Source organism: Fodinibius sp. GM108 (genome assembly GCF_058386985.1).
In genome coordinates this window covers 57,672-115,342 of record NZ_JBYEIR010000002.1, presented here as the reverse complement: position 1 = coordinate 115,342, position 57,671 = coordinate 57,672, and the positions used below count along the sequence as shown (strand labels likewise).

At 40.2% G+C, this 57,671-nt stretch carries 47 protein-coding genes (2 of these 47 cut by a window edge); 8 read left to right on the top strand and 39 right to left on the bottom strand.

Annotated elements, in window-relative coordinates; genetic code table 11:
* Positions 1-1,219, bottom strand: the 5' portion of a protein-coding gene (locus tag ACT3ID_RS03795; protein WP_491540662.1) for a glycerate kinase type-2 family protein. Its footprint begins 125 nt before the window's first position; 1,219 of the gene's 1,344 nt are visible here — the first part of the coding sequence; it begins with the start codon at positions 1,217-1,219; the stop codon falls past the left edge of the window.
* A gap of 765 nt (positions 1,220-1,984) precedes the next feature.
* Here ACT3ID_RS03795 and ACT3ID_RS03790 point away from each other — a divergent pair.
* Positions 1,985-2,278, top strand: a complete 294-nt coding sequence (locus ACT3ID_RS03790) for a GIY-YIG nuclease family protein (RefSeq protein ID WP_491540661.1) — start codon at positions 1,985-1,987, stop codon at positions 2,276-2,278.
* Positions 2,279-2,464: 186 nt separating this feature from the next.
* Here the strand turns inward: ACT3ID_RS03790 and ACT3ID_RS03785 are convergent, their stop codons facing one another.
* The 4 genes from ACT3ID_RS03785 to ACT3ID_RS03770 form a co-directional block, all read right to left on the bottom strand.
* Complete coding sequence (locus ACT3ID_RS03785; RefSeq protein ID WP_491540660.1) at positions 2,465-2,779, bottom strand: hypothetical protein; 315 nt, start codon at positions 2,777-2,779, stop codon at positions 2,465-2,467.
* Positions 2,780-2,985: 206 nt separating this feature from the next.
* Positions 2,986-3,516 carry an exosortase X gene (xrtX, locus tag ACT3ID_RS03780; protein ID WP_491540659.1) on the bottom strand — a complete coding sequence of 177 codons (531 nt, stop codon included), beginning with the start codon at positions 3,514-3,516 and terminating at the stop codon, positions 2,986-2,988.
* Positions 3,517-3,591: 75 nt separating this feature from the next.
* Positions 3,592-4,395 carry a glycosyltransferase family 2 protein gene (locus ACT3ID_RS03775; RefSeq protein ID WP_491540658.1) on the bottom strand — a complete coding sequence of 268 codons (804 nt, stop codon included), beginning with the start codon at positions 4,393-4,395 and terminating at the stop codon, positions 3,592-3,594.
* Positions 4,396-5,219: 824 nt separating this feature from the next.
* A complete protein-coding gene (locus tag ACT3ID_RS03770; protein WP_491540657.1) occupies positions 5,220-6,548 on the bottom strand; it encodes a nucleotide sugar dehydrogenase in 1,329 nt (442 codons plus the stop codon).
* A 610-nt stretch (positions 6,549-7,158) separates the two neighbouring features.
* Here ACT3ID_RS03770 and ACT3ID_RS03765 point away from each other — a divergent pair.
* Positions 7,159-8,796 (top strand): hypothetical protein, encoded by a 1,638-nt coding sequence (locus tag ACT3ID_RS03765; protein WP_491540656.1) that lies wholly within the window; start codon positions 7,159-7,161, stop codon positions 8,794-8,796.
* Between the two features lie 49 nt (positions 8,797-8,845).
* Here ACT3ID_RS03765 and ACT3ID_RS03760 read toward each other — a convergent pair whose 3' ends face one another.
* From ACT3ID_RS03760 to ACT3ID_RS03710, 11 genes are all read right to left on the bottom strand, one after another.
* Entirely contained in the window at positions 8,846-11,230 is a 2,385-nt protein-coding gene (locus ACT3ID_RS03760; RefSeq protein WP_491540655.1) for a GumC family protein, read from the bottom strand.
* A 532-nt stretch (positions 11,231-11,762) separates the two neighbouring features.
* Entirely contained in the window at positions 11,763-14,213 is a 2,451-nt protein-coding gene (locus ACT3ID_RS03755) for an SLBB domain-containing protein (RefSeq protein WP_491540654.1), read from the bottom strand.
* 1,158 nt (positions 14,214-15,371) lie between these two features.
* Positions 15,372-16,646 carry an MraY family glycosyltransferase gene (locus ACT3ID_RS03750; RefSeq protein WP_491540653.1) on the bottom strand — a complete coding sequence of 425 codons (1,275 nt, stop codon included), beginning with the start codon at positions 16,644-16,646 and terminating at the stop codon, positions 15,372-15,374.
* Between the two features lie 199 nt (positions 16,647-16,845).
* The gene (locus ACT3ID_RS03745; RefSeq protein ID WP_491540652.1) at positions 16,846-17,007 is read right to left on the bottom strand and encodes a hypothetical protein; all 162 of its coding nucleotides are present in this window, start codon (positions 17,005-17,007) and stop codon (positions 16,846-16,848) included.
* Positions 17,004-17,102, bottom strand: a complete 99-nt coding sequence (locus ACT3ID_RS03740; RefSeq protein ID WP_491541102.1) for a hypothetical protein — start codon at positions 17,100-17,102, stop codon at positions 17,004-17,006. The genes ACT3ID_RS03745 and ACT3ID_RS03740 overlap by 4 nt, the downstream gene beginning before the upstream one ends.
* A gap of 99 nt (positions 17,103-17,201) precedes the next feature.
* Positions 17,202-18,398 carry a glycosyltransferase gene (locus tag ACT3ID_RS03735; RefSeq protein ID WP_491540651.1) on the bottom strand — a complete coding sequence of 399 codons (1,197 nt, stop codon included), beginning with the start codon at positions 18,396-18,398 and terminating at the stop codon, positions 17,202-17,204.
* Positions 18,391-19,677 carry an O-antigen ligase family protein gene (locus ACT3ID_RS03730; protein WP_491540650.1) on the bottom strand — a complete coding sequence of 429 codons (1,287 nt, stop codon included), beginning with the start codon at positions 19,675-19,677 and terminating at the stop codon, positions 18,391-18,393. Before ACT3ID_RS03730 ends, ACT3ID_RS03735 begins: the two co-directional genes overlap by 8 nt.
* A complete protein-coding gene (locus ACT3ID_RS03725; RefSeq protein ID WP_491540649.1) occupies positions 19,678-20,835 on the bottom strand; it encodes a glycosyltransferase in 1,158 nt (385 codons plus the stop codon). It abuts the gene before it with no gap.
* Between the two features lies 1 nt (position 20,836).
* Positions 20,837-21,715, bottom strand: coding sequence for a glycosyltransferase (locus tag ACT3ID_RS03720; RefSeq protein WP_491540648.1), 879 nt, complete (start codon positions 21,713-21,715; stop codon positions 20,837-20,839).
* Position 21,716: 1 nt separating this feature from the next.
* Positions 21,717-22,622 (bottom strand): glycosyltransferase family 2 protein, encoded by a 906-nt coding sequence (locus ACT3ID_RS03715; RefSeq protein ID WP_491540647.1) that lies wholly within the window; start codon positions 22,620-22,622, stop codon positions 21,717-21,719.
* A 19-nt stretch (positions 22,623-22,641) separates the two neighbouring features.
* Positions 22,642-23,685: a glycoside hydrolase family 88 protein gene (locus tag ACT3ID_RS03710; protein WP_491540646.1), complete on the bottom strand. Its 1,044-nt coding sequence runs from the start codon at positions 23,683-23,685 to the stop codon at positions 22,642-22,644.
* A gap of 125 nt (positions 23,686-23,810) precedes the next feature.
* On the opposite strand from ACT3ID_RS03710, the gene ACT3ID_RS03705 reads away from it, so the two are divergent.
* Positions 23,811-25,094 (top strand): alginate lyase family protein, encoded by a 1,284-nt coding sequence (locus ACT3ID_RS03705; protein ID WP_491540645.1) that lies wholly within the window; start codon positions 23,811-23,813, stop codon positions 25,092-25,094.
* Positions 25,095-25,167: 73 nt separating this feature from the next.
* Here the strand turns inward: ACT3ID_RS03705 and ACT3ID_RS03700 are convergent, their stop codons facing one another.
* From ACT3ID_RS03700 to ACT3ID_RS03605, 20 genes are all read right to left on the bottom strand, one after another.
* Positions 25,168-26,043 carry a glycosyltransferase family 2 protein gene (locus tag ACT3ID_RS03700; RefSeq protein WP_491540644.1) on the bottom strand — a complete coding sequence of 292 codons (876 nt, stop codon included), beginning with the start codon at positions 26,041-26,043 and terminating at the stop codon, positions 25,168-25,170.
* A gap of 332 nt (positions 26,044-26,375) precedes the next feature.
* On the bottom strand, positions 26,376-27,197 hold the full coding sequence (locus ACT3ID_RS03695) for a glycosyltransferase (RefSeq protein ID WP_491540643.1): 822 nt from the start codon (positions 27,195-27,197) through the stop codon (positions 26,376-26,378).
* 5 nt (positions 27,198-27,202) lie between these two features.
* Positions 27,203-27,772, bottom strand: coding sequence for a sulfotransferase family 2 domain-containing protein (locus ACT3ID_RS03690; RefSeq protein ID WP_491540642.1), 570 nt, complete (start codon positions 27,770-27,772; stop codon positions 27,203-27,205).
* 204 nt (positions 27,773-27,976) lie between these two features.
* Positions 27,977-28,975, bottom strand: coding sequence for a sulfotransferase (locus ACT3ID_RS03685; protein ID WP_491540641.1), 999 nt, complete (start codon positions 28,973-28,975; stop codon positions 27,977-27,979).
* Between the two features lie 5 nt (positions 28,976-28,980).
* Complete coding sequence (locus ACT3ID_RS03680; protein ID WP_491540640.1) at positions 28,981-29,592, bottom strand: HAD family hydrolase; 612 nt, start codon at positions 29,590-29,592, stop codon at positions 28,981-28,983.
* Entirely contained in the window at positions 29,573-30,268 is a 696-nt protein-coding gene (locus tag ACT3ID_RS03675) for an acylneuraminate cytidylyltransferase family protein (protein ID WP_491540639.1), read from the bottom strand. Before ACT3ID_RS03675 ends, ACT3ID_RS03680 begins: the two co-directional genes overlap by 20 nt.
* On the bottom strand, positions 30,265-31,797 hold the full coding sequence (locus ACT3ID_RS03670; RefSeq protein ID WP_491540638.1) for a hydroxymethylglutaryl-CoA lyase-like TIM-barrel protein: 1,533 nt from the start codon (positions 31,795-31,797) through the stop codon (positions 30,265-30,267). Before ACT3ID_RS03670 ends, ACT3ID_RS03675 begins: the two co-directional genes overlap by 4 nt.
* 28 nt (positions 31,798-31,825) lie before the next feature.
* Positions 31,826-33,550 carry an ABC transporter ATP-binding protein gene (locus ACT3ID_RS03665; protein ID WP_491540637.1) on the bottom strand — a complete coding sequence of 575 codons (1,725 nt, stop codon included), beginning with the start codon at positions 33,548-33,550 and terminating at the stop codon, positions 31,826-31,828.
* A 218-nt stretch (positions 33,551-33,768) separates the two neighbouring features.
* On the bottom strand, positions 33,769-34,887 hold the full coding sequence (locus ACT3ID_RS03660; RefSeq protein ID WP_491540636.1) for a Wzz/FepE/Etk N-terminal domain-containing protein: 1,119 nt from the start codon (positions 34,885-34,887) through the stop codon (positions 33,769-33,771).
* Between the two features lie 143 nt (positions 34,888-35,030).
* Entirely contained in the window at positions 35,031-35,954 is a 924-nt protein-coding gene (locus ACT3ID_RS03655; RefSeq protein ID WP_491540635.1) for a sulfotransferase family protein, read from the bottom strand.
* A gap of 14 nt (positions 35,955-35,968) precedes the next feature.
* Entirely contained in the window at positions 35,969-37,354 is a 1,386-nt protein-coding gene (locus ACT3ID_RS03650) for a capsule assembly Wzi family protein (RefSeq protein ID WP_491540634.1), read from the bottom strand.
* Between the two features lie 1,844 nt (positions 37,355-39,198).
* On the bottom strand, positions 39,199-39,549 hold the full coding sequence (locus ACT3ID_RS03645; protein WP_491540633.1) for a hypothetical protein: 351 nt from the start codon (positions 39,547-39,549) through the stop codon (positions 39,199-39,201).
* An 889-nt stretch (positions 39,550-40,438) separates the two neighbouring features.
* The gene (locus ACT3ID_RS03640) at positions 40,439-40,606 is read right to left on the bottom strand and encodes a hypothetical protein (RefSeq protein ID WP_491540632.1); all 168 of its coding nucleotides are present in this window, start codon (positions 40,604-40,606) and stop codon (positions 40,439-40,441) included.
* 276 nt (positions 40,607-40,882) lie between these two features.
* Positions 40,883-42,172 (bottom strand): sulfate adenylyltransferase subunit CysN, encoded by a 1,290-nt coding sequence (gene cysN / locus ACT3ID_RS03635; RefSeq protein WP_491540631.1) that lies wholly within the window; start codon positions 42,170-42,172, stop codon positions 40,883-40,885.
* An 81-nt stretch (positions 42,173-42,253) separates the two neighbouring features.
* Positions 42,254-42,664, bottom strand: coding sequence for a four helix bundle protein (locus ACT3ID_RS03630; RefSeq protein ID WP_491540630.1), 411 nt, complete (start codon positions 42,662-42,664; stop codon positions 42,254-42,256).
* A gap of 39 nt (positions 42,665-42,703) precedes the next feature.
* Entirely contained in the window at positions 42,704-43,609 is a 906-nt protein-coding gene (gene cysD / locus ACT3ID_RS03625) for a sulfate adenylyltransferase subunit CysD (RefSeq protein ID WP_491540629.1), read from the bottom strand.
* Between the two features lie 382 nt (positions 43,610-43,991).
* Positions 43,992-44,537 carry an adenylyl-sulfate kinase gene (gene cysC, locus ACT3ID_RS03620; protein WP_491540628.1) on the bottom strand — a complete coding sequence of 182 codons (546 nt, stop codon included), beginning with the start codon at positions 44,535-44,537 and terminating at the stop codon, positions 43,992-43,994.
* Positions 44,538-44,604: 67 nt separating this feature from the next.
* Entirely contained in the window at positions 44,605-44,931 is a 327-nt protein-coding gene (locus ACT3ID_RS03615; RefSeq protein WP_491540627.1) for a four helix bundle protein, read from the bottom strand.
* Between the two features lie 95 nt (positions 44,932-45,026).
* On the bottom strand, positions 45,027-45,797 hold the full coding sequence (gene cysQ / locus ACT3ID_RS03610) for a 3'(2'),5'-bisphosphate nucleotidase CysQ (RefSeq protein WP_491540626.1): 771 nt from the start codon (positions 45,795-45,797) through the stop codon (positions 45,027-45,029).
* Between the two features lie 490 nt (positions 45,798-46,287).
* Positions 46,288-48,069 carry an SLC13 family permease gene (locus tag ACT3ID_RS03605; protein ID WP_491540625.1) on the bottom strand — a complete coding sequence of 594 codons (1,782 nt, stop codon included), beginning with the start codon at positions 48,067-48,069 and terminating at the stop codon, positions 46,288-46,290.
* Positions 48,070-48,475: 406 nt separating this feature from the next.
* Between ACT3ID_RS03605 and ACT3ID_RS03600 the strand changes: the two genes are divergently transcribed.
* Positions 48,476-49,015: an REP-associated tyrosine transposase gene (locus ACT3ID_RS03600; protein WP_491540624.1), complete on the top strand. Its 540-nt coding sequence runs from the start codon at positions 48,476-48,478 to the stop codon at positions 49,013-49,015.
* Between the two features lie 145 nt (positions 49,016-49,160).
* Here the strand turns inward: ACT3ID_RS03600 and ACT3ID_RS03595 are convergent, their stop codons facing one another.
* The 3 genes from ACT3ID_RS03595 to ACT3ID_RS03585 form a co-directional block, all read right to left on the bottom strand.
* Entirely contained in the window at positions 49,161-50,930 is a 1,770-nt protein-coding gene (locus ACT3ID_RS03595) for an SLC13 family permease (RefSeq protein ID WP_491540623.1), read from the bottom strand.
* Between the two features lie 623 nt (positions 50,931-51,553).
* On the bottom strand, positions 51,554-53,623 hold the full coding sequence (locus ACT3ID_RS03590) for a helix-hairpin-helix domain-containing protein (RefSeq protein ID WP_491540622.1): 2,070 nt from the start codon (positions 53,621-53,623) through the stop codon (positions 51,554-51,556).
* Positions 53,623-54,468: a hypothetical protein gene (locus ACT3ID_RS03585; protein ID WP_491540621.1), complete on the bottom strand. Its 846-nt coding sequence runs from the start codon at positions 54,466-54,468 to the stop codon at positions 53,623-53,625. Before ACT3ID_RS03585 ends, ACT3ID_RS03590 begins: the two co-directional genes overlap by 1 nt.
* Before the next feature lie 59 nt (positions 54,469-54,527).
* On the opposite strand from ACT3ID_RS03585, the gene porD reads away from it, so the two are divergent.
* From porD to ACT3ID_RS03565, 4 genes are all read left to right on the top strand, one after another.
* Complete coding sequence (gene porD, locus ACT3ID_RS03580; RefSeq protein WP_491540620.1) at positions 54,528-55,442, top strand: type IX secretion system protein PorD; 915 nt, start codon at positions 54,528-54,530, stop codon at positions 55,440-55,442.
* Positions 55,443-55,638: 196 nt separating this feature from the next.
* A complete protein-coding gene (locus ACT3ID_RS03575; protein WP_491540619.1) occupies positions 55,639-56,412 on the top strand; it encodes an electron transfer flavoprotein subunit beta/FixA family protein in 774 nt (257 codons plus the stop codon).
* A 94-nt stretch (positions 56,413-56,506) separates the two neighbouring features.
* On the top strand, positions 56,507-57,481 hold the full coding sequence (locus tag ACT3ID_RS03570) for an electron transfer flavoprotein subunit alpha/FixB family protein (protein WP_491540618.1): 975 nt from the start codon (positions 56,507-56,509) through the stop codon (positions 57,479-57,481).
* 165 nt (positions 57,482-57,646) lie between these two features.
* Positions 57,647-57,671 carry the 5' end (the start) of an FAD-dependent oxidoreductase gene (locus tag ACT3ID_RS03565; RefSeq protein ID WP_491540617.1) on the top strand. Its footprint extends 1,304 nt past the window's final position, so 25 of the gene's 1,329 nt are visible here — the first part of the coding sequence; the start codon lies at positions 57,647-57,649; its stop codon lies off the right edge, out of view.

Sequence of the window (57,671 nt, the reverse complement as noted above, 5' to 3'; positions counted from 1 at the left end):
ACTGTGGATCTATGCTACGGCTGCGGGCTTCCGAAATGGTAGTCCCATCCACAATAGCACCCGCTGCATCAGTCGGTCCATCAATACCATCGGTACCCGCACTAAGCCATGTTACATTGTTACTTCCCAAAATTTTTAAAGCTCCTCGCAAAGCAAGCTCTTGATTGCGTCCGCCTTTGCCATCCCCTTTTACATTAACGGTACTTTCTCCGTAAAAGATGAACAAGTAAGGCTTTGTGTGTTCACTTACCCTGATATTTTTGCTGTACTCGCTCATCTTTTGTTCAATTTTGTCTGCAATACTTGCAACGTCATCATTAAAAGCTTCATCAACAATCTTGGTTCGACAGCCGCGGGATTCCGCCAGGTCCGAAATCTTTTGGGCTAGTTTTCGGGCCGAGCCAATAATCTTTGAATGATGTTTCTCAATAGGATTATCCTCCGGCCTCAGTGTTTCCATTTCTTCACCGTCAATTCCCCGCTCGATATGTCTCCGCACCGATGAGGGCACCTTTTCCCATAATTCATACTCAAGCAAAATATGATACGCATCCTGAAAAGTAGATAAGTCAGGTGTAGTTGGACCACTGCCAATGATTGACAAATCATCATTGGGCACATCAGAAATAACCAAATCAACCAAAGTGGTGTTGGGGTTCAGCCAGTACAACAACTGCCCCCCTTTAACTTGCGAACAATGCTTGCGAACAGTATTGATCTCATGAATCGTTGCTCCGGAATTATTAAGGAGATCAAAAACCTTTTTTAAATCCTGGATTGAGATTCCTTCCGAAGGCAGGCAAAGCAGCGAAGAGGTACCGCCGGAAAGTAGCGTCAAAACCAATGACTGTTGAGGAATTTCTTCTAAAAAAGAAACCACCCTCTGCCCTGCCTTTAAACTGCTTTCGTCTGGTACTGGATGAGAGCCGACAATAACTTCATTGGAAGAGCAGTTTTTGCCCTGCTCACTATCAGAAGTGATAACCAGGCTACCGGTGATATGATCTCCCAGAATTTCCGCCGTGGCCTCATACATCGGGACAGAAGCTTTCCCAATCGCCAGTACGTAAATTGGACTTTTTTTTATATTAAGTCTTGTATCCTCTGAAATTGAAAGCTCGTCTCCCTCTAACTTCATTGCTTCTTTAATAGCCTGGGATGGAGAACAGGATTCCAGTCCATCCAGGAAAAGTTCTCGAAGAAATCGTTTTGGCTTCATGTTTCCCCTTCTTTAACTGTTTGCTTACCAACTATATAATCTATTGAAGTTAGCTGTAAAGATCATCACTCTGATTGCTGTTTATAATCCATTTGAGGTTGAATAGTTTCGGTTGCAATGATAACCTGCTTCAGGATTCTTGTTAAGTAAGTTGACGCCCTGCTTGTTATATCCATCGGATGTCAAGTCCAGCCATCACCGGTGGTCGGACACGGTCTCCATTACCTGCTAGCATAAGATCTGACCCTCTCCTGACCTTTCCCCTACAAGCAGGGAGAGGAACTTTTTACATATTTAATGCTATTCAAAAACTGTCATTCAGTCGAAGGTTCTAGCATTCGAGTTGTGAGAGGGTTGTACCCTCGAACTGATTGCGAGATAATTGGCCGTTACATATCGTGTCGATGAGTCTTTCGATCAGACGCAGAGCGTCTATACTTACGTTCCAACGTGGAGCACTACTTCGCTAAAGCTCCGTAGCACATGCATCGGAACGAGATGGAAGCTCGTGCTACGAAGTTTTAACATAGCAGTGAAGGGACATGTGTTGATTTGTTCGATAAAACTGCCATGATAAATTTCTCGACTCTGTCCGCCGGCCCCGTGGAATGACACGCTGTGGTCCTCCAATTATTGGAGGATTCCACAGGCCCCGGTTGGCGGACGCCGCTCGAAATGATAAGTATAAAAATTATTTTTGTAAGGCTACGTCCTTCCAATGGTCTCACTGTTTAAGGTAAATAAATCTCAAAAGCATGTAATTATGTGTATATTACAGCCAGCATTTCCAGAGTGATCTATACTGGAATGACCAATAGTCTTTATCATCGGATCAATCAGCACAAGGCAGGAGAAGATCCGGCAGCATTTACGACTAAATACAGAGTAAATCAGTTGGTTTACTACGAGTCTTATAAACAAGTATATGATACTATCGAGAGGGAAAAGCAAATTAAATGCTGGAGCAGACGAAAGAAAATAAAGCTGATCGAATCCATAAATCCGGAATGGAAAGATCTATCCCTTGAACCGGGATTTGATGAAGGTCGAGAACAATAGAAACCACCTCGTTGTCATTTCGACCAATTCCGACGAAGTCGGAAGCGCGGAGAAATCTCTTTCACTTTAATACAACTTAGAAGCTCCCCAGAAGCAGCTGCCTGAATCATTACGGTGGAGATTTCTTGACTCTGTCCTTGAGTTGTAAGAGGTTGTACTCTCGAACATCAGAATGCTTCTCCTAGATCACCAACGGAATAGTTTTTCGTTAATAATGCCTGTAACAATCAGTGGCGGAAGAGCCAGAGTCAGGGCCGGCGTTAAATAACCGCTGATGATATCAGTAACAATATAACCGGCTGGCAGACCCATTGCTCCAATCATTAAAAAAAGAAACGCCAAAAAACTAGCTACCAGATGCAGGCCAGCCAATAAAACGTAATATCTCCTTCGCTGTGTGATGAACAATAATACCATGAGGGAAACAAGAAAGAAAAATCCGAATTCCGGGCGATAATGCAACTGCTTACTTTTTTGCCCATAATTATATTCGATAATCAAAGATCCGCTCTCCAGTGATGAATAATAGTTGTTTTGATTGTCTTCAAAATACTGTACCGGGGGATAAACCAACTGTTGCGTTGTAGTAACCCGCAGCGGACGCCAAATAAATATGTAGATAAAGAGAATAATCACACAGATAAAAAACCGGGTACCCCAAAAATAAAGTTTTCCCTTTGAGTAAGGATCAGGGTTAACCGACATAATTAACTTACAGTAGCTTCTTTCACTTTTGAAGGCCTGTTATCTCCCAAATTGGCCCAGACCATCCACAAGATGAATATAACGATATAAAAAATCGCTGTTGTAGAGTAATCATGAGTAATATCAAACATTGACGGCCATTGCACCTGAATAATGGCCAGTGTAATAATCCTAATGATATTTACCAGGTAAATAATCCCGATTCCAACTATTATAAAAGAAATTCGCGGGATCCATTCTCCGGGATAGGCTACAATAAATCCCACGAATAAACCAATAGCAGCTATGCCACTACATCCATCAACCAGATAAATGCCAGGTGACTCATCAATCCCTATCAAGCGTCCGCTGGCATAGATATCATAACCAAACGATTTCAAAAATCCTGCCGAAACAGATACTATATTTTTGGTCAGCCATTCATCGAGACTCCCGTCGGGTAGTAACCAAAGCTCATATATTAAATACCAGCAGAGGTAGATACCTACAACCTTAATCAAAAATTTTGCTACATCAGATTGAAGCCAACGCATAAGTTATTCTAAATTCTTTATCCCAAATATGTCGGTTGATTTTAAAAGCGCGAAATACCTTCCATATTCCAGTTTCTATCGTTCATAAATACCAAATATATCATGGGCAAACTTTGCTAGTTCAACGGTAAATATCCAGCTGACATAAAACGGTCCCCGCCACCCCGCAAAGTGACTATAACCGAGAGATAACTTGTATTTCATCCCTTTATATCTATTACGAAGCCGGTTAACTATCGGGCGATTGTAACGGTGATAAATATATACTGATTCAACGATAAGTTCTATTGTATTACTTTCCTTTAAGAGACGAACACCAAAATCTTTATCCTGCCCACGCATCATAACTGGATTCATCATGCCGGCTCTCTTCAATAATTGCCGACTGAATAACATTGTATTTTGATGAAACGGGGTAATGATTCTGGTCAAAAAGGCATTTATAATATTTTCTGCCGTGGTATCTTCAAACTCGCGAATACTACGCTCAACTCGGTTATTGCCGTTAAAACTTACTGTAAAGCTTCCGATACATAAATCGGCGCCACTTTTTTCAAGTATCGATACTCTTTTAATCAGGCTATTCTTGGTCAGCTGATCATCCGCATCAAGAATAGTAAGGTAATAACCTTTAGATTCTCTAATCCCACAGTTGACGGCTGTTGGCTTACCACTATGCGCTATCCGGTACAATTTAATATTGATATTATTATTCTGTAGCTGTGGTAAAACCGGGGGCTCATCAGATCCGTCATCAACAATAATAAGCTCTATATTTTCATATTCCTGGTCGGCAACACTTCTGATTGCTCGTGGCAACAGATCGTGCATCTCATAATGGGGTACGATCACCGACACCTTGGGGATATGTTTAGCCAACGTACTTATGTTTGTTAAAAACTATTCCCTATATATCTTTTATGAATTTATTATTCAATAATTATAGAATGATCTAATAGTCTCAGTCGATATTTGAAAATTGCGGAGCCTACTTTTTGAAAACTGACATAGTTTTCACTACCCTATTCAAAAACCAGTTGGCGGATTCCAATCGAATTGATGTTATGTGGAACCCAAAAGAAGCAATGCCCTCCTGAATGAAGCCTGACTAACGGGGAGTGGAGCTAAAGGATCACGCCGCCGAGCGGAGAGGTATCCCTAACGAAATTCGAGTGAGGAGTTTGCCATGGTAATGCCCGGCCTTGAAAGACCGGGCTAAGAAGGAAAACCTAAAGCTGTCTTAAGACAGCTGTTATAAGCGCGCAGGAACAGTTAGAGTTTTAAAAACTTTTATCCCATAGAACCTGTCATGATAGATTTCCCCACTCCCTTCGGTCGGTCGAAATGACGTTGTGGTAGTGATTACACCTCTCTCCTTCGACATCTCCCGATTAGATTTTGAATGTTTTCGGAATGGAATAGAGAATCTTATATGGCTAATAGATTTCTCAGTCCTTAACCCAACCTTGAAAGACTGGACAAAGAAGCTGTTTGAGGAGAGCTTATTTTTATTCCCCACCTATTCGCTGGATTCGTTAGCTGGTGGGTATACATGCTTCTTTTGTTCGAGGGTATAACCCTCTCACAACAACGGTTGGTTGGAAGTTCGCCACAGTTCGAAAATCAAAAGATATGTGCATCCTCCGTCAGGGTAGGCGAACGTTCAACTGATCCACTGTCCAACTGACAAACTGTTCACTGAACTACGCCTGCCAGATATGAATATCGGATTTGCGTTCAATGCCATTCATTTCGTGACGCGAATCTATAATACAGTCTGACCATTCGGCTAACTGCTTGTAATTGACGTCAGAATGATTTGTCGAAATAATAACCGCATCATAATTACTGATCGTCTTCTTATCCCAACCAATGCTCTCAGTACCGGTCCAGTTATCGTGCTCGCGAGTTGGTTTGATTCTGGGTATATGCGGATCGTAATAGGAAACATCAGCCCCATATTCAACCAGAAGGTCCATAATTTTGAAGGTGGGAGACTCTCGCATATCATCAACATCAGGCTTATAGGCCAATCCAATCACAAGCACTTTGCTTCCATTCATCGCCTTTTTATGAGCATTCAAAGCTTTTAGCGTCCGATCAACAACATATTGCGGCATCGAAGTATTAATCTCTCCGGCCAACTCAATAAATCGCGTATTTTCCTCAAATTCGCGTGCCTTCCAGGTTAAATAAAAAGGATCGATCGGGATACAGTGTCCGCCCAGTCCCGGACCAGGGACAAACTTCATAAAGCCAAAAGGCTTGGTAGCCGCAGCATCCAGAACTTCATGCACGTTGATATCCATCTTTTGGAATACAACCTTCAATTCGTTAACCAAAGCAATATTTACAGCCCGAAATACATTTTCGGTAATCTTTACCGCTTCAGCTGTTTTTGTATCGGATACAGGTACGGTTTCAACAATAGCCGTATCATACAAAGCACAAGCTAATTCAATGCTTTCTTCAGTGTGACCACCTACCACCTTTGGAATACTACCAGTATTGAAATCAACATTTCCGGGATCTTCACGCTCAGGACTATAAGCAACATAAAAATCTTCACCCGCTACCAAGTTTGATTTTGCTTCAAGCAACGGAATGATCAATTCTTCTGTAGTACCAGGATACGTTGTGGATTCCAATATGACAAGCTGTCCCTTGCGGAGATTCTCACCAATAGTCATAGCTGTTTTCTCTACATATTGCATATCAGGCTCTCGGTGGTGGTCGAGCGGGGTAGGTATACACATTAATAATGCGTCGGCTTCATACAGTCGGCTGAAATCAGCTGTTGCATCACAATGTTTATTCTCAGCAAGTCGCTGCATCATTTCTTTCCCCAGATGTTTGATGTATGGACGTCCCTCATGTATACAGTCGATCTTCTCCTGATCGATATCGTAACCAACGACCGGCATACCGGCTTCATAAAAGGTCCACATTAAGGGAAGCCCCACATAACCCAGCCCCACAATTCCCACAGTGAACTCTTTATCTTCTATCTTTTTTAACAGCTCTTGGATCATATGAAATATATAACTAAAACCTTGATTATTTTTGAAGGGCTGAATATAGCAAATTCATAAGTTGATTCACACAGACTTAGAACTTTGTCTTACAAATATTGTTAAAATCTACGACTTGTGTGGATCATGAAAAGTATGTGAAGAATATACGCATAACTTGCGCCCTCTCTAATGATTCAGTGCAAAAATTGCACACGGCAAAATTTATCGGATAATAATATTTCGATAAATGTCCTAATAATATTTTCTCCCGGTATGTAATAAGAAAATAATATATCTCTATCTGATTCTTCCAACTACATTTTTACCCTCTTTACCTACAGCCAAATAAGTATTGGCATATAAATTGTACCTCTTATTTAACATCAGAGGATCACAAAGCTAACTACAGCCAAAAGTGAAGAGAGAGGCAGGTTTATCTGTTGATCCAAGGATTATATAGAAACTGAGAGAGAATCACCTTACCGGGAGAATCATGAAGAGGCCTTTATTGTCTATCCTTCGCCGGACATGCTTCATATTTATCTTTTTGATCATGTATCAGTCTGTTCAAGCGCAAAAGCCTATACTGGTTCATAATCAAGATACCACGTATATGCTAAAAGATGCTATGCTTGACGATATAGTGGTAACAGCAGATCGCTACAGCCCCAGTATTTCATTGGGTGAACTCATCAAAACAAGTGAACTCACTACCAGTGTAAGCGGATTGACCAAAGATTTACAACGCGACCTGCCATCAACAATTCGTCTATATACTCCCCAGGGTATTCCTATCCTTACAAAGTATACAAGCAATAACAGCCTTACTTCCTCAATTCCAGATTCAGCTATAACTCTTAATCCGAAAGAACCAAGTGCAAAATTCCCCAATCCCGATATTCCTATCATCCTTGAATCCAACTACCGCAAACGAGGTAACCTGTCGCTTAGTCCTCTGAACCAGACATTGACGATTGGATCGGGAACTGAACAAATATTAGCTGGAAATCTGGCCCTTTCTCACTCGGGACCTCCTGGAATTCTAACGAATATGTTACCCGAACTTGATGCTTATAACACCACATACTCCGGATTTGGGGCTTTACGGGCTGAATTTTCTGACACAGAAACAGAAATATTTATTCATCATTCCCAATCAACCAATGAATATGGGAATCTGCTAAATATTGAAGCACTTCATGAAGATGACAGGAACACTAATATATCTTTAAATCATAAGTTCTTCCTCGGCGACCTGACTATAGATGCCGGTATAATCTACCAAAACGGTCGTGAATTTAGAGATGTGAAGGAGCCAGATTTAAGCTATGAAGTTATCAATGAAATTAACGCTATATCATACACAGCGGCATTAAGCAATAACACGACGGAATTACGAGTCAATTACCACGATTTTAATCGTATATACTCCTGGCCCATCGACAGCGTAGCTCAACAGCGATATGAATCTGTTCTAACACATCAGCAAACAGTTATAGAAGATATTGATCTTACAGTTGAAACAAGATTCGACTTCCAGGACCTCGAGCCGTCCATAAGTGGTAAGTTAAATATACAGGCCAGCCCAAATATATTCATCAATTTAAACGGGGGCCGTTTATATGATGCAGTGGGATCCGAAGGCCTCAATAATCTGATGAACAGTGTCCAAACCACCCCGCATCCCTGGACTGTAGTTTATGGAAGTTTAAGTGCGAATGTTTATTTCGATGCTATACACATCAAAACAAGTATCATAAACAAAGATTTCAAACGAGGATGGTACGGCCAACCTGCCAATATTAACGGATGGACTGGACGGATCGGTGCAAATGGATTGCTTTTTCAGGGCACACAAAATATTTCATATATGAAATGGAATATTGAGGGTATAGCCCGAAAACTCTCTTTAGATTTAGCAGAACGTGATCAGCAAATAATGCCCGGACCTGCAAAATTAGAACAACATATCGGGCTGGAAGTCGGTATGGATAATATGATTTATGGAATTCAACTAGACTCCTTTATTGATCGACATATGCGTATTACTCAAAATATAACAGCAAACCTGGGACCACAGCATTTTCTATCAATTGATGCCACCAAAAGGATGGGGACTGTTAAAATAGGGGTAGCATTAAATAACCTGTTAGCTTTGTCGGGCACTGAAAACAATATCATGGCCCATTTCAGCGAAAAAAATGGAATGAGTTATGTATCGGCCCCTCCCTTTTTTAATCTGAGTCTGGGGATTGATCTGTATTAGTAAGAAATATACTGCCCTTATACCGCCTTTAAAAGACCGGGCTGGTATCTCACCCATCATGATATGACGCGTAATCTTCGTAAAGCTCCTGATAATAATGGGCACTATAATAATAGTCGCTTGTTTGATTATAGTCGAAAGCGGTTAATGCAGTACCAAGAACGTTAGCCTCAACTCTCTGCAGATTGTCTATTACATGTGAAACTTCTGCCTCCGTTGTTTCATTAAAACGTGCAACCAGTACTACACCATCCGTTTGCTGTATCATGGCCGAAGCATCGGTAATAATACCGTAGGGGGGCGTATCAATAATTACAAAATCATGTGTTTCTTCCAGCCTTTTAATTGTTTCCAAAAACGCTTTGCTTTGGGTAATTGCTGAAGGGTTCGGGGGACGATTACCCGCGGCTAGAATGGACAAGTTTGACAACGGCGTTTGCTGTAATGCCTCCTCAAGGGGGACATTATCAAAAAGTACTTCTACAATTCCAGGTGCCCGGGTAGAGCCAAACATATTGTGGAGATTAGGTCTTCGCAGATCTGTATCTACGATAACTACATTGTGCCCTCCTTCTGCCAGTATCACTCCCAAATTCGAAGCAATTGTTGTCTTGCCCTCTCCTTTTGTTGAGCTGGTAATCATCAGAGAGTTTAATTTCATGTCAGGATTCGAGTATATGATATTACTTTCCAGCCTGCGAAATGATTCCGAAATCGGAGAAACAGTATCCAACATCGATACCAGGTCGGTCTTAATATTCTTTCCCTGCACCTGCACTGTTTCCCCTCCCTCATACTCTTTTTTAATAAAGTGCTTCATATCGGGAATTACAGCTAGCAGCGGCAAGTCAAACTGTTTTAACTTTTCAACACCATCGATTTTGGTGTTAAAAGCCTCTCTGACAAAGATATAACCGACACTTATAATACCACCTAGAATAAAACCAACCAGCAGGTATAATTTTGTATTTGGTTTAACCGGAGTCTCGGGTATATAGCCATCATCAACAGGACGTCCAAGCCCAAACTGCGTTTCTTTCCAGAGCGACATCTCTGCATACTGCTGCGATATAGTAAGAAACAGCTCCTCATTAATTGTTACTTCACGTTTGAGGCGTGCAAGCTCGGTCATATTATCAGGCAGGTTATTGAAGAAACGCTGTTGCTCTTGAAGCTGCTCATTTATAACCTCTAACTGGGATGAGTATTGCTGCTGCTCCACCTGTAGTTCTATCAGCTTTTGATTGATATCAGATACAGCTTGTGCAATATTTCCATCAGCTCCTCCCAAAAACCCGAGATATTGATCTCCTTCATTAATAAGCTGTTGGGTTTTCTCCCGAATCTGCTGCTTGTAAATATCTATTTTTTCATTTATCTCTCGCAGTTCTTTCGGCGGATTCGGTGCATCACGCAATGAGGGATTGCTTGCCAACAGCTGCATCTTTTCAATTTCAAGTTCTGCCAGCTGATATTGCAAACGTGTCATATTAGGACCTACTGCATCTGCATATTGATCAGCAAGGCCGGGTTTTATTTCATTAAGCCGCTGCTCATATTTATCTATTCCAGACTCAACAGTAACTAATTTTACTTTTGCTTCCTGTTTTTTGGATTCCAGCTCCGCCATACGACCAATAAGCTCTTCGGTCTGTACATCAACCTGTACCAACTGTTCATCATTCATAAATTCTCGCAGACGATCCTCGGCCTTATTCAAGCGTTCTTCAATACGCTGCCGCTCATTCTCCAGAAACTGCACTGCCGAGTTGGCAGATCGTCGATTCTGACGCGTTGAAAGTTGGGTATACAGATCCATAGATAAGTTTACAACATCGGCAGCTTCAATCGGAGAAGGACTCTCATAATTTATGGAGACCATATCGGCTTCGCGGTCCACCTGTGCGAAAGAAATATTCTGCCTAATTCGAAAAGCAACCGTATCCTTAACGGCCATAGACGAATCATCAGGATAGCTTTTAAACAGCACCGGATATTGCCGGCCATTACTCATCAGACGCTTTTTCATCAGCGTATCAGCCATCTCCACTGAAAGCTTCCTGGAGCGCAAAATTTGCAGTTCATTACTGATAGTACTTCCCGTTCCAATACCGTACGTGCTGGTTAACAGGTTGGCAAGATCGCTACCGGCATAGGAATAACGATTTTGCTGCTGACTGATAAGCAAAGAGCCTTCGCTCTCATATATTGGTGTGGAGATATATGCTGCCACACCAGCCAAAACCGTAAATAAAATAACCGATCCTATGATCTTAAATTTATGATGCCATAAGGTATAAAAAAGACGCTTCAGATCAATTTCATCGGGATCTTGTCCCCTTTGCTGACCCGGACCGGTCGGGCTCTCAAATTCGCTTTTATAAGATCCATTGCCCGATGGAGTGGGAAAATTGTCGTTATTAGTGATTGACATTAAAAGATCTCTGAATGAAAATGCTGACGTTAACGCTCTCTAAAAGTAGAAATTTTTACTTCTTGATAAAACTATTAATTGCTTTTGTGATTTCAAAGGACAAGAGTTATATAATTTTTATTACATCATTGATGATGGGAAAGCAGCGATAACAGTCTGATTTTGCTCCATCAAGACACCAAACCAATTCTACTTTATCGCTGTTTGAGGATCAATCTCTTACAACTTAAAGAAATGATTCTAACAGATACAGAGCACCTGCTGTTCCCGTTTCCACGCAGAGCGTAAAAACGAGATAAAGCTTCATTTGAAATGATACTATAATTCAACATTCTCCGAGTTGTGAGAGGGTTGTACCCTCGAACTGATTGCGAGATAATTGGCCGTTACATATCGTGTCGATGAATCTTTCGATCAGACGCAGAGCGTCTATACTTTACGTTCCGACGCAGAACATAGGAACGAGATATAATTCACCTCTCAAAATTCCTCCGATTCATCGGTCCCCCATCGCCCGTCATCCGTCGATAACTTAATTCCGCAGATTATTAATAATATTCGTCATAATCGCCAATGTCGATACGATAGTCGAATACAATCCAACGCGTTCTTGAGGACTCATTCCCTCCCTCTCAAGCTCACGTGGAACATAAATTGTTGCACCCGGGCGCACTTCAGGATAGTTTCTGAAGAAGAGGAACCTACCCGCACGATCTACCTCTCCGTTGGCGTAAACGATATAAGCATCTTTAGGCTTGCCCTCTTCCGTGGCTCCACCCGCAGCCCTGATATAATCTCTAAACGACGTATTCTCTTTATACCTTACTCCAACAGGATACAATACCTCTCCTGAGATCTGAACGGTCTGCAATTCTTTGGGAATTTCCAACACGTCTCCTTCACGCAGAATCAAGTCATATTCTGAACCGGGCTGCTGCATTATTCTTTCCAGCTCGATTCCAACTTTTATTCTCCGTTCCTGTATATCTCCCCGGGTTACCAATGTATCCACATCAGCAATATTGATTTGTTGCAACGTATCTCTTTCTACAGGGCGTGTTAAATTACCACCCGGCGGATAAGCGTATTGTGTCAATCCTCCCGCACGCTGAATAAGATCAGAAATCCGCATCCCCTGTTCATCTATGGTGTATTCTCCCGGAAATACCACTTCTCCTCTAATTGTTACATCCTTCTGTTCAAAATAAGACGGAGCACTTCGGATGTATACCTTGTCAAAGGGTTTCAACGTAAAATCTGCAGCTTTATCCCCCAGCTCCAGATCTTCATTCACTCTAAACCGATGGATGTCGGCCATTTCACGAGGTACAAAGGTTGAATCACCTCCATCGATACGACGTGATACTTCTACGCGATAAGGCGCAGCCTCTTCTTTAAAACCATCAGCCTGAAGAATTATATCTTCGAGCGTCATGCTATCACCATATGGAAAGGTCCCCGGCTCCTGCACTGCGCCTACTATAGAAACGGTATAGTCCTCGCGCAGATCAAAAATGGAAGAAATACGAACAATATCGTTGCGCTGAAGCTCAATATCATTTTCTTCGGGATTGTTGAGAAGCTCTCTCACATCAAAAGAGACAACCTCTGTGCTCAAGTCATCCTGTTCGCGATATATCAAACCGCGATTCATAAAAGCATCTTCTTTTAGACCATCTGCACGCTGTATTAAAGAATAAACGGTTGTTGTATCCCTTAGTTCGTAATCTCCTTCACGAAAAACCGCACCCTGGATTTCAACTCTGTTAGCATAACGATCCAATACCTTTCCCACATATAAGCTGTCACCGTCATGAACTGTGAAATCTTTCTGCTCGGGATATCTGATATCACTAATACGTTTCTGGCTGCCGGTATTACCTACTACCGAAAGTCGACTTCTATAGGCATCGGAAGCAAAGCCACCGGCAAAGTTGACAAGATCCTGAATCGTCTCATCCTCTTTCAATTCAAAATATCCGTTGCGTTTCATTCTTCCCGCAACTTCCACTCGTGATATATAGGGATCTATCTTAATAATATCCTGATCCCGCAGACGAATATTATTTCTCTGATTACCATACACCAGGAAATCATATACATCCATCGTCGCAGCGATGCTATCTCCGCGGATCACTTCAATCTCCCGGAAGGTTCCCGTTGAATCTGGCCCGCCGGCTGAATATAGGGCATTAAAAACCGTAGCCAGTGACGGCAGACTATAGGTGCCGGGATAGCGCACCTCCCCCAACACCGTAACATTGATACTGCGTACATTGCCAAGTGATATTCGTGCACGCGTATCGGTGGGGGCATCGCCCTCAGCCTCAAGGCCGGAATAAATTCTGGTAAGTGCGCTTTTGATACGATCGCGTGCCCGGTCGATCTGTAATCCGTTTACATAAATAGGCCCCAGATTGTCGATAGTAATGGTACCTTCGGGAGAAACAGTGACCTCATAGGTCTGCTCTGCAGCACCCCAAATATCAATAACAAGCTGATCCCCAGGTCCCAATTGGTAATCTTCGGGCGTGGGAATATTCAGCGAAGGTGTAAACGTTACTTCATCCCGCCGAAACAGGTCCATTCCAAATATTTTAGTTTTGGCAGTATCTCTCCTTAAGGTATCAGCTCTCATCATTAAGCTGTCGGGGGTCGTCACGGAGCGCAGCTGGGGGATTTGTCTTTGCCCCTGCTGTGTTGTCTGTTGTCCTCGCAGGGTACGTATACGCCTTACCAATTTCGTCACTTCGGCCGGACGCATTCCACGCGATATGGCAAGCTGTTCAAGCTGACGGATATTAATTCCCTGATCCTGTGCCCGCTGCCACAGCTGACGCACTTGCTGATCCGAGAGATCAGCAGATCGTAAATTCTCAAAGTCAATGGATCCTATATTTTGTGCCTCTGCTGAGGAGATTAGAAGAAAGAGGAAGGAGACAAGTATTACTGCCGTACTAATTAGCTGCCTTTTGAATACCATTTGTTCTTACAATATTGAATAACCGTTAATAGTACTGTTCCACTGCACTGTTCACCCTTTACATTTTCGGGGATAGATCCAACGTTCACAGAATTGGAATCAAAAGTAACAATTCTCAGCTAAAAGGTACATACCTATTTTTGTGACGGATATGAATACGTCATTGAGCTTATGCCCAGCCTTGAAAGACTGGGCTAAGAAGGAAAAACCCGTTAAAGCTGTCTGAAGGCAGCTGATAAAAGAGTATGTTATTCTCCCAAAGAACTTTGGGGAAAGGAGTGCTCTGCGTTTGATACTCCTATCCTTATGGATCTATTTTCCTGAGTCAGACGCCCTGCTTTTCTAAGAAACATTAGTTGTGAGAGGGTTGTACCCTAGAACTTTATTTACACACAGTCTCTAAATCTTTAATAAGACGCAGAGCGTCTTTCCATTTGTTTCAACGCAGAGCGTTGAAACGAGATATAATAAATATCGGGGTCCATTGATTAGCTGCAGGTACTACATTGCCATGATAGATTTCTCCGCTCCGTTCCGACAGTCCCGTAGGATGTCACTTTTGTCCCTCCCATACTTCGCAGAATTGCACGGGATCAGCACTTTTTGGGTTCGTTCCAGTGGTTTTCTGGTCCCGACTGCTGTCGGCAGTTTTGGTGACAAAAAATGAACAATATCCTTTTAGGACTACGACTTCCTCACATTATTATCGTGTTGAGAGGATTGCGTCCTGGAACGCCAGCTTATGCCCAGCCTTGAAAGACCGGGCTAAGAAGGGGAACCCATTAAAGCTGTCTGAAGACAGCTGATAAAGAACGTGGCATTGCAAATGGAGCGAAGCGGAATGCGGCAATCTCCCAAAGCCCTAAACGCTGACAAGAAACAGGAAAACCACCGGTACGATGTAAGGTTTTAATGACCTTGTTCTTTCCCTACTGTTCAGAGAGAACACGCTTTATGAAAAATGAGGGCATCAAACCGGGATTTGCAAGATTTGCAAGATTGGCAGGATGACCATGATTCCTTAAGCTTCACATTTTTAACCCACTGATCTTCCATAAAAATATAAAGCGGGGGATGTAATCAATAGATTAAGTCATTCAACACTCGATCTCTTAACCGTTCACTCGATTACCAAGTCACAAAGTCACTCCCATAGACTTAAGCTATCATACTCTCTACATCCTCTTCGTGCTTTTCATTCTCACTCTCTTTGGCTCCATTGCCATTTGAATGCATTTGTAAATTCATGGAATGGCCATTGCTGTAAGCAGCGCCATTGCCATTTGCCCTGGCTTGAGGATTCTTGGCAAGCTTTATGCCCCACAAACTGCTGCGGTAATCCCGCCAATCGATACCGAACGCTCCATGTAATAAGCGTCTTTTAAACCCATTAGTCGGATATATCAGCACAGTTGTGAGTAGCAAAATTCCCAGGAGTACATTAACACTGACGTTAGCCATTGCCAGCAACGTCATCAGCATAACTAACCCTAAAGCTTGTCCATATAATAGCAATGAAGCCGTTTTGTGAGTAAGCCCCATCCGCAACAGCTCATGATGGACATGATCCTGTCCCGGCTGAAAAATCGATTTATTTCTCCGGTACCGCTTGAAAACAACGCGCAACGTGTCATAAAGCGGGAAAGCCAAAATGGAAACTGTCAAGATTGGAGCCGTGTTGGTAAAGATAGCATAGAACTCAGCAACACTGCTTAAATTAATAAACTCAATAGCCTGAACGGCGAGCAAAAAACCAAGAATTATTGAACCTGTATCTCCCATAAAAATAGAAGCCGGACTAAAATTGTAATAGAGAAATCCTAACATGGCTCCCATCAAACAAAAAGAAAACATAGCCAGGGGCAGCTGTCCCACATAAAGGAAGGCACTGCCAAATAATAACGAGGCAATAGCCCCAATTCCACCTGCTAAACCATCGATACCGTCAATCAGGTTCACAGCGTTAATAACAACGACAACAGTAAAAACGGTTATAGGTACCGTTATCCAATAAGGAATCTCGCTCAGCCCCAGCACGCCATGGAAATTTGTGATGGCTATTCCACTGCCAAAAATGACCAGACAAGAAGCAATAATTTGTGCCATCAGCTTGGTCGGAGCTGAAAGGATAACCAGATCATCTTTGAGTCCTACAAATAATAATATCAACAATGCGCCTACAAAATAGGAGTACCCTTCCATGCCGTTGGCCCATGGACTTACGGAAAAACTGATAAGAAATGCGAAGAATATAGCAATGCCGCCTAGTGTGGGGATAGCCCGGGAATGCAACTTTCTATTGTTATCAGGCTGGTCGAGGATGTGGTTCTCCTCGGCAGCTCGTGCAATAAGGGGTATCGATAAGTAAGCGATAAAATAGGAGAGTAGAAAGAAACCTCCCATTGCTAAACCATCCAGTAACAATATCTCCATATAATCCAGTTCATTTTAGAAACGTCTCTGCCTAGTCAGGGGTTGAAGGTAGCATTATTATATTTTTAAAACAATTAATAAAAATTACCGATTAAGTTGGGGTATTACTACCTAATACACAAATAAACAGTATGTATAACTATCTGCAAATTTTTTATCGGCAATTTATTTGTAGACTTAACCTAATTATCTCAATTGACTAGTTACTTCTTTTATAAATTCCTACTGTTTTATTAGCGATAATATCTGTCGAAAAAGTTTCTTTTGCAAACTGGCGTCCGTTACGTCCCATCTTCTTCCGCAACTCCTTGTTCTGAATTAGATACTTGATTTTTTCTGTAAGCCACTCTACATCTTTCACAGGTACCAAAAACCAGTTTCACCCTCAATAACTGCATCCCTACAACCTGTATTATCTGTAGTAATAATAGGTTTAGCCGCAGATGCCGCTTCAATTAGTTGATACCCTCTTTGCCGTATATTTCATACCCATGGGATGAGATGTAATGCCTATTTTTATCGGATTAATTACAAGAATCTTTAAGAAAACTTATCTCAGGATAACTGCTCATGTTCTACCTTATTTTTTAAGAACATTGTCTCTATCCCATTTAACATAGCATTCCATGAATATTTTTGCTTGACCTCTTTTCTCAACTCATTCGGGTCTGTTTTAAGAGGATCCGATTGTTCTTTGATTATTTGGATAGGTTCAAGGTAATCCTTCGCGTTTTCGGCGATAAAGATATTTTTACTTATATTTTCCAACCCTTCAACACCCATCGGGGAACTAATAATTGGGATACCCATTGCCATATATTCAAGTATCTTGTTCTGGATACCGGCTCCATAACGCATTGGGCATACTGCAAATAACGGATTGCCAACAGCTTCTTGTATTGATGCGACCTTTCCAGTTACTAAAACATTTTGATAATCCTGGAAAGTTTTTTTTAACTGATCAGGAATAACCCCAATTATCTTAAACTTTATATTTGGATATTTTTCATTAATTGATGGTAAAATCTTCTTAATAAAGAATTCACATGCATCTCTATTTTGAGCACTATGAATATTTCCAATAAAAACAATTTTATTTTCTTTAGGACCTTCAACTAGTTTAAATCGATCTAAGTCCACACCATTTTTAAAAACTTCTACATTTGATGTACTACCGAATTTTCCTAAATATTTTTTATCTGTGTGTGATATCAAACTAGCTGACCTATATTTTTCTAATATATCTAATTCTCGCCTCCGTATTTTTTTTCGATCCATGTAGTATAGAAACTCCATAAAACTCTTTATAGAAAACAACTTTAATCGACTGTAATTCATAGAAATAGCATCCGTTAGTTCTACATGAACTCTAGATGGGCTAAAATCCTTAACGTATTGTTCCATTCGAAATAAATGAATCAGCAAATAATCATATTTTTGTCTCTTTTCTTCTAAAAAGGAATATAATTTTGGGTTATAATAATACCATTCTTGAATCGATTTTCTAGAAAAGAAGGAAGCTAAAGAAAATAGCTTCGCTCTTAAGGGGTTGTGATAAACTGTATATGCCTCACTAAATACATTCTGTATCTTTGAATAATTGTGATAGTCATAATCTTCATTTTCAGTTAACGAAACAATATCTAAGGAATGATATTTAGATAAATATTCGCAGATCTTAAAAATTCTCAACTTATCTCCTCCATGAGTTGGAAAAACTTCTCTTGAAGTTAATACTAATATCTTACTCATTCGTCAGATATACTTTATAGCTTTTAACTAGTTCTTGATAATTTTTATTTAAGGATAAGCAAAACCAAAATGGGATAGTAGCTAAGGAGCTAAACTGCATAAATATCAGAAAAACTACCACATTAAGCGAAAAAATCAATTTTCTCGTAGCAATATCATTATAGAATAACCCCCGATCTTTTCGACCTATCATATAAATAAGAAATAAAAATATTAACCCATTAATGATACCAATCTCCGACAGTATTTTGGCATAGAAGTTCTTAGGGTTAGTATTTTTTTTTCGAATATTTTGTTGAGTTTCGGGATTGTATAACATTTCATAATCATAATTGATTATATATTCACCGAATTTTAAAGGATATCCGCCCATACCAATTCCTAATGGATAATCAACAAAAATATCATAGCCAACTTTTGGATATAACGTTCTAATATATGCCGAAGCATCTATATTATAGACATCAGTAATCTCTGCCTCACTGTAAAATCTTTTTAGGCGGTTGAGAGTATAGCTATCCTGGCTAGCAAGAAAAGTAAGCGTACCCACAATCACTCCCACAGTAATAGTGGTAACTAAGAAAATATGTGCAATTGCTTTTACTTTATTTCTATTCAAATAGACATAAACAATAGATATATAAGCCAAAAGCAGTACATACCCCAACAACGAGAAGGTGAAAATTAACAGTAGGTACAGATATCCTATTTTGAGCTTATCATAAAAATTCTTTGTCTTGGCATATATCCACGTCTGAATAGGTATTAGAAAAAGTGTGACCTGTGATGCCCAAGCAGCTTCCGAAGTAGTATACTGTGGCCGTCCCCCTACTTTATCAGCTATAAAATTAAATATTAAAGATCGAAGTCCCAGAAAATCACCACCCAAAAATAAAATGAGATCTAAAGTAGCAACAAAAAGAAATAAATTGATCAGAATTCTGAAAGACTTAAATAAGCGCTCATAACTTAAATTTTCAAAAGTATAGTTAAATCCATAATAGGAAACTATGCCTAACAAGAAAATTATGACGCTCTCTGCTAAGTATGAATAGTTAAACTCAAAAATTCCATAGAGAATAAAGCTATATAATCCCAAATATATAGCAAAGAGGAATAATAATATATCATAGGTATCTTTACGTCGCAGCGCAGAAAAAAAATACAATACCCCGGGAACTAGCAGAAGAAGAAGACTAACCGGCCGATACGTGGAGGGCATCACGGGTAAACTGGTAAATGAAATAAAAATAATCCCGAGTGAACAGAGCTTTTTCATTTACCTATAAAGTTCGAGGTAATTATTGACATAATTACGAGTACTAAATCTCTTAGAAGCTTTCTTTGCAGAACTACTCAATTGAGTATATCTCGCAGGATCAGCTTTTAAAGTATTTACTATATTTTTGACCTGATTTAGAAAATCATTTTCATCAATATAATATCCATCATTTCCATCTTCTACCAAATCCCTTATCCCTCCTTTTCTTAGGGTAATCACAGGTTTGCCAAAAGAAAACGCCTCGACTATAGTACGTCCCATAGGCTCCTCCCATCTAGGCAGATGTAGTAACAAATCTATTTTATTGAAAAAGATCTCCTGATCTGTAAAACCTAAATATGTTATATATTCACTTTTCTTGATCTGTTCTCGAAGATCATCCTCACCAGCTGCTATATCTCCTGCCAATACTGTAGGAATTGCAAGCGTATTTGCAACTTCTAAAATCCGATCCACTCCCTTCAATTTACTAATCAGTCCAATGTAACCTAAAACAAAACTATTCCTTTCAGTATTTTCAGTATCTAAACTACTATTAGATTGTAAGGAACCAACGGCATTATAAACTATAGACCCATCCACTCCATAATATTTTTGGTGCTGCTTCTTAACATGCTTACTTATAAATACATATTCATCTACGTAAGATTTATAAGTTTGAAATTTTTGAGTATAAATCTTACAAAAACTACACTGTTTTTTACACTGACTATTTCCACTTCTCATCATTGAACTACGAGCGCAAATAAGATAATAATCCCGGGTAGTATGGATAACCTTAGAATACTTAGATGCAGTCTTCCATATCCTGGGTGTGAACATTGCTATATTGTTCGTATGCACAATGTCGGGGTTAATTTTTTTGAAAATGTTCTCGAATGTAAAAGAAGGTACTATATTAACATACTCATATAAGCGCCAAAGTACCTTCTTGAAAATCCCCTTCTTGTTACCAAAATATCGATTAAAGATATGAGGAATTTTTCGGTAAATGACTACTACGCCATTCTTTCTTTTAATGTCATTTTTCAATCCCGAAGTCAGAATGTAAACCTCATGATCTTTTGCCAAACTTTCAGCCAGTATTTGTGTGGAATATTCTGCTCCTCCAATAACGTAGGGATCATAAAGAGTATTTACTAATACTATTTTCATTCTATTTCTTCCCTGCTATATGAATTAATCCAATTAAGGCTGCTGAACTTCTTATCCACTGATTTACCCAGACTATAAAAAAAACACCAATCCATTTAAATTGAGCTATCACATAATTATGATTTTTAGCCTTTCTTTTCATTCTAACCAGATTGGGAGGAACTAAAAATTTCAGTATTGATTTTGCTATTGACCAAGCAAAGTTTCCATGTTCTTGCCATACATATGGCTGCCACTTCCCCACACGCCAAGATTTTTTGCATAATTTTTTAAATTTCCTTGGTTCTTTAACTGCATACGCCTCCTTACAAAATATCAGTTTATACCCTTCCCGAGTTGCTTTACCGGTCCAGCGGACATCTCCACCCGATCTTATTCCTTCCGGGAACTTTCCAAGATCTTGAATTACCTCTCTTTTCACTAATAAATTTGCCGTCATTACATGGCCTGCACTAATCGAAAGTTCAACGTTAACATTACTCACGGCATCTGCCAATTCACTTATTGTAGAATCTTCAGTCAAATTAAACAGAATATCTCCACCAATAAGATCGGCACCCGATTTTTTAAGGCAATCATAAAAACTTTGCAACCAATTATCAGAAGGGGTACACCCCGTATCTAAAAAAATGAGATAATCTCCCGAGGAATGTTCTATCCCTCGATTTCGACAAGAATAAGGGCTGTTTAGATGTTTTGTTTCCGAAAGTAGAGTTACGTTATCAAACTGCCTTACAATGTTTGGCGTGTTATCATCCGATCCATTATCAACCACAATAATTTCATCGCCAGAGGAAAAATCCAATTGCTCGATAACTTTTGACAGAATATCTGCTATGCTTCCAGCGGCATTACAGACAGGAATAATTACACTTATCATTTTAAGAAAAATATTTATTGCTTTTCCTTTTTATATAACCATAAATACTTCCGACCTTCATAGTGAGACTAATTAAATAATGAAAAGAGTATAAATGGAATTTCTGAAATCCACTCAATTTCCTGTTACTGGCCTTAATTTTTTTATCAAGCTTATTTATAAATGGGAAAAATACTGCAGTTGCACCAAATAAGGCTATCAAATAAAGCAGATTAATTCTTTTTCCTTGTTGCTTCCAAACTTCAGGATGTCCCTGAGAAACTCTCCACTGTTTCTTAAATAATTTCCGACTGCTTCGTGCCGGATAGTAAACCTTTGCATTCGGTGAATATTTCAAGGAGAAATTTTCACTTGTTGCTTTACCAGTCCAATCTAGATCGCCTCCTGATCTTATACCTTCGGGGAAAAAACCAATTGTATCAAAAACTTTTCTCCTTATAAAAAGATTACCACCCATAGCAACACCTCTTTCTTTAATTGCTTGCTCCATTTTAACATTTACTATGGAATCATATAATTCACCTATTGTAGCGTGTGAACTCATTTCAAAACATACACATCCACCGATTATATCAGCATTTAATCGATCTAGATCGGCAAGACCGTCAGACAACCATTGTTCGGACGGGGTACACTTTGAATCCAATAATATAATCACATCACCTTTGGCCCGTTCAATTCCTCGATTTCTAGCTGAATAGGGACTTCCCAAATTTTCATGCTCTTTGAGAAGAGTTACAAAAGGAAAGCTTTCAGCAACTTCATCGGATCCGTCATCGGAACCATTATCCACAACAAAAACTTCTACTGTTTCTATATTCTGTACCTGAGGGGCCAGTGCATCTAATGTTTTTTTCAGCCGTTCTGCATCATTGTAAACAGGAATGATGATACTTGATTCGATCATACAGTATCAGAGTAATACATTAATTATTCTCGAAATAGGTAAACATCTCACTGCCAGCCAAAATAAAAGCACCGCTACCGTATACTTCGGCATTTACTGAAACCGAGGTGGCCGGACGATAACCGACTGGTTGTACATATCCCAACTTCCCAGATTCGTTAACCTTTTCTGACAAAGAGTGCCAGCTTTCCAGCATAGCTTTTTTATATTTATTACCTTCCAAAATATTATTATTAATACCCCAAGCCAAGGCATAACAAATTAAAGCGGATCCACTCGTTTCAGGTTGGGGATATCTCTCCGGTATATATAAATTGCTTCTCCAGAGGCCGTCTTTCGACTGAAGGGATAGTAATTTTTCAATGAGCTGAATATAAACAGATTTAAACTCTTCCTCTATTTTTTTCTGCTCACCGGGAATTTCTTCAAGCAATCTTGCCAGGCCAGCTACTGCCCATCCATTTCCGCGCAGCCAAAACATTTTATTCCCTTGAGAATCATAGTCGTTATTGTAACGTCTATCCCTAAAAAAAAGAGAGTCACCCTCGCTGTAGAGTAGATTATAAGAATCTTTCCACGATTTAAATAAAAAAGATAGATATTTAGATTCCGAAGTAACATCTGATAGTGCCGCCAAAGCCGGAGGTGCCATAAACAATGCATCTGCCCACCACCAAAGAGGCTCTTCAAGTTTACTGGGTGTTCGTTCATCGGTCATTTTATTTGCACTCTTCAGGTAACTTTTGATCATCTCTTCATCTTTGAACTCCTCATATAAATCAAGATAAACTTGTGCCACAGCTTGATCATCTGCATTAAATTCACGAGAACCTATCTTCCAATTGTTATCATCAGCCCATTGATAACTATCAATTAAAAATTTACTATATTCCATCTCTTGGTAAGCAGATATACCGCCAATATAAAATGTGGCTGTTTGCCAACTCTTTGGTGATACCTCACTCATATTTTTTATCTGCCAGTTGTAAACTCGCTGGACAACTTTAAAGACTTCTTCTTGTTCAGAATTTTGAAACTCGGGAAGATTATAAGATGCCCGCATACAACCACAACTGACTATGACAACCGTTAAAGCAACGAAAAAAAACTTCATTTTTTAGTAGAAAATGTATTCTTTATCATTAATGATAATAAATAATATACAACCAGCATAATAGGGGTTATGTCATGTTGAGACTTAAAATTTTGGCAGTGCTAGGATTTATCTTATTCAGTGTTGTCGGATGTAATATCTTAGGAAGTACCGGACAAGAAAAAGATTCTGAATTTGCTTCGAAAAATCCGATAGGTTTTAACATGTCCGATTTAGCCTATGTTAAAAACCAACTAAACGAAGAAAATAATATATTTACAGAGGCATATAATAATCTCTTGATTGAGGCAAATAAAGCTCTCAATTCATATGGGTATTCCGTAGTTACAAAAGAAGGAACTGCTCCAAACGGAGTCAAGCATGAATATGTGAGTCGAGGCCGCTACTGGTGGCCCAACCCTGACACGGAAGATGGCTTACCTTATATTAAAAAAGATGGTCAAGTAAACCCAGAGATTTATCAGTTTGATCGCATCTCACTTACCAATCTGCGAAGTGATATAAGTAAACTTTCCCTAGTATACTATTTTTCTGAAGAGGAAAAATACGCTAAGAAAGCAATTGCATTACTGAAACAATGGTTTATTGATAGCGAAACCAAGATGAATCCCAATATGAAATATGCTCAGGGAATTCCTGGAAAAACTACAGGGCGGCCTGCCGGGCTAATAGAAGGGGTTGATTTCTATCGGATTTTAAATTTTGTTCCTATACTTCAAGAAAGTGTTCATTGGTCTTTAGATATCGATACTGGTTTAGACAAGTGGTTTAGCCAGTTCTATGAATGGTTACAAGAACATGAGTATGGAATAGCAGAAAAAGAGGCTCCCAACAATCATGGCTCTTGGTATGATGTGCAAATTGCCACCTATGCCTACTTTTTGGATGAAGAAAAAAAGGTAAGTGAAGTACTAAGGCGCGTTAAAACAAAAAGGATTCCAGAACAAATTGCGACTGATGGAAGACAACCTTATGAAATCAATCGTACCCTACCCTTTCATTATTCAGTATATAACCTTAACGCTCTTACAATTCTTGCTAGTATCACCATACATCATGAGAAATATAATAGCTTAGGTGTAGCCTCATCAAGTAATGAACTATGGTCATACAGCAGTGCCAATAGTGGAAGCATTGAAAAAGCTGCACAATTCTTGCTCTCTCATCTAAATGGCGATCAAACTTGGAGTTACCAGCAAATGGACAAATTTAATACTTGTAAAATGATCCCGATATTACAGCGTTTGTATAAAAATTTAAGGAAAGAAAATTATAGTAAAACCTATCATTCTATTTTGGAAAAAAACTCAAGCTGTAAAGAGTCAGTAAATAGCCTCCTATACCCAATTAAAAGTTAAACAAAACAATACCTTGTTTGGATAATCAGTATATAATCTTGCTAATCAATTCACTTCCTTTGGTGGAGCATGATTATTTACTTTTGGAAAGTAAATAATCTAAAAAACCTATACCAGCAATGACTAACATTTTACTTTTCTTCTTTTCAGATTTATTAAATGATAACAAGTGCAACAACCAACGAACTGAATATTTGAATATGTTATAAATTTCAAATATGATTGCTTCCCAAGAATCTGCTTTTACTCCTTTTGTTTTACCAATTTTATAATACCTCTGTTTTACCCAGTCTTCACTACATCTACTTTTAGGCACTTTATGCCACACGATTGCATCTAACACATCGACTCCTTCCATTCCGGCCTTTTTCATTCGTTCTTGCATATCACTTTCTTGGCCTGTTGCCCCTGTTGGAGACCCAGGTCCAAAGTTAGGATTAAATCCACCTAATTTCTTAATATCAGATGTATATGCTGCCCAATTAATACCGAGATAACCGCTTTCCATCCTTTCATTAACTAAATCATAACCACGGGCTGAATAAGGCAATGAAGGTTCTAGCCATGCCGGTGGTTCTTCCTCTCTGTCTACAAACACCGGTCCCCCAAAGAAAACCCCACTTTTATATCTCTTAGCTACTTCTGTATAAGCAACCAAGATATTGGAAGAGAATCTAGCATCATCGTCCGTAAAAAAAACAAGATCTTTATCTAATTCTTCTAGAGCTATATTTAAAGCTCTACTTTTATTTCCGTACTCTAAATATAGATACTCAGCGTTAAGTTTTTTAGGTAATTGAGTGACGAATTGTTCGGCCCCTGCTTGAGATCCATTTTCAACAACAATTAATTTGTTATAAGATCTCGGTAATGTACATTTAGCAATTGAAGAAAGAGTATACTTAAGTAAATTGGGACGCCCATGAGTAGGTATAACAACGGAGATCATAAGTAAAAAGAACTAAACCTTACAAGCGCAAAGCAAGTTTGACAGTTATTCCTAAACTCCTAAGGTTTAGGTTTTATAATACAGAATTTAATAAATAACTAGGAACAAAGTTAATTAAAGCATTTAAGAAGTTACGGATAATTTCAATAGTTGATTAATAGTGATATCCCACTCACCTATGTTGAGCGCAAGTTGTAAATTACTTAATTCATCTATCACTAATAGATTAGGGACTATTTAGATAATCATGTTATAAACTATACTCAGTTAAATAAACTTCGGCAACTGATCCAATTCAATTGCTATTATCTTCCTTCAATCTGGTAATTGATCTAATCAATTTTACTTTTACTAAAGACTAAGTATATAATTGTAGTTATTTGATGGAAAAAATGCGCTATTGGGTTAACACCATAATTTATTAATGCATCAAAATATCTGCCTTTGGAAAATAATATGCTACTAATTGCTTCATAACCCATTATTCGAAATTCAGTAGCAGCACGCTTTCGTATAGCGTCTTTATGATATTTTGATATATTTTTATTTTTACTTTCATATGGATGTTTAACAGCATATTCAGGTATGAAATGAGGAATCAGATTTTTGTCAATACAATCTTTTAAAAAAATTTTTTCCTCCCCACCCATAAAAACAGATCCTAAACCAAAACGTTCGTCAAATTTTATATTTTTTTCACGAATTTTATCTAGTAAAAATGATATCTCAATAGAACTAGGTGAGTACTGTGAAAAATTTTTTATTTGAATAGGTTGTAAAGGATATTCCTTATATTCTGGTTCATATTTACATGTTTTTATTTTAAAACATGCTATATCAATGTTTCTTTGGCGATACGTATCAATAATTAAATCAAAATATTCATCCTTATATTGAACGTCGTCATCCGCCAAAAGCCCAATATCGCCACTAGCATGGACAAGTGCATTATTCCGTGACTTTGATAACCCCATTCCTGGGATTTGAGATAAGGTTACATCAGGCCGTTCAAGCTCTGCTGGAATCGTACAGTATTTAGCCTCTGTATATTGATGGGAAACTATATATTCCACATCAGGCCGCTCATCTAAAAGGATAGAATTGATATTATAAATGCCTTTATCAATTGTAGAAATTAAAATACTTAGATTCATTTTAACTATGGCTCATATTCAAATACCTCAAAATCAGTTCGGTATAAAGAATAAATCTTATCCTTTATTCCTTGATTGGAAAGTGAGGAAAAATTATTCCTTCTATGAGTCTTATTATGATGCTCTAAGTCCACAGACACATTGAGTTTTTTACATACATAAGCAAAATCATCTTTTATATTTTCCATCTTTCCAACAAAATCAACTTCGATATCCCCTTTTTTATCACATACAAAATAGTTTTGCGGATAGAAATGATTTTTCTTCCATATTTTATCCTTATCTAACCATTCAATCACAAAATCCTCGAAACAATTAATGTCTGATAAGTTTTCCTTAGACCACTTTTTGTCTCTATCATCAAACCCACCTTTTTTTAAGAAGGAATAAGCAGAGAAAAGACGTGTATAGGGATGCCTCACAAATGTAAAACTGAAATACTTATAAAAAGTCCATGGGCTCAAAATTTTTTTATAATCCTTTACAGTTTTATGACCAGCTCCTAAATCCCCAAATAAAGCTTTATTGATTGAGACCCCCCCACATTTTGGAATGTGTACAAATATTGTTTGCATTCTATCACAATCTTTTACAGAATATTTTTGATCCGAATTCCTTAATCTATTGTAATAGCGGTATCTTTTAATATGCTGTACCCAGCAAAAAAAATTTTCTAGAGTAAAAACTTTAAAATAATTTAGACTTAAATTCATTTAAACTCAAATTTAACAATTCTCTATAATCTTAAACAACAAGTTTTTATCCATTAAAGATAATCTTTAAAAAAGTTTCTTAATCGTATCTTTAAGAGACTTCTTCAGAAAAGTTTTAGTAAAAGGATATTCTTCTTTCTTATGAATTTCATACATTTTTCTCCTCCACTGAATGGTTTTAGTTTCCTCCTCTGTTAGTAACTGAGCAGGATCATCATATACTTTACCAACATATTTTTTCCCATTGCAAATTAATTCTTCCCCGTCTCTTGTAGCAATAGTTAAAGTATCAGTAAATTCAATTCCTAAAAAATTAGCAACTCTTTTCATTGTTTCTTTTGTATTTTCCACTACATCCTTGAAATCAACAACATAATATGTGTCTGGATACATGCTTACAAGTTTATCATACTCTGAATAACATGTGAGGATTTTTTCTACTGCATTGTCATTTATTCTTTCTTTAAATGATTTAGCATAACTGCTTTTAGAAGATTTGTCTAAAGGATTAGCTTTCCGATTACTTACAGTTGAAATAATACCTTCGACATCTCTCCTTACTTGTATACATTTTGCGGAAGGAAGAACATAATGAAAATTAGTATCCTTCCATATTTTGGGCACACCCATTGAAGCATAGTACTTCGATTTACCATTATCTTTGTCTTTATTATATATTTTTTGTAATGAGTGGTAAAGAGATTTAATAATAAACTCTATATCCCACTCTTCTGCATCCGTCAAAGTATTCATGAATAATTTATCAAAACCATAAAAATCCAAATCAAAAGGAATTGCTAAACGATCACCCTCAGAACTAAAATCCATATAGAAAACTTCGGCGTGACTAAATACTTCAAACTTATAATAACCTGTCTTGCTTAATAAGTTACGAACCTCTCTTATATCCTTTTTCTTTACCCAATCCTCATCATTTCGTTTTTTTGTAAAACCTTCAAAAGAAGTATCATGTACAGGGCTGCAAAAAACATCCTTGTGACCGTCTAATAATGTCCATAAAGCACTTTTACCTGCCCCTCTCCAACCATCAATTTGCAGAAACATAAAAATTAATTCCTAACTTTTTCTTCTAACTCTTTATTGTTATAGCTAACAAAATATATGTTGTTATGCTTAGCAGCTTCAAAATCATTAAGAGAGTCACCTATTAACATACAGTTATCTATTTTATAAGGTCCTGACCTTAAAATATTTTTCACTAATTCTTTTTTAGGAGTAGGAGAACCGTTAATAGACTCAAAATAAAGATCTATTTCTAATGACCTGCAAATATATCTCAACTCTTCTTGGTCTGAACCAGATACTATATGCATGGATTTTTTTCTATAGTTCTTTTTAATGTAATCTATGGTCTCCTCAATAAGTAAGTCTGGCTCTATAAGAAGATCTAGCATAATTTCAGAGAATTTATCGGCCCATTCATTTATCTCTTCATCAGTAATTTTTCTTCCTCGCACTTCTTCAAAAAAATAACGGAATTTAACATACCGAGAGAGCCCACCATTTCTTTCGTGGAATTCCATCAATTCTTGAACTTCTTCTTCTGGGAAACCTTCCAGTACTTTCTCAAATCCTCTATCTCGTATTTTGTTGGAGTCCATAATCACTCCATCAAAATCCCAAAATATGACTGAAAAATTTTTAAAGATATTTTTTTTCATAAAGCAGTTCCGCAATTTCAAAATCTTCTTCCCAATCTATATCTAATGATTCAATTTTATTCATTATATATAATTTAGGTCTAGTGCCGACTCTATCTTTTTCATTAAGATAGATATCTCTATTTGAGATAAAAATTGCACTATTTACTTCATATAGCTTCTTCAAATCTTGTGTCTTGGGCCACCGTTGCTGATTATTTCTATTTATAATATCATTCTGATTTTTATCCCATAAGAAGTTTTGAAAAGGGGTTACACTCATTAGGGAATCATACCCCTCTTCTAACTCAGAAAAATATACTTGGACAGCCTCATCATATAACTTCTCATCTACAAATGGAGAAGTAACATGCGTCCAAAGTATATGTATATTGTCAGTAACTGAAGGAACATACTGGATAAGATCAGTTAAATCCGTCTCATCTTTACATAATCTTTCTGGTCTTTTAACTGTTCGAATACGAGTATCTTTATTTTTGTACTCTTCGACAAATTTTAATGCCTCTTCGTCGTTAGATGATACAACAATTTGGTTTATGTATTCACATTTAGTCAATTGTTCCAGTTTCAGTTCTAACAAACCAAAACCGTAATTTGCAAATGGACGTGTATTTTTATTTTTAACTCGTTTACTTCCTTTTCTAATAGGTAAAAATATTGAAACACCATCTTTCATGATACAAATGAATATATGGATCGAAGTGGTAGATTTTGATATCTGGTAGGTGTCAAACTAAAAAAGTTTACATTAGTTTTTTGTAATTCAGCAAAAATCTCTTCATTCTCATTAAATAATTCTAATTCAATCGGACTTATATCTCCTTTATAACCATCATATCCAACAAAATAAATTTTTTTACATTTTAGTTTTAAAGCAGTTTCAATACACAAAGTAGTTACTGATTCATCATTTATAGCATAATTATCAAATGAATTCAATTGATAAGCTTTATCACTAAAAGCTTGTGGCACATAAGTTCCCATCATTCTTGGGTATGGTGGTAAAATGGCAATTCTTGAATTTGTATCTAAGACTCCCAAAGTTTTTTCCAGACGGTGTCCTTCATTTCCCACCAACGCATGGATCTGAACTTCATCTATTGATGTAAAAACATTCGCATTCTTCGAACTGGCATGAATAATACAGATATCACTCTCTTTTTTAAGAAAATGTTTGATTGCTTTTTCATGCTTTGAAGCACTACTTCCACCTCCTACAATCAGAACTTTGGAAAATTGTCTCTGTGAATCGAATTCTGGTAAATCAGCATTATCTTTTACTCCTCTACTCCTATTGGATAAAGCCCTAATAATACTGTTAAAGGAGTAATAACGTTTACTTACCCATTCCATAACTTTCTTTTGTGGAATAGAGTTAGCACCGGAAACTATATATGGGAGATTTGTCCCCCATTCATATTCTCTCTTCATTGCACGAAATGGCTCAACAACCTTACTAAGCGAATTAAAATCAAAATTTAATTCGCCTTTCGAATTTAATACCGTTAGAAGTAATTCGGTTTTTAAATTACCGGCTCCTCTTCCCATACCGGTTATTGTTGAATCTACAATATCAATTCCATTTTCTATGGCAGTTAACGTATTTGCTAAAGCCATTTCAATGTTGTTGTGTCCATGAAAACCTAATTTAACATTGGTTTTCTCTCTTGCAATCTTCATACACCGCTTAACATCCTCTGGATAAACACTGCCATAAGAATCCACTAAATATAAATAATCTACTATATCATCTACTTTAGAAAAATGATCTATCAAGTCGATATCATTTTCCCACTCAGACATATACATGACATTAAAACTCACATCAAAGCCCAACTTCTTAACGGCCTCACCTAATTTAATAGCTCTTTCAAAAAATCTTGGTTTAACTGCAATACGAATGAGATCTATATAATTTTTGCAAGGAATTAGTAGACTATCAACATCTTTAGGTCTGACATTTTTTTCGTTTAAAATTACAGCCAATTTTTTGTTTGTCTTGCTTTTTATCTCTTTCATAACATATTCAGGACAATAGAAGAACTCTCCTGAATATCCTTCTTGTGGATTAGCACGATATCCTATTTCCAGATAATCTATCGGTAGGTTGTTGAAGGATTCAATATAGTTACTAACTATATCAGAATCGAAGTCCCAATTAGTATAGTATCCTCCATCCCGAAGGGTACAATCTAATATTTCCATACTTTAAATAATTCTAATCAACCTTTAATTATTCGACTAAGCTCATTTTTCTAAATTCAGCACTACACTCAAGAAGTTCATCATACGTTCCCTGATTTACTATCTTCCCATCTTTCATCATATAAATATTATCACAATTCTTGACCGTGGTTAATCGGTGGGCAATCATAATAATGGTACGATCACCACGTAAATGTTCAATCGCTTCAATTACAAATTTCTCTGTAAGATTATCCAGCGAAGAGGTCGCCTCGTCCATTACCAGTACCTGGGGATTATCATAAAGGGCACGGGCAATACCAATACGCTGTTGCTGCCCACCTGACAATCGAACTCCCCGTTCCCCGACAATAGTTTCAACCCCCTCATCCAGTCGTTCCACCAACTCACCTAGTTGGGATGCTTGTATAGCATTCTGTAACTTCTTGTCATCTATTTCCTCATCGGGAATTCCAAAAGCTATATTTCGCCTGATGGTATCGTCCAGCAAATAAATTGATTGTGGGATATATCCAACGTTTTTTTGCCAACCTCTAAGATTTTCAAAGATATTATCACCGTCGGCCGTTATAGTTCCTTTTTGCGGTTCCAAGAGACCCAGTATGATATCAACTAGAGTTGTTTTTCCAGCTCCGGAAGGTCCCACAAAGGCAATGGCATTCCCTTCATCAACTGTAATAGAAATATCACAAACTGCCTGTTCATCTGCATTGGGATAATTATACGTTACATTTCGTAAACAAATCTTATCAGTAAAAGATAGTTTATTCTGTTCTTCTAGTACCTTCATACGGAAAGAGCGATAATCATTCTCCAACAGCGTAAGATCATCATATATCGCATAAACCGAGGCTGAATTATAGCGAATTTTATTAGCTTGTTTTATAACAAGATTAAGCACCGGCATAAGTTTAACAGTAGCCGCACCAAAAAGTGCCAATACGGGTATAATAGCCGTCACTTCACGACCTTGTCCTACCATTAAAAGGGCAATGCACAAAATACCCATCACAGCAAGAGTTTCAATAATCGGCTTGGGCATTTTTGAAACTACATATTCGTAAATATTTGCTTTTTTGCTACGTTCGGCGTTTACTCGATAATGATCCAAAAAACTTTCTTCGCGACTTAGTATACGCGCATCTTTAAAACCGTTAAGACCCTGTAATACTGCTTTATTCTTTTCCCTTCGTGCATCTCGATTATCTCGGCCGTATTCTTGTGTCTTTTCCTTTGTATATCTTAAAAAGAAATACCCTCCGCCGCCTAACACGACAATTGCAACTAAAGTAATAAGCGGCTCAAAGAATAGTAATGTCCCCAAGATAAATACAAACATGCAGGCATTTAAAACAAAATCCAAGAACGGCATTAACGTGCCGGTTATAATTTTGTTTACTTCAACTGTAACGTTTCGTAACAATTCTGCAGAATTCCGATTGATATAAAAACTGTAAGGCGCGGTCATATAAGCGCGGAAAATTCTATCTTGTAAATACACGCCCCGGTTCTCAATAAATCTTTTTTTTATATATTCATAAAATCCCAGATATGTATTTTTTAAAATATAAACTACAATTAAAACTCCCCCACCATATACAACGAGTGATTCTGAGGTAGTAATTCCCAAACTCTTAATCAAATCACCTAATACAGGATACTGCATCACTTTTTCGGGAGCGGCTACTGTACTAACAAATACAGGTATCATACCAATGCCCAAAACCTCTAAAATTGAGGCTGCTACCATCATACCAAATAGAATAACCAATTTATAATGGTCACTACTGGGGAATAATGAGTATATTTTCTTTAACGACTCTTGCATTAGCCTTATACAAACTTTACTTATAAATGATTTTAAAGGAGCGAGAGCTCGGATTTACTCCACTAATTTAATGTTAATCTGACATCCGTCACAATGAAATCTCTTATTGGATACCATATTTAATTATTACTTATTTGGCGGTCTCAAACACTTACATGTTTCTTTATCAAGAGATAAGCTGTACTTATTGCCAAACCCAAAAAAACAAAAGCAAATAATATCAGTTTAGCATTAGGCTTGCTATTACTACGGGGAACCTGAAAAGGTTCAATTGTAGTAAATCCTGGAGTTTCTTCCTGCAATTTTAACTTTAATTGCTCGACCCTCTCAGCCAAAGAATTATAAACATTAAAAGTTAGATCATACTCGGATTCCAATTTCTGTAGTCGAGTTTTAGCTTTGGCTGTAGCCAAATTAACATTACTGTCTCTAAATTCTGCCAAACGTTGCTGTGCCTGATTAAAATTCTCTTCTGCACTTTTTAGCTGTTTTTCTGCATACTCAAGATTTTCAGAAGCTTTTCTTGTTCTGTAGTCTTTTATATGCTCCTTTAATATCTTAACAGTATTAGCTCCAAGATTGGCTGCAGCATATGGATTAGGCATCATTGCCGTAACTTTTATAACACTGCCATTATCCTCAACTGATATTGAGATACGATCTTTTAACTGACTTGTAACATACATCGTATCAGCTGTCACAGTAAATATAGACTCCGAAGTTTGATTTTGAGAGAATGTTTCTCTCCCGGAGTCAGAAGAACTTGAACTAAAAAGATTCTCAATTCTTGAGGGGAGTCCTATGGTATATCTTCTTATTGTTTCAGTCAAAGGTCGATCATATATGGTGTCGAAATAGTAAAAAGGGGTAATCGTAGAATCTTGTCCACTAAAACGTAAAGGCTCTTTCATCAAACTAATTTGGAATGGCAAACCTTCTACTATCTGCGGATATAGACTCGGTGACAATCTTGAAGACCTGGAATCAGAGTCACCTAATCCCAACATTCCTCCATATCGATTGATTAAACTACCTGTAGATTCTGAATTACTATCCTCTAACAATAATGAAGAGCTGGATTCATACTCAACCGGACTAATAATAATTATAAAAAATCCTATAAGGATAGCAGTTATTACAGACCAAAAAATCTTCTTACGGCCTTCCCAGATGGTAACAAGTAACTCCTGCAACGTAACCGAGGGGCCTAGATCTTTGCTGCTACTTTCTTGTATAGGTATAAGCCGATATTCATTAATCAAGGAAACCTTTTCCTCAGGATTGCTTTGGTCGTTATGTTTCTTTTCGTTACCCAGAATTTTCTTAATTATATTGATATCGAACCGAGATTAGGCGGCTAATAATACGGAATATTTTATACGGTAAAAAAGATGATATTTTATTTTCAAACTTTCCATTCAGAAAAACTCATTTCTGTTAAGAGCTCAAGCTCTTCTATATCTTGAGAATAGTATTTTAACAATTCCTTTTTTTTATAATTATCCAATTCTGGTTTATACAAATTCTTTTGTCTAATTCCCCTAAAGATATCGAGAATATATTCGGGGGAATATTCCATAATTTTTTTCTTTAAAGGTATTGATGATAATTTAATCAGCATCTTTTGAATAAACTTATTGATGGGATATCCAGTTGCATTATACCTCTTCTTATCTGTTTCCTCAATCAAATCTATATTTAAAAAATTGCAAATTTCTCTCTTTACTTTAGCATTTTTATTTATAAAATCTTCAAATTTGATAGTCATTATTTGGTCTTTATCAAATAACTCATAATACCTCCTTACTTGACGAGCATACAATCCCACCTTCCGATAATGCCAAAAGGGACCTCTTTTTAGACGTTCTTCTTCCTTTTCAAAAGCCTCAAAAAAATCATCTGTATTTTCCAGACCTTCACGAACATGATGTAAAAACTGTGAATAAGCCCTTTCTACAGGGTTTCTCAGTAGAATCAAAATTTTCAAGTTATTGCCGTTATAATTCTCAAAAATTCTAGCAGATGCATATTCACTGTACAAATATAAAGTAGATGCTTCACCTTTATATTTATAATCCCCAGTTGTCATAAATAACTTTTGGTATTCTTCTACATCTGTTACTGGCCTGGGATTCCCTCTTAGAGATTTGTAACTATTAATATCACCAAAAATAGATTTAAACATATTATTATCATCAAATGCTAAAAAATGTGGTTCCTTATCCCGACTCATATGGATATCAGGGGATTGTTTCAAATAATGATAAATAGAAGTTGTACCACTTTTGGGTGCGCCAACAATAAATAAATTGGGTTTATTAGCTTTCATAAACGATAAATGAATTAATTACTCCATCTCATACCAATCATTATTCCGAAATTACGTCCGTGTAATTCACCGAAATCCGCTGCTAGATCTGTATTCAATGACAGGTTATTCCATTGGTCTGGCTGATAGTTGGCTGTCAACATGATCGAATAACTATTCAGCCGAGGTTCGAAAGGATCACTATAGGTTCCATAATTCCGGCTATAAGTAAATATAGATCTGTAATTAATAGAAGAAAAAGATCTTCCCTCAATCCCGATATGATGTGCCAGCACACGATTATTTGAAACTCCGCGCCCGTTTTCTCGAGAGATAAGCAGGGGTGTTCCGACTGTTTTTCCAAAATATGTCCAGCCAGACTGGTAAACCCAGTGATTGTAGTAATCATCTCTTCCTCCTATTCCTCCTCTCCCCCCTTCTCCTATATCTTGAACAGGACCATTTTGCCACTTGGTGTATAAGAACTCCCACAAAAAAGCTTCTATCAGATCTCCTTTCTTTTTTTCAAATGCTACTCCATATAAACCATCCTGAGGACTTTTGAACTTTATATTATCCTTATCCTCCAAGATAAATTGCCGGTAAAGATTTATTTTCATGTTTTTAAAATCAAGCACCACACCAAAATCCCAGTATCCTTTATGATCCCCTAAAAAATACTGTTGATCACCCTCGGGTGAATCTACTCCACCCTCTCCAAGTGCTAAAGCAACATTAAAATAATCATTAATAGATTGAGGTAGCGTCCCAAAAAATGGATTATTCCCACCCCATAAAGCAAAGTGATGCATTCCGCCGATCAGATTCACAGGCAGATCACCACCTATACGGGCATAGCCATACTGTTCGACAAGTAGTGCGTTGCTGGTATAGCGTTCCTCTTCCATCCAGCCATGTCCCCAGGCCCCGCGTATTTCAATGTAGCCGTTTGTCAATGGTAGCGGCTGGTATTCGGGAATGCTCAACTTAATCTTAGGCAGCGGCGTAGCATTGCCGCTGAAACTCATCGATCCCATCGACAGCGGTTCATATACATTGCCAGTTATGTCTTCGTAGCGACCGGCTTCCAAACGTAAAAAGCTATAGTCGATTTTGGCATACAGCTGCTTGAAAAAGGCGGAGGGATTTTTGGAATACCTGCTGGTCAGCTCGGTTCCCAGTTCCAGATCCCAGCGCTCTGATTGCTCGAAAAAGTTCCTGGACAGCTTTGTATTCAAAATAGCATTGGCGCCGTATCGATCTACTTCTCCCCACTGGTTGGCGTATAGCCAAAAGGGGAGCTCGCCATTGGTTGAGACTGCAGTCTTTAGTTCCACCGAGTAATTGAAAGGGAGCTCCTGGCCATAGGTTAAAAGAGGCATCAGAAATAACATAAGACCAAGAATCAGAAGTCGCTTCATTCTAGCTGTTCACTTGTGAATTTATACTCCGCTAAAATACAAAAGTCGGTGGATAATGCTCAATGAGTTTTACACTTCACTAACTAAGTAATAAAGAGACTAAGTGTCTAAGTAAATGTGTCTCGGCCTTGTAATATCAAGATTTGAACAGAATTCTTCTATTATTCGAGGGATCCGTCGCAATGCCATTGCTGACAACAAAGATTTCTCACTGCGTTCGAAATGACGGTGGCTGATAAAATTTGGGAGACCACTACGTCTCAGAAAACAACTACTCCTCGCGTCACAGGTAAGAGCTACCTTCAGGTAGCTTTTAGGTTTCACTCTTAGCCCGGTCTTTCAAGGCCGGGCTGAAGGCCAGATGCAGAGCGTCAAAAGCCATCAATTTTCCACGCAGAACATAGTTTAATTTTTTGTTCGAGGGTTCAACCCTCTCACAACGAGGAGCCCCCCCATACTTGGAGGAGCTTGTTCGTCTACCGGCGAAAGGAGTTTGGGATGGGTCAAATCCAGTTGCCTTCAGGCAACTTTGGTTATATTCTTAGCCCGGTCTTTCAAGGCCGGAATATGGGCTGTGCAGCAGATCATCTGGTACAAATTTCAATGCAAACTTGCATCAGTAGCGGGAAAGATAACCTTGTACGTTCCGCACCGGAGGTACGGAACGAGATATTGTTAACAGTGATAGGGGTCGGGCAAGCTGCCCGACCAACTGGTAAAGCGCTGATACTATCCGTTGCCATATTTATTGGTCCTTGCTATTCGAGATGCCGCATCGGAGCGCGGCATGACGTCGTGGTTGGTATTTACTTCTGCCCTCTTCACTCCTAAACCCATTGACTACTGCAAAGCCAATCACCATCCGTTCGTCCTGACAGCCGCCGAGCGGGGGAAACTCAGAAAAACTTCATATGCAGTCGTAACTCCATGTCTTTACCAGAACTTCACGGTCTTAAACCCCTCCATACTTGCAGGAGCTTGTTCGACTACCGGCGAAAAAGGGGTCAAATAAAAGCACGAGAGGCGCAATCGGGTTGGGAATACAATTCCCTCCGAGCTTGAGATGACAACCGTTGGTGACTTCACGGTTTTAATCTTCCGGCATTAGAAAAGTTGGCCGCCCGGATTGATCAGAATCGGAGCGTTAGAAATCATTTCTGTTTGAGGACCGAAGGGACGAGTTTAAATGATTTTAGTGGAGATGACGAGCAATCAGGCCAAGTTTTCGCAGACGGTGAGTTTTTTCTTGCCTTTTTTGCTCATTAAAAAAAGGTACAGAACAACGAGAAGTTCAACGGTCAACTTTTTAAAGGCTATAGCCTATTATTTATCACCACCCGCCAGTGGCAGACAGACCAAGGGCTCGTAAAAGATCAAAGGCTGATAACATTGCTTCAAATCTTCAGAAAATATTAGCCGCCGATACTATTAACTGCCTATTACTTTCATTTTCTGCTGTGCGAGATCCCGGATCAAGCCTGTCCTCCGAAGCTTCAGCGTAGGCGGGTCCGGGATGACGTCGTAAGTATTCGGGGCAAGCTGCTCGACATCCAAACCAATCCTAGCCCCTTCGTCCATACCGACCGCTAAGTTTCCATACAGAGCAAATTTTTTGTTCGAGGGTACAACCCTCTCACAACGAGGAGCCCTCCATGCTTGCAGGAGTCTGGTCCGCCTATCGGCGGAAGGGGTGGGGGGGGCAGACCCAGTTGCCTTCAGGCAACGTAGGTTTATGTTCTTAGCCCGGTCTTTCCGAATCCAAGGGGCAGGCCCTGTGGAATGCCACCTTGTGGCCCTCTGATTACTCGGGAGGATTCCACGAGGGCAGGCAAGGTTGGGGGAAGCTAATTCCTGCTGAAGTATATTTCTCCATGCGGATATCCTTCCGCAATTTGGACTAGCTCCTGCCATGCCTTTTGATGATTTTTTTCATTCTTAATCTGCTTTTCCAGACTTCCGCTGCTTACCTGACCGTAAAAATGGACTGTCGTATCGATAACAGAAGCATGAATACGAATATAGCTGTGAGGATTCTCTGCTATATTAATAGGTTTATAAGCGGTTTGAAGAGTCAAAGAACTTTCATCTTTTATATGCATCCGAAATCCTTTGTCAGACAAATATTGGGTTATATTCTGATAACTTTCTCTCGGTTCTTCGTTAATTGCCAGAATAATATTATTTGCCTGATCCACAGTTTCTTTACCAGGTTCAACTGGTGCGTTCTTATGACTGCATGAAATTAGAAATACCAATGATAAAATAACCAAAGCACGCATATATTTTCTCCTAAATAAATTTTAGCCAACAACCTTTGTACTAAAAAAATGTTTTTCTTGTACTAAAACAACTACTTTTTTTGAACCAAAAATATTACCTTCATTACGGATTATGAGCTGCAAGTAGTTATAATAGCCAACATACAGTCATCGGCATCAGCTGCTTTTAATTCTTAGCTCCTGTTCCAGGCTGGTTTCAGATTATAAAGCAGCTGCAGATCAGTTTTTTAGGAAGAGCGTACAAATGAGATCTACTAAGTCACAACTGTTATTTTTAAGATTTGAGAAACCGTCACGTCTCAGAAAGCAACTACTCCTTGCGGCGACAGATAATAGCTACCTTCAGGTAGCTTTTAGGTTCACTCTTAGCCCAGTCTTTCAAGGCTGGGCTGATGGCCAGATGCAGAGCGTCAAAAGCCATCAATTTTCCACGCAGAACATAGTTAATTTTTGTTCGAGGGTACAACCCTCTCACAACGAGGAACCCTACATGCTTCCAGGAGTTTGTTCGTCTACCGGCGAAAGGAGTTTGGGATGGGTCAAATCCAGTTGCCTTCAGGCAACTTTGGTTATATTCTTAGCTCGGTCTTTCAAGGCCGGGATATGGGCTGTGCAGCAGATCATCTGGTACAAATTTCCAATGCAAACTTGCATCAGTAGCGGGAAAAATAACCTTGTACGTTCCGCACCGGAGGTACGGAACGAGATATTGTTAACAGTGATAGGGGTCGGGCAAGATGCCCGACCTACTACTAAGTTAAATCCTGTATATCCTGTTTATCCTGGTTCAAATCTTCAGGAAATATTAGCCGCTGATACTATCACTGCCTACTTCTTTCATTTTCTGCTGTGCGAGATCCCGGATCAAGCCTGTCCTCCGAAGCTTCAGCGTAGGCGGGTCCGGGATGACGTCGTAAATATTCGGGCAAGCTGCCTGACCTACTGGCAAAGCGCTGATACTATCCGTTGCCATATTTATTCTATTCGAGATGCCGCATCGGAGTGCGGCATGACGTCGTGGTTGATATTTAACTTCTGCTCTCTGGCTTACTCCTAAACCCATAGACTACTGCACGCCAATCCTGTCCATCCTTCGTCCATACCGACTGCTAAGTTTCCATACAGAGCAAAAATTTTTTGTTCGAGGGTACAACCCTCTCACAACGAGGAGCCCCTCCATGCTTGCAGGAGCTTGTTCGACTACCGGCGGAAGGGGTTGGGGTGGGTCCGCTCACTACTCAATACTACCCTACTGTCTCTCTGTAATCATACCGGCACCGACCGTCTCATTCGTATACTGGTCAATGATAATCAAACTACCCGTCTTGCGGTTGCGACTATAACTGTCATAGAAAAGCGGTTCGGTAGTGCGGATTTTAATACGTCCGATATCATTTAGGCCTATCTCTTTATCACCTTCTACACGGTGCAGCGTATTGATATTAACCTTGTACTTCACCTCTTTTATCAGGCATCTCGCTTCTTTGGTGGTGTGCTTGATCACATATTTTCCATTCGGATCCAGCGGTTCTTTATTCAGCCAGCAAACCATCAGGTCAATATCCTGCCCCACCGTAGGCTGATTGTCGGGTTTGGCGATCATATCACCGCGACTGATGTCGATATCGTCTTCCAGGGTCATCGTCACCGACATCGGCGTGAACGCTTCTTCCTCTTCATGTTCGAACGTTTCAATCTTGTCTATTTTACTGGTGAAGCCAGAAGGCAGAGCAATTACTTCATCACCGGGCTTAAAAACACCACCGGCAACACGTCCCGCATAGCCCCGGTAATCGGGATATTCTGTTGACTGCGGACGCGTTACCCACTGCACGGGGAACCGGCTGTCTACGTGATTGAAGTCACTGTCAACCTGCACGTTTTCCAGTGTATAAAGTAGCGTCGATCCGCCGTACCAGGGCATGTTATCTGATTTCTCCACTACGTTATCTCCATACAACGCGCTGATGGGGATGTAATGGATATCCGGCACATCCAGCTTAGAAGAAAAGGTTCTGAACTCTTCACGAATTTCTTTAAAGCGTTCTTCGCTGTAATCAACCAGATCCATCTTGTTTACGCAGAGCACAACGTGCTTGATGCCCAGCAGTGATGATATAAATGAGTGCCGACATGTCTGTTCAATTACGCCATTTCGGGCATCAACCAGAATAACGGCCAAATTAGCAGTCGAGGCACCCGTCACCATATTTCGGGTGTACTGCACATGTCCAGGTGTATCGGCAATAATAAACTTGCGATTGGGTGTCGAGAAATAGCGATATGCCACGTCGATGGTGATTCCCTGTTCACGCTCGGCCGAAAGACCGTCGGTCAGCAGAGCCAGGTTGGTATATTCGTCACCTTTTTTACGGCTGGACTCTTCAATCTTTTCCATCTGATCGTCAAAAATGGATTTGGAATCGTACAGCAAGCGCCCGATAAGGGTACTCTTGCCGTCATCCACACTGCCCGCCGTCGTAAAGCGGAGCATATCCATGTCTAAATATTTCTGTGCTTCGGTCTTTTTAGTGCTCATTACTATGTAATTTTACTTGTTCAATAAAAAAGCTTCTGCGAAATTAGTAGAGTTGCAGGTTGCAATGTTGAAGGTTAAAAGTTATATATGATAATCAACTAAAACATCTTTAACCCTGTCATTGGAACTATACCCTTCTAAATAATCCATCAACTTTCGTGTCTTTTTAGAAATTGTAGTACATCGTTCATAAAGCATCCGGAATTCAGATTCTGTGATATACTTACAGTCCAACGCTACATAAGACACTGATCGGGTTTCGCCACAGGATCCTTTTGATCTACCTAGATAGTCAATAAATCTTTTTGTCGTCCTGCTCTCAAAACCTTCACTGATATTATTCATCACAGAAACTGAAGAACGGCGAATCTGATCCTTTAATCCATAATCTTTAGAGAACTCTTCTTTTCGAGTCAATTCATAAACTTGTTTGACAAGCTCTCTTACAAGTTGCCAAATTTCCAAATCCTCAAATCTCTCAATTGACGCCATTAACTCCTCAACATTCAACCTTTAACCTTAAACATTCAACTAGAAGTATCCTTGTTTTTTCCGTTCTTCCATGGCCGCTTCGGCTTTCTTGTCATCGGTACGATTGCCGCGCTCGGTAATACGGGCTGAAGCCACTTCCTCTATAATCTGCGGTAATGTGGTCGCATCGGATTCAAACGCACCGGTACAGGTCATATCACCAATCGTGCGAAAGCGAACCTTCTTCGTTTCATATTCTTCACCGTCCATCAGGGTGATAAATTCCGATTTCGCCAGGTAGGTATCCTGACGCTTGACCACTTCACGCTCATGTGCCAGGTACAAACTCGGAATGTCGATACCTTCAGCTGCGATATACTGCCAGACATCCATCTCCGTCCAGTTACTCAGCGGAAATACGCGAAAATGTTCGCCATGATTTTTGCGTCCGTTATACAAGTTCCACAATTCCGGTCGCTGGTTTTTGGGATCCCATTGCCCGAATTCATCGCGGTGGGAGAAAAATCGCTCCTTGGCCCGTGCCTTTTCTTCGTCGCGCCGGGCGCCGCCGAAGGCTGCGTCAAAACCATGCTCTTCCAGTGCATGCAAGAGCGTGGGAATTTGTAATCTATTGCGGCTGGGATTTGGTCCCTTCTGTTCCTTCACCTTACCCGCATCGATCATATCCTGAACGTGAGCCACAATAAGCTCAACGCCCAGATCTTCCATCAGCTGATCGCGAAACTCTATTGTTTCATCAAAGTTGTGCCCGGTATCCACGTGTAGAAACGGAAAAGGAATATTTCCCGGCCAGAAAGCTTTTTGTGCCAGCCGCGCCATGGTAATCGAATCTTTCCCTCCGGAAAACATAAGCACCGGATTTTCGAACTGGGCGGCAACTTCTCTCATGATGTGTATCGATTCCGACTCTAGCTGTCGGATATGATTGAGTTTATATAAATGCATTAATTAATCAATATTTTTTGTGGTAAAACGAAAGCGAACAAAATTAAGGATTTCATACTACAATAACTACTTGCAGCTGGTTAAAATAAAAATAGGGAAATTGATTATGTATTTTCATCAGGTATAAAAAACTTAATGTCCAGAACCAGCATGAAAGTTCGCGTAATTGAACGCAGATGAGACGGATTATGCGGTTATTCGCTGATTTTCTTCTTATTTACATCCATTCCCCGTCTTAGTAGTGAGGAGGTTATAGCTCCGAACCTTATCCTCGGGAGTCAACTCCCTCGGAACTGTCAAAATAGAGTTTGCCTACTCTCGAATACAAAACCCAGGTACGTTACATGCTATACATCCATTCCCCGTCATCAACGGTCACCAGTCAGCCGTCGTCCGTCACTTGCTGCTCCAAATAATCAAACACCATCTGCACCCCTTCTTCAGGCGTAATATCGGTTGTATTAATTTCGAGCTCCGGATCTTCGGGCTCCTCATAGGGATCACTGATACCGGTAAAGTTATCGATCTCACCCTTGCGAGCCTTGGCATACAATCCCTTTACATCGCGCTCTTCACATACTTCCAAGGGAGTTGAGATAAAAACCTCGGTAAAATCCTCACACATATCGCGGACAAAATCCCGTGCATCCTGATAGGGTGAGATAAATGAAGCTACCACAAAAACGCCGTGTTTCTGCAACAAACTGGCTACAAAACCTACCCGCTTTACATGATCATCACGTTCTTTTTTTGAAAATCCCGTAGTCGGAAATACCTCGCGGACGGCATCCCCATCCAGATGTTCTACTTCATATCCCCGATCTTTTAATTCTGCATATACTTTCTCGGATATGGTACTTTTCCCCGATCCCGATAATCCCGTAAACCAAAGTACGGTTGGCTTGAGGGCACTATTTGTGTTTTTCATAAGCTAATGTATTCATTTTTTTATTCTCAAATTGACCGACGACCGTTGACTGCCGACCGTTTAAAATCTATTCAATAGCACGTTTAAAGGCTTGCAGTTTTGCAAAAAGTTCATCATCATTGTTAATATATCCTCTGGTTTCGATTAATCTAAAGCATGCAATTACTTCTATATGAGAACGAATAGCGAAAGAGAGAAATCGGCGCTGCTCTGCATCACTTTGTCCGGTAGATCCTTCAGCAATATTTAAGGCTATTGAAGTTGAGGCTCGTTTAAGTTGAGAATTCAAATTATATTTTTCACTCTCTGGAAGCATTTCGGCTATTTTGTAAGAAAGATTGTTAAATTTCATTGCCAGTTTCCAAACTTCGAGTTTTTCAAATTTATAAGACATATCATCTCCTGTTTTAGATTAATTTGCGGTCGCCCGTCATCCGTCAACCGTCGTACTAATAAGACCTCCACAGGAGGAAATGCTTACAATTTATTTCACCATTCAAAATTCTCTTCCAGTCCGATCAAAAAACTACTATTCTTCAGATCCGGCTTGTTATAGGTTAATGGCGACGGATGAACTCCTTCCGCAGCTGAATAGCGATATACCGCATCGCCGGCGGCAACATCCCACTCCATGGTGGGACCCATCCTCGGATAGATATCGGCCTTGCCCTCGGCTACCAGACAAAATTTAAGAGAACTTCCCGCGGGGATCGTCTCTTTTACATTCAATCCTTTTTCCTTCAACTGTTCAACAAGTTTTCCGGATCCATGCGATCTGCTTTGCATTGCTACCAGTTGATCTTCTTTACTGCTGGCTTCGGAAAAAATTCTTTGCGGTGCTTCTACTCCTTCCTGCTTATATGCTCCTTCTTCCCTGGAAGCATAATAGGTTATATTTTTATCGGGAATATAGACGACGCCCATCACTGGTACTCCCTGATCAATGAGAGCTATATTGACCGTAAATTCGCCATTCTTTTTTATGAATTCCTTGGTCCCATCCAAGGGATCTACAATCCAGAACTTTTTCCAGTCCTTACGCTCTTCATAATCGGGAACTCCTGACTCCTCCGAAATAATCGGCGTATCCGGATCAAGTTTTTCAAGTCCCTCAATAATGATATGATGAGCGGCCATATCAGCTTTTGTCAGCGGAGTGTTATCATCTTTCTTGGTAATCTCCACATCCGTTTCCTGATGATAGTATTCTAAAATTGCCTCACCTGCCTTTTGGGCAATTCCTATGATTTCTTTCAGCATATTTTCTGGTAATAAATAATTAATATTTGTTTTAAATGAAGTATAGTCCTAACTCAGCTACCTTAATGTTACTCCAACCCCTCTTACATCTCCCCTTGCTAAGGGGAGAATGGTAGTAGCTTTAAATCTTGATTCATTATTCTAATTAAAAGATGACGCAGAGCGTCAGCGGCTTTTACGTTTCCACGCAGAGATGGAAACAAGATTTACTTTTCTACGGTTGTGAGAGGGCTACACCCTCGAACCACTTAACTAATGCAGCATAATTATTTGCAGTAATTTTTAACGCTACCTCCGGCTCGGGAGTACAACTCCCTCACAACACAAATAAACCAGACGCAGAGCGTCTATGGCTATGTTTCCACGCGGAGCATGGAAACAAGATATACGGGTTGCGAAGCAGAGCGTCGCAACCAGATAAAATTTATTAGGTGCAAACTTTGAACCTTTCAACATAAAGTCTGCATCCTGCATCCCTGTATCCTGAAAATCAAAATGGCCATATCTTCGGCACCAAAAATATTGTTATTGCGGCAACCATCAAATTTAATGGCAGCCCTATTTTTGTAAAATCCGTAAATCGGTATCCACCGGGTCCATAAACCATTAAATTTGTCTGATAGCCAATAGGTGTCGAGAAGCTGGCCGAAGCAGCCATAATAATAGTCATTACAAAAGGCATATAATCCACTCCAAATGAGCTGGCAAGCGAAATAGCTATCGGAAATATAAGAACCGCAGCAGCATTATTGGTAATCAGTTCAGTTAGTATCCATGTAGAAAAATATACGCCTGCCAGAGCCAAGTATGGATGCTGGGCCGTATAGCTTAAAAATCCCTCTGCCAACTCTGTAGCCGCGCCGGTATATTCGAGTGCACCGCCAATACCCAGACTGGCCGCAATAACCAGAAGCACCGACCAATCGATATAATCCTTGGCAACAGAAGCATTTACGCAACCCGAAACCACCATCAATCCCGCAGCTAAAAAAGAGGCCTGAAACATAGTAAATAAACCAAATGCTGCCGTACTAACCATCAAACCTAGTATAGCCCATGCTGTCCCTGACTTTTTATAATTGGGAGGTTTGGAATTGCTGATTCCACTCGTCAGATAGTAATCACTGGAGTTTTTATACTGCTCCAAAAAGTTGGGGTGAGCTTCCAACAACAATGTATCACCGGTTTTTAGCCGTATGTCCCCTACTTTTTCTTTTACTCGTTCTCCGTTGCGCGATACCGCCAGGACTACGGCATCATAGATATTTCTGAAGCGTCCGTTTCTGATGGTTTTCCCATTTACAGGATGGGTAGGTGACACCACAGCTTCTATCAGAAGACGCTCGCGCCGCGATGAATTGAGTTTAAAAACCTGATCCGTGGCCGGTTTTAGCCCCTGAATTTGCTGAAGGTCTACGATGGAATCGACAATGCCGGTAAAAATCAGGCGGTCTTCCGAATGCAATTCCTGATCCGGATCCACAGCCGCAATAATATGATCCTTCCGGTATATCTCCACCAAATACAAGCCGGGCAAATTACGCAAACCAGCCTCTTCAACAGTTTTTCCCGCCAGCGAGCTTCCGTCATCAACAATCATTTCGATTGTATATTCACGGGGATCTTTAAAAGTATCAAATCCAGAACCGCGGGCGGGGAGCAGTTTTTCTGAGAAAATAGATAAATATAAAAAGCCAGCAATTGCGCAAGGTATCCCAATAAGCGCAGGCTCAAAAATGCCGAGACCACTGGTGGATGCTTCCTCAATTAACAATCCATTAACTATCAGGTTGGTACTTGTACCAATAAGTGTACAAGTACCACCCAAAATAGCTGCATAACTCAAGGGGATAAGAATCTTTGATACCGCCACTTGGTTTTTACGGGCCCAATCTTCCAGAGCCGGAATAAATGAAGCAACAACAGGCGTATTATTCAGAAAAGCGCTAAAGACCATGACCGGAGCCATAATCCTGATCTGGACGCGGCGAATATTTTTTGATAACCCTATGATCTGATTTACCACATAGTGGATGGCTCCCGTTTCTTTAAGTCCGGCCGCAACAACATACAAGGCGGCAACTGTCAGCATCCCTTGATTAGAGAAGCCTACAATTGCTTCGGATGGAGGAATTACCTGACCCAAAATCAGCAGTGTCAAACCACCGAGAAACACAACATCTGCTGATATCCGGGTGGCTATCAGCATAAACAAGCATAATAAGATGACGGCAATAACTGCCCATCCGGCCAGGGTCATAACGGTTAACACTCTTCACAGTTCTCTGTTTTTTCAGAAACAAAGAAAACGAATTATCAGATGCTTTCAAATTTGCACGTGTAGACAGCTGCTATTTATTAGGTGCTGTAGATGGTTTAAGAGGTTAAGCCGCAGATCTGTACAGATCAAAACAACTGGGATAAAATCAGTCTCAGGACCCACCCCGCCCCGTTCCTCGCTCCCCTCCCGCGGGAGGGGACTTTTCTATCTGGTTGTGAGGAGGTTGTACCTCCGAACTGAACAATCTCGGGAGTACAACTCCCTCGGAACTGGGTTGGAAATTTTGTGAGAGGGTGTACACTCTTTGTTGTGAGAGGGTTGTACCCTCGAACAGAAAACAGTCATTAAAAATTGTAAGGATTACTTTTTCTGGGGGTCTTACTGCTAAAAACCATTTATGAGCTCCTGGAAAATTCATTCCGATACGCTTTACTATTTTTGCACAATATCAATTACAGATTTCTATCCTGTATTCACTGATACTAAATATTTTGATATAGTTGTCGATAGTCTAACCTATTGCAAAAATAATAAAGGGCTAAGTATTCATGCATATGTAATTATGATTAATCATATACATTTAATTTTATCTTTAAATAATAATACAAGCCTCTCAAGCATTGTCAGAGATTGGAAACGTTATACCTCAAAGGAAATAAGCACTCATTTAACAACAGATCAACAGTCAAATGCACTACGTATTTTTAGAGAGGCAGCTTCTGATAAGCAGGATCAAACTTATAAAGTTTGGCAATCAGGATTTCATCCCATTGGTTTATATTCGGAATATTTTTTCTTACAAAAGCTGAATTACATCCATGAAAACCCAGTACGCAAAGGGTATGTAAATAAACCAGAACATTGGGTGTATTCCAGTGCCGGTAATTATGCTGGGTATTCTGAACTACCATTGAAAATTGACATTCTTGAACATTAATGGTGTAATATGACGTTCGGGAGTTCAACTCCCTCCCATCTCAATTTTAGTTGTGAGGAGGTTGCACCTCCGAACTGAACAACCTCGGGAGTTCAACTCCCTCGGAACATTATTGAATGTTGTGAGAGGGTTGTACCCTCGAACATCAAAACGGCCAAATAATTGGGACCAACATCAGCGTTACAAAAGCAATAAGAATATTAAGCGGCAAACCAATTTTGGTGAAATCGGTAAAATGATACCCACCGGGACCGTAAACCATCAAGTTCGTCTGATAACCAATAGGCGTAGAAAAACTGGCCGAAGCCGCCATAATAATCACAAATACAAAGGGCATTGCGCTAACACCAAGGGAAGCTGCAACTGAGATAGCGATAGGAAAAATTAAGACAGCGGCAGCATTATTGGTAATGAGCTCGGTTAATAACCAAGTAGCCAGATAGGTACCTGTTAAAGCCATGTAAGGATTATTTTGCAGATACTCCATCATCCCCATAGCCAAATACTGAGCTGTACCGGTTACTTCCATGGCATTGCCAATCCCCAGAGCTGCTGCAATCACCAGCAATACCATCCAGTCGATACTTTTTTTCATTGAGCTGGGCTGAAGACATCCCGTAATTATCATTAATCCCGCAGCTGCAAAGGATGCCTCAAACATAGTTAATACTCCAAAGGCCACCGTTATCACCATCACTCCAAGAATACCCCATGCCATTCCTGATTTGCTGTAGTTTGGCTCCTTGGAGTCGCCAATACTACTTATCAAATAAAAATCACTCGAATTTTTAAATTGATCCAGAAAATTAGGATTAGCTTCTATCAGCAAGGTATCCCCGGCTTTAAGCACAATGTCTCCCACGCTTTTTTTGATACGTTCTCCGTTGCGGGATACTGCCAGGATCACTCCGTTATAACGATTTCTGAATTTACCTTCACGGATAGAGATTCCTGCCAAAGGGTTGGATGGAGAAATAACTGCCTCAAACAAAAGACGTTCCCGCTTTGTGGATTCTAATTTAAAGATCTGCTTAGTAGCAGGCTTCAATCCTTTTATTTGTTTTAGATCAATGATAGACTCCAACACACCCGCAAAAATTATTCGGTCATCTCCCTTCAGAACCACATTATTATCGATTGGTGCAATAATTTGATTTCCACGATTTATCTCTACTACAAAAAGACCGGGCAGATCCAATAATCCTGCCTCTTCAACAGTTTTATTGACAAGTGAGCTTCTCTTGGCCACCATCATTTCAATGGTATATTCCCGTGGATCTTTAAAACTGTCAAAGCCTGATCCTCGGATAGGCAACAAGTTTCGGCCCACAACCACCATATATAAAAAGCCAATAATAGCACAGGGCACTCCAATCAAGCCCGGTTCAAAAATCCCGATAGCCCGCGTATTCGGCTCAGCGATAAGTAATCCATTGACAATCAGATTCGTGCTGGTCCCGACTAAGGTACAGGTACCTCCGAGTATGGCAGCATAACTAAGGGGAATAAGTAATTTGGAAGCAGAAATTCGATTTTTGCGCGCCCAGTCCTCAAGAGCGGGAATAAATGAGGCCACAACCGGCGTATTATTCAAAAAAGCGCTGACAATCATTACCGGCGTCATAATGCGGATTTGTGCCCGACGTATATTCTTGGAACGTCCTATTATCCTGTTTACAATCAGCTGAATACCGCCAGTTTCCTTCAGTCCGGCCGCTACTACATACAATGCCCCCACAGTAAGCATCCCCTGATTGGAAAAACCGACTAGTGCTTCTCCCGGTGAAACAACCTGGGTGATAATAAGGACTGTAAGTCCCCCCAAAAATACCACATCGGGAGAAATGCTGGTAGCTACCAACACTCCGACACAAAAGAGTATAACCAATATGAGTATCCATCCCCCAACTGTCATAGATAGCCTCGATCCATTTTATCAAAAATATTTTATTGGTAGCTAATCGGCAGGTTCAAATAGATGACTTCTTATTTTTCTCCCCCTCAAAGCATTCACCTTCCTTCGCTCTTATTTACTTCCTGCAAATGAATAATATAGCCAAAATTTTTAACCCTAAAAGAATATCAGCTGTTCCTTAAACAGAACTAATATTGTAGGTCGGCCATCTTACCCGGCTGATAAGCATTCAGTTCTAGCCCGGCCTTGCCTGCCCTCGTGGAATCCTCCGAGTAAGCGGAGGGCCACAAGGTGGCATTCCACAGGGCCTGTCCCGAGGATTCGGGGAAAGAACCGGGCTAAAATATAAACCGAAGTTGCCTGAAGGCTGTTTGCTAACTCTGCCCTTTATCTACTTTCTACATCAATAATTTGAACCGATATTATCAGGATTGAAGGATGGACAGGATTTAGCTTTGATGTAGGTCGGGCATCCTGCCCGACCATTCATTAGAACATCAAGCACGACACACGAGCGGTTCTGCCGGTTGTACTAGGATTGAAGCTATTTAAAAGGCGGACGCAGAGCGTCCATAGCCTTCAGTCGCAGAGCAACTGAAAGAAATAGGATAGTGGTGATTATTCTAAAACACTACTCTTGCTTGCAATCCGATCTCGCTTCGTGTATCTCCCTCAATCTGATTTAATCCACTGCCAACCACTTGCTCATCCTCATAAACGGTAGCACCAAACTTTGCCCAAAGCTGGAAATAATCAGTCGCCTCATAATTCAAGAGCAGATACAAACGCTGTCCCTTATTAAACAGCGATTGACTAGAAAATACATACAGCAGATCATTCTCAAACTGGTAAACACGCGTGGCAAAACTATCGGTATCAAACATAGTAACGCGGGTATCAAGGCGGATACGATCATTTAACAGCAGTCGGAGATCCTGATACATCAGATACCCTGTTTCCAGTTCTTCTCCCGCCTGCTGACTTTGGACCAGCTCTCCTCTCGTCCGTAGTCGTACTTTTGAATTCACCCAATACGCCAAATTGGCCCTAAAGCTGGTCCGCCGGGCCTCCCCCAGCTCGCGCTGAATCCGCCCAAAATCATCCGTCGTCTCATACTCATCATCCTCAATTTCACTCCGCAACTGAACATAGAAATTCAAATCTGACGTCAGCTCCACCTCTGCCTTACCCAACCAATCGTAACCTTGTGTAGGTTGGTTAGTACCAAACCGTGCACTAGGGAATCGAAATTGGTCAACGTAAGCGCTCAAAGTGATACGACTGCCGATCGTATGCCGCAATCCCAAATATACGCCCTCCTCATTTTTAGGCTGCCCCGATACTTCTCCAAATCCGCTGCCCAATATCGACTGAAATTCTTTCTGATAATTGCGATAGGCCAGTGTCATCTCTGTTTTACTACCAAGCTCGCTTTCCACTCCGGTAATAAATCCCATGCCTCCGTTCTCACTGCGAGCCGCCTCTCCAAAAACTACGGCCGGACCAGCGATAAAACGATAATCAACTCCGAAAGCAGAATTCGACTTTCCTTCAAAATCATATCGGGCATATGTCTGATTTCTGGCAGCTATATATCGATCAAAGATAGTTTGATAGCCGGTGGCACCGATAATACCGAAAGGCAATTCCAGCTGGATATTCCCACCGAACAACTTGTGCTGTAGATTATTTCGCTGAAGAAATTCTCTTTCTGTCCGATGGTAACCGCTGGTTTGCGGAAAGCGTGTGGTATCTTCACTGATTTCACTTGCAGTGCGTTTGCGACTCGAAAAAAATCCGGTAATCTGAAGTTTGTCGCCATACGTGGCCGCTGCACCGCGATAGTAATTGGTCTCCTGCGCCGAAGTATAGGGCTTGATCCCGCGACCGTTTCGGCTTATCGTTCCCACCACATCACTGCCTTTCCCAAACGCAACTCCGCTCCACAGCACCAATCCCTGTCCGAATGAAAGACTATAGTCTCCGCCAACCAGCATCTTTAGGTTGCCATTATTCTCCAGGGCCACATGCCAGCTTTGGTGATCAAACTGCACTGGACCCACGAGCTCTTCACCGGGATCTTTCTCCTGAGTAATATTCATCGATACGTGGTCACTCTGGTAACCGAAACGCTGGTAATATTTAACGGCACTGCCGATATATCCTCCCTCAGAAGGATCTTCCTGATATCCCTGCGCCTCCTGCAAATCCCGTTGATATCTGCTAAACGCCTGAAACCGCCCGCCGCTGGTCCAGTACTGGTAATCCGTAAAAAGCGATCTAGTCAGCTCCAATCCACTGCCGACAGTCACATATGGCATCATTTTCTCGAGCGTTACACGTCCAATGCCAGATACATCACTTAGCTCAGAAATCGATTCAAACGGTTTCTCGTTTTCCCGATAATCGATAATGGCTCGAGCTTTTTTGAGGTTGAGTCCCGGCACTTCCAGCAAGTTCTTTACTCCGGCCCGATTAATATTGATGGGATTCTCTGCTAATTCTTGTAAATACTGGGTAAGTTCTTCACTGTCGAACTCCGTGTTTTGGGGATCAAAAACCTCAATTGCTTCTTCAAGATCTTCTTCGACCTCCGCACGAGTTGTATCCTGATCCTGTGCCCAAACTGCTGAAGGCGTTGACCATAGCAAAGATATTCCTAATACTATATATAATAATAAGATACGATCCATCACCAGCAAATTTTAAAATCGATGGCAGGGCTGTATCCCAAAACCTGATCTTCGTGTCGCTGGACAGCGACATTGGCGCTCCAGAATGATCCGCTGTAACCAAATCCGGCCGTAAACATTTGTGGTGCTTTTATAATACCCGCACGGCCTGTTAATCCCTTAATGATATTGATCTCCACTCCTCCCCTGTACGAAATGGGAAATTGAACGTCTTTCACTACGTCTGTGGTAAACAAAGCCATCTCGGACAATTGATAAGAGAGACCCACGCTAAGTTCACGAGGCAGTTTTTCGTTGTTGCGCGATCCATATTCCGGCTGATTGACATTCGTGGCTTTGGCTCCGATCCACAGATCAGAAATAATCCGTGCTGCCAGTCCTACATCTACGCCAAATGCTCCAGCTGATCCATAACCACCACCTTGCACGACATGACTATAATTGAGAATAGCCCCGTAATGAAATCCCACAAAAGAATTTTTGTAGCCCAGCCGCAGCCTGTTTTCGTTAAACAGATCAAAACCGTAGCGGTGAGCACCAATTCCCAGTACGCCAAATTTTGTTGGATGGGTAAGCGACATTGCCATATCTGTTATTTCAGCAAAACCGAAATGGCGAACACCAAAGAAAGAAGCATTGCGCTGATTCTCCGGCATCATGGCAGGGTTGGCAAACATGGCCCATGTCGTTCCCACAAGAGCCGTTTCAGCCTGTCCCACTGCCAATTCCCTGGCACCAATCACAGCCTGGGCTTTAACCTGCTGGGATCCGAAAAACAGCAATAAAAAGGCTGCACTCAGAACGACTCTCAAATTACTGCGTAAATGCAACAGCTTTCGTATCATATGAGGTGGATATAATTATACCCCGATGAATAATCTGATGAACAATCTATTGAATCGAAATGAATAATTCTTTCCGTTATAATTTTCTAATCTGCTGCATGACACTGTCATTGGCATTTGGGATAACTCGATCCATAGTGGCTCAGGAGCTTGATGCCGATATCACAATCGATCGCAGTCAGGTGAGTGGTACGTCGCTCAGCTTCCTTGATAACCTGTCGAACGAGCTGGAATCATATATCAGCGAATATCAATGGACCAGTACCAGTTTTCGTGATTATGAACGCATTAATATGCAGATGCAGATCACGCTGCTTAGCGTTGACAATGATTATAATGTAGAGGCCCAGGTTTTTATCCGCAGCCGCAGACCTGTTTATAATTCTACACGCCAGACCGCTGTTTTTCTTTTCAGTGATGATAACTGGGTTTTTAATTATACTCCCAATCGGAGTCTTATTCACGACGATCTGCAATTCGATGAACTGACCAGTTTTATAGATTTTTATGTATATATCGTTTTGGGATTTGACTTCGATTCTTTCGAAGAACTGGGCGGCTCATCCTATTATAGAGAGGCACAGGATATAGTATCACTGGCACAAACGACCTCTTCGGATGGCTGGTCGCGGGGTAACAATCGAAGAAATCGCGCGCAGCTGACATCAGATCTGCTAAGCACTAGCTTTGAACCCTATCGTCGAGCGATATATCAGTATCACAGACACGGCCTGGATCTATTTTTAGATGATCCACAAAAAGCTCGTCAACAAGTACTACAAGCATTGGAAAAAATACAGCAGGCACAAAGGAATACATCCAGTGATGTACTGTTTGATATCTTCTTCAATGCCAAATACCGGGAACTAGTCTCAATCTTTGAGGATGCCGAGCCAGAAGTGCGGCTTGAAGCTTTTAATCTTCTCTCTGAAATTGACCAAAGCCACCTCTCCGAATACCGCAAGCTACAGTGAACTGAATAATGAATGGTGAACTTTGAATGACGATTTTGTGCAACCAGTCCACTGCTACTGCCAACCACCTACCGCCAACTGCATCCTGCCAACTGTTGTCTGAGCACTGCCCACTGAATTTTTAACTTCAGGTTTTGTATATTCTTCGCCTGTTCATTACAATAATTTCCATTCTAACTGAAAATAATCTCATCGTATGAAATTTTATGTTTGCATCAAGCAGGTTCCGGACGTAGACGCGCCTATTCAGATAAAGGACGGAAACCTGATTCAGGATACCGATCGAATGATCCTAAATGCCTACGACGCTTCTGCTGTTGAAGAAGCTTTGGTCTTAACAGAAGATCAGGATGACAGCGAGGTTGAAGTAGTTCTTGTAGGTCCTGACAAAGCAAAAGAGACGATTCGCAAGGCTCTGGCCATGGGCGCCGACAAAGCAACACATATCCAGACAAATGGCGATGAGGAATATGACTCTGCTACATATGCAAAGATTCTCTCAACCTTTTTCGAGGATAAAGAATACGATGTAATCTCCTGTGGAAAGCAGTCGCAGGATACCGACGCAGGCTTGACCGGCGGAATGCTTGCTGATCATTTGGGATTGCCTTATGCAACCAATGCGGTGGGGCTCGAATTAGAAGAAGATGCCTTGGTTGTCAAACGTCAGGGTGATGCGGGACAAGAGATTATCGCACTGCCTCATCCCTGTCTTGTAACCTGTTCCAATGATATGAACGAGCCGCGGATTCCCAGTCTTAAAGGCATTATGCAATCGAAGCGCAAACCGATGGAAACGATTGAGCTTAATGATTTGGGCCTGAATGAAGATGAGCTGGCTGCCAAAACCAAAGTTACCGGTTACATGGAAAAGCCGGAGCGTGAACCCGGACAAAAGTTTGAGGGTGAACCGGAAGAGATGGCTCAGAAAGTAGCTAAGCTCCTAGACGAAGAAGCAAAAGTAGTCTAATTCGTAACGCCTAATGCGTGGTGAGCTACATTTCATGCATTACGGGATCACGCATTTAACCAGTCAACAAAATTTAGAACGAAATATTACAATCATGGGTACTCTACTAACACATATTGCCATCAGTGATGGAAAAATTAAACGTGCTTCTCTCGAAGTTTTGTCTCATCTGCGGAAGTTAGCTGAAGAAAACGGCCATACTACAGAAGCCGTCATTATTGATGCTGAGGCTTCAAATTATGTCGATCAGGTTAAACAATACGGCGCTTCCAAAATTTATACTATAGAGGATTCTATTTTTGAAAATCATATGAATGCTCCTCTGCTCAAAGCACTTTCACAGGTGATGGACGAAGCCGATCCCTACATTTTTGGATTCGGCTCAACAGAAAGCACCAAAGATATTCTCGGTGCTTTGGCAGCCCGACGAGATGCGGCGGTTCTGTCGGATGTCTCAGAATTTGAGCTTACGGATGATGGCATCAAAGCCACGCGTCCGGTTATGGCGGCAAAAATATTATCTGAAGCTACAGCTTCCGACGATACAATTCTTGTTTCTGTCCGCTCTGGATCGTACGAGCTCGAAGAATCCCCTGCAGACAGCGAAGTAGTAAATATCGACTTTAGCATCGACGAAAGTGAAATTAAGGCGAAACTTCGCGAAGTTGTCGGAGCCTCAGGAGATAAAGTTGATCTATCGGAGGCTGAAACGATTGTTGCAGCCGGCCGCGGGACCAAGGATGAAGAGGGACAAGAGCTTATCGAAGAGCTGGCCTCAGTCTTGGGTGCAAGTATTGGTGCCTCACGGGCTCTCACTGAAGCGGGTATTATGGATCCCAGCCTGCAAATCGGACAAACCGGAAAAGTTGTTTCCCCGCAGCTTTATATTGCTGTTGGGATTTCAGGAGCTATCCAACATGTAGCGGGTATGTCGAACAGTAAAGTGATTGTAGCTATTAACAAAGATCCCGATGCCCCGATTTTCGATATTGCCGATTACGGAATTGTGGGCGATCTCTATAAGGTGTTGCCACCGTTTATTGAGGAACTCAAGAAGATTAAAGCATAATAGCGATCTATCTCGTGACGATGCTCCGCGTCGTCACGTATCCTTCCGTCGCAACGCGGAGCATTGCGACGAGATCAAAATAACCATCGTTCGGGCATTCGCTCGGACGATAGCACAAGCGGACGCTTGCGCTATCTAATAAGTTTTAAATAACCTCATAAAATAATGATGGATGAAAAGTTTGACTGTA

Excerpts from the sequence above, each read along its gene's own strand:
- xrtX (WP_491540659.1), bottom strand. The coding sequence starts at position 3,516 with ATGCGTTGGCTTCAATCTGATGTAGCAAAATTTTTGATTAAGGTTGTA.
- ACT3ID_RS03770 (WP_491540657.1), bottom strand. The coding sequence starts at position 6,548 with ATGATCCAAGAGCTGTTAAAAAAGATAGAAGATAAAGAGTTCACTGTG.
- ACT3ID_RS03765 (WP_491540656.1), top strand. The coding sequence starts at position 7,159 with ATGCTTGACGATATAGTGGTAACAGCAGATCGCTACAGCCCCAGTATT.
- ACT3ID_RS03760 (WP_491540655.1), bottom strand. The coding sequence starts at position 11,230 with ATGTCAATCACTAATAACGACAATTTTCCCACTCCATCGGGCAATGGA.
- ACT3ID_RS03755 (WP_491540654.1), bottom strand. The coding sequence starts at position 14,213 with ATGGTATTCAAAAGGCAGCTAATTAGTACGGCAGTAATACTTGTCTCC.
- ACT3ID_RS03750 (WP_491540653.1), bottom strand. The coding sequence starts at position 16,646 with ATGGAGATATTGTTACTGGATGGTTTAGCAATGGGAGGTTTCTTTCTA.
- ACT3ID_RS03735 (WP_491540651.1), bottom strand. The coding sequence starts at position 18,398 with ATGAGTAAGATATTAGTATTAACTTCAAGAGAAGTTTTTCCAACTCAT.
- ACT3ID_RS03730 (WP_491540650.1), bottom strand. The coding sequence starts at position 19,677 with ATGAAAAAGCTCTGTTCACTCGGGATTATTTTTATTTCATTTACCAGT.
- ACT3ID_RS03725 (WP_491540649.1), bottom strand. The coding sequence starts at position 20,835 with ATGAAAATAGTATTAGTAAATACTCTTTATGATCCCTACGTTATTGGA.
- ACT3ID_RS03720 (WP_491540648.1), bottom strand. The coding sequence starts at position 21,715 with ATGATAAGTGTAATTATTCCTGTCTGTAATGCCGCTGGAAGCATAGCA.
- ACT3ID_RS03715 (WP_491540647.1), bottom strand. The coding sequence starts at position 22,622 with ATGATCGAATCAAGTATCATCATTCCTGTTTACAATGATGCAGAACGG.
- ACT3ID_RS03710 (WP_491540646.1), bottom strand. The coding sequence starts at position 23,685 with ATGCGGGCATCTTATAATCTTCCCGAGTTTCAAAATTCTGAACAAGAA.
- ACT3ID_RS03705 (WP_491540645.1), top strand. The coding sequence starts at position 23,811 with ATGTTGAGACTTAAAATTTTGGCAGTGCTAGGATTTATCTTATTCAGT.
- ACT3ID_RS03700 (WP_491540644.1), bottom strand. The coding sequence starts at position 26,043 with ATGATCTCCGTTGTTATACCTACTCATGGGCGTCCCAATTTACTTAAG.
- ACT3ID_RS03695 (WP_491540643.1), bottom strand. The coding sequence starts at position 27,197 with ATGAATCTAAGTATTTTAATTTCTACAATTGATAAAGGCATTTATAAT.
- ACT3ID_RS03690 (WP_491540642.1), bottom strand. The coding sequence starts at position 27,772 with ATGCAAACAATATTTGTACACATTCCAAAATGTGGGGGGGTCTCAATC.
- ACT3ID_RS03685 (WP_491540641.1), bottom strand. The coding sequence starts at position 28,975 with ATGTTTCTGCAAATTGATGGTTGGAGAGGGGCAGGTAAAAGTGCTTTA.
- ACT3ID_RS03680 (WP_491540640.1), bottom strand. The coding sequence starts at position 29,592 with ATGAAAAAAAATATCTTTAAAAATTTTTCAGTCATATTTTGGGATTTT.
- ACT3ID_RS03675 (WP_491540639.1), bottom strand. The coding sequence starts at position 30,268 with ATGAAAGATGGTGTTTCAATATTTTTACCTATTAGAAAAGGAAGTAAA.
- ACT3ID_RS03670 (WP_491540638.1), bottom strand. The coding sequence starts at position 31,797 with ATGGAAATATTAGATTGTACCCTTCGGGATGGAGGATACTATACTAAT.
- ACT3ID_RS03665 (WP_491540637.1), bottom strand. The coding sequence starts at position 33,550 with ATGATGGTAGCAGCCTCAATTTTAGAGGTTTTGGGCATTGGTATGATA.
- ACT3ID_RS03655 (WP_491540635.1), bottom strand. The coding sequence starts at position 35,954 with ATGAAAGCTAATAAACCCAATTTATTTATTGTTGGCGCACCCAAAAGT.
- ACT3ID_RS03650 (WP_491540634.1), bottom strand. The coding sequence starts at position 37,354 with ATGAAGCGACTTCTGATTCTTGGTCTTATGTTATTTCTGATGCCTCTT.
- ACT3ID_RS03640 (WP_491540632.1), bottom strand. The coding sequence starts at position 40,606 with ATGGCAACGGATAGTATCAGCGCTTTGCCAGTAGGTCAGGCAGCTTGC.
- cysN (WP_491540631.1), bottom strand. The coding sequence starts at position 42,172 with ATGAGCACTAAAAAGACCGAAGCACAGAAATATTTAGACATGGATATG.
- ACT3ID_RS03630 (WP_491540630.1), bottom strand. The coding sequence starts at position 42,664 with ATGGCGTCAATTGAGAGATTTGAGGATTTGGAAATTTGGCAACTTGTA.
- cysD (WP_491540629.1), bottom strand. The coding sequence starts at position 43,609 with ATGCATTTATATAAACTCAATCATATCCGACAGCTAGAGTCGGAATCG.
- cysC (WP_491540628.1), bottom strand. The coding sequence starts at position 44,537 with ATGAAAAACACAAATAGTGCCCTCAAGCCAACCGTACTTTGGTTTACG.
- ACT3ID_RS03615 (WP_491540627.1), bottom strand. The coding sequence starts at position 44,931 with ATGTCTTATAAATTTGAAAAACTCGAAGTTTGGAAACTGGCAATGAAA.
- cysQ (WP_491540626.1), bottom strand. The coding sequence starts at position 45,797 with ATGCTGAAAGAAATCATAGGAATTGCCCAAAAGGCAGGTGAGGCAATT.
- ACT3ID_RS03600 (WP_491540624.1), top strand. The coding sequence starts at position 48,476 with ATGAGCTCCTGGAAAATTCATTCCGATACGCTTTACTATTTTTGCACA.
- ACT3ID_RS03595 (WP_491540623.1), bottom strand. The coding sequence starts at position 50,930 with ATGACAGTTGGGGGATGGATACTCATATTGGTTATACTCTTTTGTGTC.
- ACT3ID_RS03590 (WP_491540622.1), bottom strand. The coding sequence starts at position 53,623 with ATGGATCGTATCTTATTATTATATATAGTATTAGGAATATCTTTGCTA.
- ACT3ID_RS03585 (WP_491540621.1), bottom strand. The coding sequence starts at position 54,468 with ATGATACGAAAGCTGTTGCATTTACGCAGTAATTTGAGAGTCGTTCTG.
- porD (WP_491540620.1), top strand. The coding sequence starts at position 54,528 with ATGAATAATTCTTTCCGTTATAATTTTCTAATCTGCTGCATGACACTG.
- ACT3ID_RS03575 (WP_491540619.1), top strand. The coding sequence starts at position 55,639 with ATGAAATTTTATGTTTGCATCAAGCAGGTTCCGGACGTAGACGCGCCT.
- ACT3ID_RS03570 (WP_491540618.1), top strand. The coding sequence starts at position 56,507 with ATGGGTACTCTACTAACACATATTGCCATCAGTGATGGAAAAATTAAA.